This window comes from Amycolatopsis sp. MtRt-6, assembly GCF_017308975.1.
Taxonomy (GTDB): domain Bacteria; phylum Actinomycetota; class Actinomycetes; order Mycobacteriales; family Pseudonocardiaceae; genus Amycolatopsis.
Map to the genome: position 1 here is coordinate 53,570 of NZ_JADWPD010000018.1, position 57,671 is coordinate 111,240.

General features: G+C 72.1%; 49 protein-coding genes (2 of these 49 running past the window's edge). 32 read left to right on the forward strand and 17 right to left on the reverse strand.

The features are described 5' to 3' along the window. Positions 1–1,480, reverse strand: partial view of a hypothetical protein gene (locus tag I4Q55_RS27795; RefSeq protein ID WP_206791706.1) — the 5' portion only. The gene continues 191 nt to the left of window position 1, outside the view; 1,480 of the gene's 1,671 nt are visible here — the first part of the coding sequence; its start codon is at positions 1,478–1,480; its stop codon lies beyond the left edge, outside the window. 76 nt (positions 1,481–1,556) lie between these two features. Next, positions 1,557–1,922 carry a VOC family protein gene (locus I4Q55_RS27800; protein WP_206791707.1) on the reverse strand — a complete coding sequence of 122 codons (366 nt, stop codon included), beginning with the start codon at positions 1,920–1,922 and terminating at the stop codon, positions 1,557–1,559. A 166-nt stretch (positions 1,923–2,088) separates the two neighbouring features. On the opposite strand from I4Q55_RS27800, the gene I4Q55_RS27805 reads away from it, so the two are divergent. The 3 genes from I4Q55_RS27805 (at position 2,089) to I4Q55_RS27815 (ending at position 6,443) form a co-directional block, all read left to right on the forward strand. Then, on the forward strand, positions 2,089–3,228 hold the full coding sequence (locus I4Q55_RS27805) for a serine hydrolase domain-containing protein (protein WP_206791708.1): 1,140 nt from the start codon (positions 2,089–2,091) through the stop codon (positions 3,226–3,228). A gap of 322 nt (positions 3,229–3,550) precedes the next feature. Beyond that, complete coding sequence (locus I4Q55_RS27810) at positions 3,551–3,733, forward strand: hypothetical protein (protein ID WP_206791710.1); 183 nt, start codon at positions 3,551–3,553, stop codon at positions 3,731–3,733. 100 nt (positions 3,734–3,833) lie between these two features. Continuing rightward, positions 3,834–6,443 carry a CHAT domain-containing tetratricopeptide repeat protein gene (locus tag I4Q55_RS27815; RefSeq protein WP_206791712.1) on the forward strand — a complete coding sequence of 870 codons (2,610 nt, stop codon included), beginning with the start codon at positions 3,834–3,836 and terminating at the stop codon, positions 6,441–6,443. Here I4Q55_RS27815 and I4Q55_RS27820 read toward each other — a convergent pair. Both I4Q55_RS27820 and I4Q55_RS27825 read right to left on the reverse strand, forming a co-directional pair. Further along, the gene (locus tag I4Q55_RS27820; protein ID WP_206791714.1) at positions 6,440–7,405 is read right to left on the reverse strand and encodes an aldo/keto reductase; all 966 of its coding nucleotides are present in this window, start codon (positions 7,403–7,405) and stop codon (positions 6,440–6,442) included. The genes I4Q55_RS27815 and I4Q55_RS27820 overlap by 4 nt on opposite strands. Position 7,406: 1 nt before the next feature. After that, positions 7,407–8,192, reverse strand: a complete 786-nt coding sequence (locus I4Q55_RS27825; RefSeq protein WP_206791715.1) for an SDR family oxidoreductase — start codon at positions 8,190–8,192, stop codon at positions 7,407–7,409. A 205-nt stretch (positions 8,193–8,397) separates the two neighbouring features. On the opposite strand from I4Q55_RS27825, the gene I4Q55_RS27830 reads away from it, so the two are divergent. Genes I4Q55_RS27830 through I4Q55_RS27850 form a run of 5 tightly spaced genes read left to right on the forward strand, consistent with a single transcriptional unit; the run spans position 8,398 to position 20,030 of the window. After that, complete coding sequence (locus I4Q55_RS27830) at positions 8,398–14,109, forward strand: type I polyketide synthase (protein WP_206791716.1); 5,712 nt, start codon at positions 8,398–8,400, stop codon at positions 14,107–14,109. Beyond that, entirely contained in the window at positions 14,103–17,879 is a 3,777-nt protein-coding gene (locus I4Q55_RS50640; protein ID WP_206791717.1) for a type I polyketide synthase, read from the forward strand. Before I4Q55_RS27830 ends, I4Q55_RS50640 begins: the two co-directional genes overlap by 7 nt. Beyond that, positions 17,876–18,160 (forward strand): acyl carrier protein, encoded by a 285-nt coding sequence (locus I4Q55_RS27840; protein ID WP_206791718.1) that lies wholly within the window; start codon positions 17,876–17,878, stop codon positions 18,158–18,160. The genes I4Q55_RS50640 and I4Q55_RS27840 overlap by 4 nt, the downstream gene beginning before the upstream one ends. Next, positions 18,148–18,924, forward strand: a complete 777-nt coding sequence (locus tag I4Q55_RS27845; RefSeq protein ID WP_206791719.1) for an alpha/beta fold hydrolase — start codon at positions 18,148–18,150, stop codon at positions 18,922–18,924. Before I4Q55_RS27840 ends, I4Q55_RS27845 begins: the two co-directional genes overlap by 13 nt. Further along, on the forward strand, positions 18,921–20,030 hold the full coding sequence (locus I4Q55_RS27850; protein ID WP_206791720.1) for a glycosyltransferase: 1,110 nt from the start codon (positions 18,921–18,923) through the stop codon (positions 20,028–20,030). Before I4Q55_RS27845 ends, I4Q55_RS27850 begins: the two co-directional genes overlap by 4 nt. A 111-nt stretch (positions 20,031–20,141) precedes the next feature. Here the strand turns inward: I4Q55_RS27850 and I4Q55_RS27855 are convergent, their stop codons facing one another. Beyond that, complete coding sequence (locus I4Q55_RS27855; RefSeq protein ID WP_206791721.1) at positions 20,142–20,981, reverse strand: ABC transporter permease; 840 nt, start codon at positions 20,979–20,981, stop codon at positions 20,142–20,144. Beyond that, positions 20,978–21,907, reverse strand: coding sequence for an ATP-binding cassette domain-containing protein (locus I4Q55_RS27860; protein ID WP_206791722.1), 930 nt, complete (start codon positions 21,905–21,907; stop codon positions 20,978–20,980). The genes I4Q55_RS27855 and I4Q55_RS27860 overlap by 4 nt, the downstream gene beginning before the upstream one ends. 251 nt (positions 21,908–22,158) lie before the next feature. Here I4Q55_RS27860 and I4Q55_RS50245 point away from each other — a divergent pair, with 251 nt between their 5' ends. From I4Q55_RS50245 to I4Q55_RS27925, 13 genes are read left to right on the forward strand one after another with little or no spacing between them, the layout of a single operon-like run. Further along, complete coding sequence (locus tag I4Q55_RS50245; protein ID WP_206791724.1) at positions 22,159–23,712, forward strand: DUF6801 domain-containing protein; 1,554 nt, start codon at positions 22,159–22,161, stop codon at positions 23,710–23,712. A gap of 5 nt (positions 23,713–23,717) precedes the next feature. Then, complete coding sequence (locus tag I4Q55_RS27870) at positions 23,718–24,446, forward strand: hypothetical protein (RefSeq protein WP_206791725.1); 729 nt, start codon at positions 23,718–23,720, stop codon at positions 24,444–24,446. Next, positions 24,443–25,228 (forward strand): ABC transporter permease, encoded by a 786-nt coding sequence (locus I4Q55_RS27875; protein WP_206791726.1) that lies wholly within the window; start codon positions 24,443–24,445, stop codon positions 25,226–25,228. The genes I4Q55_RS27870 and I4Q55_RS27875 overlap by 4 nt, the downstream gene beginning before the upstream one ends. Further along, the gene (locus tag I4Q55_RS27880) at positions 25,229–26,044 is read left to right on the forward strand and encodes an ABC transporter permease (protein WP_206791727.1); all 816 of its coding nucleotides are present in this window, start codon (positions 25,229–25,231) and stop codon (positions 26,042–26,044) included. It begins immediately after the preceding gene. Next, the gene (locus I4Q55_RS27885) at positions 26,041–27,231 is read left to right on the forward strand and encodes an MCE family protein (RefSeq protein WP_206791728.1); all 1,191 of its coding nucleotides are present in this window, start codon (positions 26,041–26,043) and stop codon (positions 27,229–27,231) included. Before I4Q55_RS27880 ends, I4Q55_RS27885 begins: the two co-directional genes overlap by 4 nt. Continuing rightward, a complete protein-coding gene (locus tag I4Q55_RS27890; RefSeq protein ID WP_206791729.1) occupies positions 27,228–28,244 on the forward strand; it encodes an MCE family protein in 1,017 nt (338 codons plus the stop codon). Before I4Q55_RS27885 ends, I4Q55_RS27890 begins: the two co-directional genes overlap by 4 nt. Then, a complete protein-coding gene (locus I4Q55_RS27895; protein ID WP_206791730.1) occupies positions 28,241–29,236 on the forward strand; it encodes an MCE family protein in 996 nt (331 codons plus the stop codon). Before I4Q55_RS27890 ends, I4Q55_RS27895 begins: the two co-directional genes overlap by 4 nt. Continuing rightward, positions 29,236–30,234: an MCE family protein gene (locus I4Q55_RS27900; protein WP_206791732.1), complete on the forward strand. Its 999-nt coding sequence runs from the start codon at positions 29,236–29,238 to the stop codon at positions 30,232–30,234. Before I4Q55_RS27895 ends, I4Q55_RS27900 begins: the two co-directional genes overlap by 1 nt. Beyond that, entirely contained in the window at positions 30,231–31,202 is a 972-nt protein-coding gene (locus I4Q55_RS27905; protein WP_206791733.1) for an MCE family protein, read from the forward strand. The genes I4Q55_RS27900 and I4Q55_RS27905 overlap by 4 nt, the downstream gene beginning before the upstream one ends. Then, a complete protein-coding gene (locus I4Q55_RS27910; RefSeq protein WP_206791734.1) occupies positions 31,202–32,308 on the forward strand; it encodes an MCE family protein in 1,107 nt (368 codons plus the stop codon). Before I4Q55_RS27905 ends, I4Q55_RS27910 begins: the two co-directional genes overlap by 1 nt. Then, complete coding sequence (locus tag I4Q55_RS27915) at positions 32,305–32,802, forward strand: hypothetical protein (protein WP_206791735.1); 498 nt, start codon at positions 32,305–32,307, stop codon at positions 32,800–32,802. The genes I4Q55_RS27910 and I4Q55_RS27915 overlap by 4 nt, the downstream gene beginning before the upstream one ends. Next, positions 32,799–33,404, forward strand: coding sequence for a hypothetical protein (locus I4Q55_RS27920; protein ID WP_206791736.1), 606 nt, complete (start codon positions 32,799–32,801; stop codon positions 33,402–33,404). Before I4Q55_RS27915 ends, I4Q55_RS27920 begins: the two co-directional genes overlap by 4 nt. Then, complete coding sequence (locus tag I4Q55_RS27925; protein ID WP_206791737.1) at positions 33,404–34,510, forward strand: KR domain-containing protein; 1,107 nt, start codon at positions 33,404–33,406, stop codon at positions 34,508–34,510. Before I4Q55_RS27920 ends, I4Q55_RS27925 begins: the two co-directional genes overlap by 1 nt. 161 nt (positions 34,511–34,671) lie before the next feature. On the opposite strand, the gene I4Q55_RS27930 is transcribed toward I4Q55_RS27925, so the two are convergent. The 3 genes from I4Q55_RS27930 to I4Q55_RS27940 all read right to left on the reverse strand — a co-directional run bounded on the left by I4Q55_RS27930 (position 34,672) and on the right by I4Q55_RS27940 (position 39,191). Continuing rightward, positions 34,672–35,868, reverse strand: a complete 1,197-nt coding sequence (locus I4Q55_RS27930) for a helix-turn-helix domain-containing protein (RefSeq protein WP_206791738.1) — start codon at positions 35,866–35,868, stop codon at positions 34,672–34,674. Between the two features lie 24 nt (positions 35,869–35,892). Beyond that, positions 35,893–37,248 (reverse strand): helix-turn-helix domain-containing protein, encoded by a 1,356-nt coding sequence (locus I4Q55_RS27935; protein WP_206791739.1) that lies wholly within the window; start codon positions 37,246–37,248, stop codon positions 35,893–35,895. 743 nt (positions 37,249–37,991) lie between these two features. Next, positions 37,992–39,191 carry a helix-turn-helix domain-containing protein gene (locus I4Q55_RS27940; protein ID WP_206791740.1) on the reverse strand — a complete coding sequence of 400 codons (1,200 nt, stop codon included), beginning with the start codon at positions 39,189–39,191 and terminating at the stop codon, positions 37,992–37,994. Positions 39,192–39,381: 190 nt separating this feature from the next. Between I4Q55_RS27940 and I4Q55_RS27945 the strand changes: the two genes are divergently transcribed. After that, positions 39,382–40,578, forward strand: a complete 1,197-nt coding sequence (locus tag I4Q55_RS27945; RefSeq protein ID WP_206791742.1) for a helix-turn-helix domain-containing protein — start codon at positions 39,382–39,384, stop codon at positions 40,576–40,578. A gap of 56 nt (positions 40,579–40,634) precedes the next feature. Further along, a complete protein-coding gene (locus I4Q55_RS27950) occupies positions 40,635–41,348 on the forward strand; it encodes a GNAT family N-acetyltransferase (RefSeq protein WP_206791744.1) in 714 nt (237 codons plus the stop codon). On the opposite strand, the gene I4Q55_RS27955 is transcribed toward I4Q55_RS27950, so the two are convergent. Continuing rightward, positions 41,238–41,759, reverse strand: a complete 522-nt coding sequence (locus I4Q55_RS27955) for a GtrA family protein (protein ID WP_206791745.1) — start codon at positions 41,757–41,759, stop codon at positions 41,238–41,240. The two genes, I4Q55_RS27950 and I4Q55_RS27955, sit on opposite strands and share 111 nt — an antisense overlap. Positions 41,760–41,797: 38 nt before the next feature. Here I4Q55_RS27955 and I4Q55_RS27960 point away from each other — a divergent pair, with 38 nt between their 5' ends. Next, positions 41,798–42,397, forward strand: coding sequence for a hypothetical protein (locus tag I4Q55_RS27960; protein ID WP_206791746.1), 600 nt, complete (start codon positions 41,798–41,800; stop codon positions 42,395–42,397). Here I4Q55_RS27960 and I4Q55_RS27965 read toward each other — a convergent pair whose 3' ends face one another. Both I4Q55_RS27965 and I4Q55_RS27970 read right to left on the reverse strand, forming a co-directional pair. After that, a complete protein-coding gene (locus I4Q55_RS27965) occupies positions 42,398–43,579 on the reverse strand; it encodes a lipase family protein (RefSeq protein ID WP_206791747.1) in 1,182 nt (393 codons plus the stop codon). After that, complete coding sequence (locus I4Q55_RS27970; protein WP_242546867.1) at positions 43,576–44,139, reverse strand: hypothetical protein; 564 nt, start codon at positions 44,137–44,139, stop codon at positions 43,576–43,578. Before I4Q55_RS27970 ends, I4Q55_RS27965 begins: the two co-directional genes overlap by 4 nt. A 334-nt stretch (positions 44,140–44,473) precedes the next feature. Between I4Q55_RS27970 and I4Q55_RS27975 the strand changes: the two genes are divergently transcribed. The 3 genes from I4Q55_RS27975 to I4Q55_RS27985 all read left to right on the forward strand — a co-directional run bounded on the left by I4Q55_RS27975 (position 44,474) and on the right by I4Q55_RS27985 (position 48,185). Next, a complete protein-coding gene (locus I4Q55_RS27975) occupies positions 44,474–45,685 on the forward strand; it encodes a DUF6801 domain-containing protein (RefSeq protein ID WP_242546868.1) in 1,212 nt (403 codons plus the stop codon). A 63-nt stretch (positions 45,686–45,748) separates the two neighbouring features. Continuing rightward, on the forward strand, positions 45,749–46,813 hold the full coding sequence (locus I4Q55_RS27980) for a DUF6801 domain-containing protein (RefSeq protein ID WP_206791749.1): 1,065 nt from the start codon (positions 45,749–45,751) through the stop codon (positions 46,811–46,813). A 34-nt stretch (positions 46,814–46,847) separates the two neighbouring features. Next, positions 46,848–48,185, forward strand: coding sequence for a DUF2252 domain-containing protein (locus tag I4Q55_RS27985; protein ID WP_242546869.1), 1,338 nt, complete (start codon positions 46,848–46,850; stop codon positions 48,183–48,185). Between the two features lie 5 nt (positions 48,186–48,190). Here the strand turns inward: I4Q55_RS27985 and I4Q55_RS27990 are convergent, their stop codons facing one another. Next, on the reverse strand, positions 48,191–48,547 hold the full coding sequence (locus tag I4Q55_RS27990; protein WP_206791750.1) for a hypothetical protein: 357 nt from the start codon (positions 48,545–48,547) through the stop codon (positions 48,191–48,193). 192 nt (positions 48,548–48,739) lie between these two features. On the opposite strand from I4Q55_RS27990, the gene I4Q55_RS27995 reads away from it, so the two are divergent. The 5 genes from I4Q55_RS27995 to I4Q55_RS28015 are packed head-to-tail and all read left to right on the forward strand — an operon-like array spanning position 48,740 to position 52,714. After that, positions 48,740–49,942: a PP2C family protein-serine/threonine phosphatase gene (locus tag I4Q55_RS27995; RefSeq protein ID WP_206791751.1), complete on the forward strand. Its 1,203-nt coding sequence runs from the start codon at positions 48,740–48,742 to the stop codon at positions 49,940–49,942. Then, positions 49,932–51,494, forward strand: coding sequence for an ATP-binding protein (locus I4Q55_RS28000; RefSeq protein WP_206791752.1), 1,563 nt, complete (start codon positions 49,932–49,934; stop codon positions 51,492–51,494). Before I4Q55_RS27995 ends, I4Q55_RS28000 begins: the two co-directional genes overlap by 11 nt. Then, positions 51,491–51,931, forward strand: coding sequence for a response regulator (locus I4Q55_RS28005; RefSeq protein ID WP_206791753.1), 441 nt, complete (start codon positions 51,491–51,493; stop codon positions 51,929–51,931). The genes I4Q55_RS28000 and I4Q55_RS28005 overlap by 4 nt, the downstream gene beginning before the upstream one ends. Positions 51,932–51,965: 34 nt before the next feature. Continuing rightward, on the forward strand, positions 51,966–52,322 hold the full coding sequence (locus I4Q55_RS28010; protein ID WP_307793321.1) for an STAS domain-containing protein: 357 nt from the start codon (positions 51,966–51,968) through the stop codon (positions 52,320–52,322). After that, positions 52,319–52,714: an ATP-binding protein gene (locus tag I4Q55_RS28015; RefSeq protein ID WP_206791754.1), complete on the forward strand. Its 396-nt coding sequence runs from the start codon at positions 52,319–52,321 to the stop codon at positions 52,712–52,714. Before I4Q55_RS28010 ends, I4Q55_RS28015 begins: the two co-directional genes overlap by 4 nt. Before the next feature lie 96 nt (positions 52,715–52,810). Here the strand turns inward: I4Q55_RS28015 and I4Q55_RS28020 are convergent, their stop codons facing one another. The 4 genes from I4Q55_RS28020 to I4Q55_RS28035 all read right to left on the reverse strand — a co-directional run. Further along, positions 52,811–54,433 carry a phospholipase C gene (locus tag I4Q55_RS28020; protein ID WP_206791755.1) on the reverse strand — a complete coding sequence of 541 codons (1,623 nt, stop codon included), beginning with the start codon at positions 54,431–54,433 and terminating at the stop codon, positions 52,811–52,813. Positions 54,434–54,477: 44 nt separating this feature from the next. Continuing rightward, positions 54,478–55,737 carry a Dyp-type peroxidase gene (locus I4Q55_RS28025; protein WP_206791756.1) on the reverse strand — a complete coding sequence of 420 codons (1,260 nt, stop codon included), beginning with the start codon at positions 55,735–55,737 and terminating at the stop codon, positions 54,478–54,480. After that, entirely contained in the window at positions 55,734–56,891 is a 1,158-nt protein-coding gene (locus I4Q55_RS28030; RefSeq protein WP_206791883.1) for an EfeM/EfeO family lipoprotein, read from the reverse strand. Before I4Q55_RS28030 ends, I4Q55_RS28025 begins: the two co-directional genes overlap by 4 nt. Positions 56,892–57,101: 210 nt before the next feature. Further along, positions 57,102–57,671: the 3' portion of a metalloregulator ArsR/SmtB family transcription factor gene (locus I4Q55_RS28035; RefSeq protein WP_206791757.1), read on the reverse strand. The gene runs 207 nt beyond the window's last position; only the last 570 of its 777 coding nucleotides appear in the window; its start codon lies beyond the right edge, outside the window; it ends in the stop codon at positions 57,102–57,104.

Below are 57,671 nucleotides of genomic sequence, written 5' to 3' on the forward strand. Positions count from 1 at the left end.
GGAGCCGCTCGTTCGTGGTCACCGTGTCCGACTCGGCCAGCGCGATGATGTTCGCGCTGATCAGCGAACCCGGCTGGCCGGTGCGGGCGAACGCGAGCACGTCCGAAAGCTCGGGGCCCGGGTCCTGGCCCGCGTCGAGCAAGGACGTCCGGGCCTCCGCGTAGGCGTCGAGGGTGCGGAGCGCGTCCCACGCCTTGCGGCGCCAGGCGGCGGCTTTCGGATGGTGGTCGAGGATCGCGGCCGGCGCCGGTTCGGCCGTGATGGCGAGGTGTTTCAGCGACACCGTTGCCGCGCCGATCAGCTCGGCGAAACTGGGGAAGTCCTCCGGCGGGCGCTCGGCGGCGGCGACTTCGTCGTCGGCGTCGTGGTGGCGGGCGAGCCGGCCCGCCAGCAGGCCGTTGACACGCCGGAGCTCGTCGCGCTCGGCCTCCGTCTCCTCGAACGCCCGCGCGTAGTCGTCCACCTCCGCCTCCAGTTGCGCGAGCTGCCCGCGCAGGCAGGCGACGTCGGTCGCGCACGCGTCCTCGAGGCGGCGGCGGAGCGTCTTCACCTCGCAGGCGTGCCGGTCGCGTTCTTCGGCGTGGGCCTTGGCCTTCTTCCGCAGGATCGTGATCACGCCCCGCGCCTCGGCCAGCTCCCGCTCGGCGCGGTCGAGCTTCTCGACCAGTTCGGCGTCGGGCTCGCGCTCCGGCGAAGCGAACGGGTCGGCCTCGTACCACGAACGCACGCTCGGCACGTCCGCCCACTCCTCGGGCAGGGGCGTCCGGCCGCGGGTCTGGAGGAGCCGCGTGATCACCCCCTGCAACACCTCACTGGACACCGGGCTGGCGGTCACGACGAAGTCCGGGAGCTGATCGCACGGCGGCATGTACAGCCGCGCGCCCAGCGGCACCGCGCACCCGAGCGGAAGGTGCCGGTTGAGGGTGTGGCGGAAGCGGTTGTCGACGTCGAAGACGTTGACCAGCCCGGGCCAGCCCTCGACCGGCACCGTCGGCGGCTCGGTGAGCACCAGCAGGGCCGACGAGCGCCACGGCGCCATCAGCGCCTCGGCCAGCAGGTCGGCGAGGTGGTCGCATTCCTTGCGCGACCAGCCGCGCATCGCTAGCACCGGCGTTTCGATCGGGATTTCGTCGTTGCCGCTGGCGCCCAGCTCCTCCAGGCCGATCCGGTGGGCCGGCGCTTCGTGGCAGCTGCGCCACGGCCGCGTGCACGCCGCGGACAGCAGCCACGTCACCCGGTCTTCGCCGGCGCGGTAGCACAGCGAAAGCAATACCTGAACGGAGTAGCGGCCGTCGCCACCCGCGTACGCGAACTTCAGGTCGCACCGGCGCGAACCGCCGTCGTCGGACGAGCCGAGATCGGTGACCGTGTAGTCGTCGTGCTGCCGCTGGCGGCTGATCAGCCTGCTGCGCAACGCGTCCAGGGGGCGTTTTCCCTCGGTGGGGACCAGTCCGTGGTGCCAGATCCGGTGCACCCCCACAGGACTCAACTCCGTTCGCCGGGAACAGGACCTCAGCCGAACATAGCGGATCCTGTGACCGTTCGAACGCGGGGCGTCACCCTGTGCGCGTCCAGAGGCAGAACGGGTGCCCGGCCGGATCGAAGCAGACGCGGACATCGTCCTGCGGCTGGAATTCCGCGACCACGGCACCCGCCGCGGTCGCCACCGCCGTCGCCTCCTGGAGGTCGTCGACTTCGATGTCGAGGTGCAGCTGCATTTGCTGCGCACCGTCGGCCGGCGGCCACACCGGCGGAACGTGCCCGGTCTCCAGCTGGAACGACAACCCCGCACTGCCGTCGTCCGGGCGCAGCGTCACCCACTCCGGTTCGTCGGTGCGAATCGGCCAGCCAAGGAGCTTCGAATAGAACTCGGCGAGCGCACGGGGTTCCGGCGTACCGAGCACGGTGGAGGTCAGCTTCATGATCGGACTGGTACCCGCGAGGCGGGTTTTCTACCGCGATCCGGAGGTGCCCGCGTCCGAGTAGCCGATCGGCGGCTTGGATTCGAGCACCGGCCGGAACCGGAATACCTCGGCAGCGCGGCGGTTGGATCCTGACGCAGATGTCGCGATCACTGAGGGAGCTGCCATGTCGTCCGAGCACGTCCAGGGGACCGTCGCCGCCGGGTTCGAGTCCGTCCGGGAGGAGTTCGCCGCCGTCGCGGCCGACGAGGGTGGCGACTACGCCGCCCAGCTCGTCGCGCACGTCGGCGGCGAGCGCGTCGTCGACCTGTGGACCGGTCCCGCCATCACCGGCGACTCGCTGACCGGCGTCTTCTCCTCGACCAAGGGCGCCGCGCACCTGGTGGTCGCGCTGCTCGTCCAGGACGGCGTGCTCGACCTCGACGAGCGGGTCGCCCACTACTGGCCGGAGTTCGCCGCCGCCGGCAAGGGCGGGGTCACCCTGCGGGACGTGCTCGCGCACCGCGCCGGCGTCGTGGGCGCGGACGACGGGTTCTCCACCGAGGAGCTCGCGGACGACCGCGTCATCGCCGAGCGGCTCGCCCCGCAGCGGCCGTACTGGCGGCCCGGCACGGCGTTCGGCTACCACGCGCTGGTGATCGGCGCGCTGACCGGCGAGGTCGTCCGGCGCGTCACCGGCCGGAGCATCCAGGAGCACTACGAGGAGCGCGTCCGGAAGCCGTTCGGCCTGGACTTCTACCTCGGGCTGCCCGAGGAGCTGGAGCCTCGGTTCCTCACCACCCAGCCGATGCTGCCGACACCGGAGCAGCTGGCGGAGCTGGAGGCGAACGCGACCGGGCCGGACAGCATCACGGGCATCGCCTTCAACCGCAACCACCCGAAGGCACCCGAGCTGTGGGACCTGCCCAACATCAAGCTGGTCCGGCAGCTGAGCCCGGCCTCGGTGGGTGGCGTCGCGTCGGCACGGGGGATGGCCGGCATGTACGCGGCGGTGATCAGCGGCCCGGAGCCGCTCCTGCGTCCGGAGACAGCGGCGGAGTTCGCGCAGATCCACTCGATCGGCGACGACCTCGCGACGCGCAACCACAACGCGTTCGGCCTCGGCTTCGCGATCGTCTCGGACGACTACCCGGTGCTGGGCCAGGGCGCCTTCGGCCACAGCGGCGCGGCCGGCTCGCTGGCGTTCGCGGACCCGCGCAGCGCCCTCGCGTACGGCTACAACCGCCGCCGCTTCGCCTTCCCGGGTGGCGCGGCCCCGGAGAACGCCCGCCTGGTCCGCGCGGTCCATGCGGCAGCGACGGCCTAGCCGTCCAAACAGGACCGCCGGCCGCGGTCACGTTCCGTACCCGGAGCAACACGTGCCGGCCGGCGGTCTGGAGGGGGCTTCGACCAGCGTCGATGCACGTCCGGAGTGGACGTCGTTACAGACTTCACCCGTTAGGACGTTCCGATCGAGACATCAAGCCAGCTCACGCGCTTGGGTCTGACTTTCCGTAGCGAAAACTCTCCCGATCATTGCTCCGATGTGAAACTATTGGGCCGTTCGCGGGGAGAGGGCCCCGCGACTAGGGGGACTCACCGTCACGGCCGCGTCCCCATGAAGATCCCCAGGGGAGAGGAGATCGACCATGTCGACGCCCACGGATGTCAAGCCCGAGGAAGTTCCGGAGCCGATCGAGCAGGCCGGCCCGGTGGTCCCGGAGGCGGACGAGCACGGCTGGGTGCACATCGACCACGTTCCGGCGAAGTCGAAGGACGAGCCGGTCGTGACGCCGAACTGCGCGCCGCCGTGCTACCAGAAGGTCAACTGAGCTTCACCAAGCTGTGACCCGGTGACCGCCCGCCTGCCGATCTTTGACCGGTAGGCGGGCTCCGTTCTGCTTTCGCCTGTGCTGTCATAGGAGAGTGCCTGTGACAAAGCTGGACCCGTCCGAGACCATCGACAGGGTCCGCAAACTCCAGCAGACCGCTTCGGACGTCTCGTGCCTCGGGCGTTTTCACGAAGGTGTCCGTCTCCTCCGCAAGGGGATGGGCCTGCTGGACGCGATGTATCCGGTCGCACCCGAGCACCACACCGACTGGATGGTCACGCGGATCCGGCTTTCCAGCACGCTCGTGGCACTCACGTCGGAGATCACCGGAGACTTCAAGGCCGGCCTGGCCGGGTTGAACGACGTCCGCCTGCTGATCAACGGGGTGGTCGATCCGGTGGTGCGCGCCGAGCTGAGCGCGGCGCTGGAACACAACTACGGGGCCCGGCTGATGAGTGTCGGCCGGAACGAAGAGAGCCTCGAGTACTTCGGGGCTTCGATGGAGCACCGGCGTTACTGGCTCGACCACACCCCGGAACCCGAGCCTCGGATGGTCGGCCTGGTGCAGACCCTGGCTGCTCGAGGATGGGTCCACACGAAGCTGGGCAACGTCACCCAGGCTCGCGACGACCTCAACCGCGCGGTCGAGCTCGCGGAGAAGTTCGAGCTGCGTGCCGACGCGGCGGACGGGCGCCGGTTCCTCGGCACCTTGGCCCTGCGGACCGGCGACGTGCCGGAGGCGCTCCGCCTGTACGAGGTCAGCGAGCGATCGTATCGAGCGCTCGATCTCGTCGTGCCCTCCCAGCTCAGGCTGGAACAGGCCGAGGCGCTGCTGGCCGCGGGCCTGGCGGGGGAGGCGGGGGAGCACCTCGACGACCTCATGACGACGATGCAGTCGCAGCCGAGTGTCACCCGCGAGCTGGCCTACATCGAGCTGCACCGCGCGGAGGCCGCCCTGATGGCGGACGATCTCGCGCTCGCCCGGCAGATGGCGGGATCCGCCCGGCGCCGGATGCTCAAGGTGGGCTGCCAGACCTGCGTCGGGAACGCGAAGATCATCGGCTTGCAGGCGGATGTCCGGGAAGCGCTGCGGTCCGGGGAGATTCCGGCGGCGTTGCCGCACCGGGCGATCCGGACCGCCGAGACACTGCCTGTCCCCCGCCTGACCGAGCAAGCCGCCACCGCGCGGATGCTCGCCGTCCGGTTGGACATCCGCCGCGGCAATCTCAAGCGGGCCGTCGAGACCCTGCGGAAGGTTCCGCGGCCCGGGCAGCTCACCCCCATCGACTACCGCATGCTTCGGCGGCTCTGCCGGGCCGAACTCGCCGTTGCCCACGGTGACCGGGCCAAGGCGCTCACCGAGATCCGGTCCGGGCTCACCGAGCTCGACGCCGTCCGGGACCGGATGGGTGGGCTCGATCTCGTCTCCGGGACCGCCCTGCACGGGCAGGAGCTCGCCGATCTCGCCGTCAAGCTCGTGCTGGAGCGCAACGATGCCCGGCGGCTGTTCGTCTGGCTCGAACGGACGCGGGCCCAGACCTACCGCTACGAACCCCTCTCCGCCGGGACCGATCCGGAGCTCGCCGCGCGCGTTGCCGAGGTGCGGGGGCTCGGGCAGGCCATCCAGGAGGCCCAGCACGACGGGCATCCCATCGCCGGGCTGCGGGCCAAGTACAACGAACGGCTGCGGGAAGCCCAGCGGCTCGGCTGGCACACCGGGCGGTGGGGCCGGCCGCGGCCCGTGGCCGGGCTCGACGAGGTCGTCGCGCGGCTGGGCGAGCGGGCCATGGTCAGCTTTGCCGCTTCCGGGGACGAGCTCGTCGCCGTCGTCGTGGCCGGGGGTGAGTGCCGGCTCGTGCGGCTCGGGTCCGCCGGGGCCGCCGCCGAGTCCGCGCGCGTGCTCAACGTCGACCTCGATGCCCTCGCGCCCGACAACCTGCCCGAACGGCTCGCCGAGGTCGTCATGACCTCCGCGCGCAAGCAGGCCGACAAGCTCGACACCCAGATCATCCAGCCCCTCGCCGACTCCATCGGCGACCGTGAACTGGTCATCGTCCCGACCGGGCCGCTCTACGCCGTGCCGTGGGGCGTGCTGCCCGGCCTGCGGGGGCGGCCGACCGTCGTCGCCCCCTCGGCGACCGCGTGGCTCGCCGCCGAGCTGACGAAGTCTTCGCGGGCCCGCAAGATCGTGCTCGTCCGCGGGCCCGGCCTGGCCGGCGCCCGTGCCGAGCTCGAGAAGCTCACCACGCACTACCGCACCGCGACGACGATGACCGGCGCCAAGGCCACCGTGAAATCCGTGCTGCGCGCGATGGACGGCGCCAAGCTCGCGCACTTCGCCGCCCACGGCGCGCACGAGCCGGAAAACGCGCTGTTCTCGCGGCTCGAACTCGCCGACGGCGCCCTCTTCGGCCACGAGATGGCCGGGCTGCGGCAACCGCCGCGGCAGGTCGTGTTCGCCGCCTGCGAACTCGCGATGAACCGGATCCGGCCCGGCGACGAGGCCCTCGGCTTCGCCAGTGCGTTGCTGGCCAGCGGCTCCCGGACGGTCATCGCGCCGCTGTCGCGCGTCGGCGACCTCGCATCGGCGGCCGCGATGGACGACTACTACCGCGCGCTGGCCGTCCGCGAGAGCCCGGCGCTCGCGCTGGCCGACGCGATCGCCGTCGACCCGTTCCGGCGCCCCTTCGTCTGCCTCGGCGCCGGCTAGACCGGCTGTGCCGGGGGCGACCACACCAGCCGCGGGTCGGTCTGGACGAAACTGCCGAGCAGCTGGTCGATCCGGGTCAGCACGTCGAGGTCGAGCCGGACGCCGGCGGCCTTGGCGTTCTCGGTGACCTGCTCCGGCGTGCTCGCGCCGGCCACCGCCGCCGCGACGCTCTCGTGCTGCAACGTCCACGCCAGCGCGAGCTGCGCCATCGTCAGGCCGGCGTCGTCGGCGACGCCGCGCAGCAGCGCCACCCGCTCCAGCAGCTCCGGCAGGAGCAACGGCCGCGCGGACGACGGCCCGGCCCCGCGCGACCCCACCGGGATCCGCCCGGCCCGGTACTTGCCGGTCAGCACGCCTTGGGCGAGCGGCACCGAAGCGAACTGCCCGACGCCGATCCGCGCGCCCACCGGCATCACCTGGGCCTCGGGCACCCGCCACAGCATCGAATAGTGCGGCTGGTTGGCGATCAGCGGGACGTCGTGGCGCGCGGCGGCCTCGTGGGCCTGCAGCAGCTGCTCGGCCGTCCACTCCGACGTGCCGACGTACCGGATCTTCCCCTGCCGCACCAGGTCCGACAGCGCGAGGAACGTCTCCGCGACCGGCGTGCGGTAGTCGAAGCGCAGCAGCTGGTAGACGTCGACGTAGTCGGTGCGCAGCCGCCGCAGCGAGCCCTCCAGCGACGCGATCACGTGCTTGCGGCTCAAGCCCGCGTCGTTGGGGCCCGGGCCTTCCGGCCAGAACACGCCGGTGCACAGCACCAGGTCGTCACGGCGCACGCCGGCGAACGCCGCCCCGAATGCGGCCTCCGCGGCGCCGCCGTCCCAGGCCGCCGCGGTGTGGAACGTCGTGACGCCGGCGTCCAGCGCCGCGGCGACGCAGCCGGGCGAGCCGTGCGTCAGCCAGTTGCCGTAGGCGATCTCGCTGACGGCGAGCCCGCTCGCGCCGACCCTGCGGTACTCCACCTCAGCCTCCCACGGCCATCTCGTCGATCCACGCGTCGACCGCGCCGGCCTTGCGCGCGAACGACTCCCGCACCGATTCGTGCGGCAGGATCAGGAACTCCTCCGCGCCGAGGCCGCGCACGACCGCTTCGGCGACGTCTTCGGGGTCGATGAGCGGGGCCGCCGCGGCGATGGCCAGCGCGGCCGGGTGCCCGGCGGCGATGCCGGGCTCCAGCAGCGCAGTCCGGACGCCGAGCGGGCACAGCGCGCTGACCCGCACCCCACGCGGCCGGTAGGTGACCGCCAGCCACTCGGCGAGCCCGACCGCCGCGTGCTTGGTGACCGAGTACGGCGCGTCGCCGGGGATGCCGAGCAGGCCGGCGCCCGACGCGGTGATCAGCAGGTAGCCCTCGCCGCGTGCCAGCATCGACGGCAGCACCGCCTGCGCGGCGTGGACGTGCTGCATGACGTTGATCTCCCACGACTTCTGCCACTGCTCGTCGGCCGCGTGCACGCCGGTGCCGAACGCCGCGCCCGCGTTGGCGCAGAACACGTCGATGCGGCCGAACTCGGCGCGGGCCGTCGCGACCAGGGCCTTCAGGTCCTTTTTGGACGTCGCGTCGGCGGTCACCGCGACGGCCCGGCCACCCGCGGCCGTGATCCCGGCCGCCACCCGCGCGGCGCCGTCGGCGTCCACGTCGGACACGACCACCCCGGCCGCGCCTTCCGCGGCGAAGCGGCGGGCCATGGCGGCCCCGATTCCGTGTGCCGCGCCGGTCAGCGCGACCACGCGTCCAGTCAGTTCCACGCGGGCTCCAGGTATTTCAGTGTCGAATTGTCACGCGGGTGCGGGAAATGTATTTCCCGGTTGCGATGCGTGTGATAAAAGTGCTGGTCAGCGTCATGTTCTTGCCTTGTTCCACGGTTTTTCACCGTAGCACGAGTATTGCGTTTCCGGTGCCTGGTGCGTTATTCCTGAAGATCGCAACGCCCCGCGCACAGGAGGTCCGCCGATGGCCGCGCTCGTTCCGCCGTCGCACGCTCGCCGGCTCCGGTGTCTCGGGGCCGGCGATCCCGACGTGGTCGCCGCGGTCGCGCGCGGCGGCGGCCTCGGCGTCCTCGACGGCGCCGACCCGGCGGACCTGCGGCTGGTCGAGGCCCGGGTCCGGGTGCCGTACGCCGTGCGGACGGACGGCCCCTTGCCCGAAGGCGCGGCCTTCGCCGTCCGCACGAAAGCGCCGTGGGCCGGCGCGCTCGCCGAGGTCGCGGACGTGGCCACGGCTGCCGAGGCCGTGCGCGGCGGCGCGCTGGGCCTCGTCGCCGGTCCGGGGGAGCTGAGTGACTTCGTTTTGCTGCAACAGCTTCTGACCACCTTCGACGTCCCGGTCTGGGGCCGCGTGGCCGGGCCGCGGACGGCCGTGGGCGCGCTCGCCGGCGGCGCGGCGGGTGTCGTCGTCGAGTCCACAGAGGACGTCTCCCGGATCGTCGGCGCGAAGGTGCCCGCGGCCGGCCTTGGCACCGGGCTGTGCCGGACGCTGGGCAGCGCGCTGCCGATCGTCCAGGGCCCGATGACACGGGTGAGCGACCAGCCGGGCTTCGCGGCCGCGGTCGCCGACGCGGGCGGGTTCCCGTTCGTCGCGGTGGCCACGGCGAACGGCGCCCGCACCGCCGAGCTGCTCGCCCGCACCGCCGAGCGCCTCGGCGACCGGCCGTGGGGCGCGGGCATCCTCGGCTTCGTGCCCGACGACCTGCGCGTCGCCCAGCTCGCCGCGATCCGGGCGGCGCGACCGCGGTGCGTGCTGGTCGCGGGCGGGAAACCAGGACAGGCCAAGGCCCTGGAAGCCGACGGGATCGCGACGTTCCTGCACGTGCCGTCGCCGGTCCTGCTCCGCCAGTACCTCGACGCCGGGATCCGCCGGTTCGTCTTCGAGGGCGCCGAATGCGGTGGGCACGTCGGCCCGCGGGCGAGTTTCGCGCTGTGGGAGGAACAGCTGGCTGTCCTCGACGGCGCGAAGGACGTCGAAGTGCTGTTCGCCGGCGGGATCCACGACGCGCGCTCGGCCGCCGTGGTCGCGGCGATGGCCGAGCCGATCGACGCCGCCGGGGTTCTGATGGGCACCGCGTACCTGTTCACCGAAGAAGCCGTGACGCACGGCGCGATCACCGGGCTGTTCCAGGAGCGCGCGCTCGCCGCGGACACCACCGTGACGCTGGAAACGGCGCCGGGCCACCGCACGCGGTGCCTGCCCAGCCCGTACACGACGGAGTTCGCGCAGGTCAAAGCCGGTCTGGGTGACACGCCCGAGGCGTGGCAACGGCTGGAGGAGCTGAACACCGGGCGGCTGCGCGTCGCGAGCAAGGGCGTCCGCCGCGACGGCGAGGCGCTCGACACCGCCACCCAGCTGGCCGAGGGGATGTTCATGGCGGGCGAGGTCGCCGTCCTGCGGGACCGCCGGACGACGATCGCCGAGCTGCACCGCGACGTCACGTCCGGGAAGACGTTCGCGCGCCCGGAGGAACCGGTGCCGGACTCCCGCGACATCGCGATCATCGGCATGGCCTGCACGTTCCCCGGGGCGCGCGACCTCCCGGCGTTCTGGTCGAACATCCTCCGCGGCGAAGACGCCGTCACCGAAGTCCCGCGCGACCGCTGGGACCCGGAAGTCTACTTCGGACAGTCGACGTCGAAGCACGGCGCCTTCCTGCCCGCGCTGGACGTCGATCCGCTGGAGTTCGGCATCCCGCCGTCGGCGATGGGCAGCATCGACCCGGCGCAGCTGGTGTCCCTGGAAACCGCGCGTCGCGCGCTGGCCGACGCCGGGTACGCGAACCGGGACTTCGACCGCGAGCACACGAGCGTCGTGTTCGGCGCGGAGGCGGGCGGCGACCTGGCGAACGCGGGCACGCTGCGGTCGCTGCTCGACGGCTACCTCGACGACGTGCCGCCCGAGCTGCTCGCGCAGCTGCCGGCGCCGACCGAGGACACGTTCCCGGGCACGCTGGCCAACGTCATCTCCGGCCGGATCGCGAACCGCCTCGACCTCGGCGGCGCGAACTACACGGTCGACGCGGCGTGCGGCTCGTCGCTGGCCGCGCTGGACCTCGCGGCGAAGGAGCTGCGGGCGGGCACGAGCTCGCTGGTCCTGTGCGGCGCGGTCGACCTGCACAACGGCATCCACGACTACCTGATGTTCACGTCGGCGGGAGCGCTGTCCCCGACGGGCCGCTGCCGCCCGTTCGACGCGGCGGCCGACGGCATCGCGCTGGGTGAAGGGGTGGCGTGCCTGGTGCTCAAGCGCCTGCCCGACGCCGAGCGCGACGGCGACCGGATCTACGCGGTGGTCAAGGGAGTGGGCGCGGCCAGCGACGGCAAGGCGCTCGGGCTGACAGCCCCGCGCCCGGAGGGTCAGCGGCGCGCGTTGGAGCGGGCGTACCGGGACGCGGGAGTGTCCCCTGTGGACGTGGGGCTGGTCGAGGCCCACGGCACGGGAACGGTGCTGGGCGACGCGACGGAGCTGCGCACGCTGACCGGCTTCTTCACGGACGCGGGCGCGCAGGCGGGGTCGTGCGCGCTGGGGTCGGTGAAGAGCCAGATCGGCCACACGAAGTGCGCGGCGGGCCTGGCGGGGCTGATCAAGGCGACGCTGGCGCTGTGGCACGAGGTGGTGCCGCCGACGCTGCAGCTGAGCAGGCCGAACGAGGCTTGGGACGCGACGGAAAGCCCGTTCACGTTCACCACGGCGGCGCGGCCCTGGGCGGCCCCGGCGAGGTTCGCGGGGGTGAGCGCGTTCGGCTTCGGGGGGACGAACTTCCACGCGGTGCTGGGGGCGGCGCCGGTCGCGCCGGATCGGCGGCACGGGTTGCGGGATTGGGCGCCGGAGGCGGAGGAGGCGCTGGCCGAGCTGGAACGCGCGGCGGCGGAGAAGCGCGCCGATCCCGGCAAGGTCGCCTTCCTCTTCCCCGGCCAGGGCAGCCAGCGCACCGGCATGCTCGCCGACCTCTTCGTGCACTTTCCCGACCTCGCCGAACTCCTCCGCCTCGCGCCCGGCATCGCCGCCACCGCCTTCCCGCCCAACGCCTTCACCCCCGAAGCCGCCGACGCCCAGGAAGCCGCGCTCACCGACACGCGCGTTGCCCAGCCCGCGCTCGGGCTCGTCGAAACCGCCGTTGCCCGGCTGCTCGCCCAGCTCGGCGTCCACCCCGACTTCCTCGCCGGGCACAGCTACGGCGAGCTCGTCGCCCTCTCCGTCGCCGGCGCCTTCGATTCCGAAACCCTCCTGCGCCTCAGCCGGGCCCGGGCGCAGGCCATCGCCCAGGTCGCCCGGCCCGGGACCATGGCCGCCGTCAAAGCGCCACGAGACGCCCTCACCGCCACCCTCATCGGTCCCGATGTCGTCGTCGCCAACCACAACGCTCCCGAGCAGGTCGTCCTCTCCGGACCCGTCCCCGCCATCGAACGCGCCGTCCGGCGGCTCGCGGAAACCGGCATCGGCGCCCAGCGGATCCCCGTCTCCTGCGCCTTCCACAGCCCACTGGTCGCCGGTGCGGGCGAGGTTTTCGCCCAGGCACTCGCCGAAGCACCCGTCAACACGCCGCGGAAACCCGTGTGGGCGAACCGGACCGCCCAGCCGTACCGCGACGACGTCCGCGACGAACTCGCCGCGCAAATCGGTGCCCCCGTGCGCTTCCTCGACCAGATCGAGGCCATGTACGCGGCCGGGGCACGCACCTTCGTCGAGGTCGGACCCGGGCGGGTGCTGTCGCGGCTCATCGCCGACATCCTCGGCGACCGGCCACACACCGTCGTCGCCTGCGGACCCGACCTCAGGGGCTTACTGGCCGCGCTCAAAGCTCTCGCCGACGCCGGTGTCGACGTCCGTCCCGACCGGCTGATCCGGCCGAAGCCGTCCGCACCTTCCGCCACCGCCTGGGCCGTCGACGGGCGGTCCGCCCGCGCGCCCGGCTCCGCCGTCCCCGCACTGTCCCCGGCCCGACGAATCCGGAGTACCGCCATGACCCAGCCCGCGCCCGGCCGCGACCAGGCGATCGTCGACTTCCTGCGCACCACCCGCGAGCTCGTCGCCGCCCAGCGGGAAGTCATGCTCGGCTACCTCGGCAGCGCGCCCGCCCCGGTCCCGCTTCCGGTCGTCATCGAGGAACCCGAAGCGCAGGCCCCAGCAGAAAAGCCGGAAGCCGACGTCATGCGCACCGTCATCGACGTGGTCAGCGAACGCACCGGCTACCCGGCCGACATGATCGCCGGCGACCTCGACCTCGAAGCCGACCTCTCGATCGACTCCATCAAGCGGACCGAAATCGCCGGCACGCTGCTCGCCCGGCTCGGCCTGCCCGCCGACGACCGCACCGACCAGCTCAGCCGCGACCGCACGGCGAACGCCCTCGCCGCGCACCTCGAAAGCTGGCTGACGCCCACACCGCCGGCCGCCCCGCCGCGCCGGTACCGGCTCGAACGGGTGCCCGTGCCGCTGGCCCCGGATCCTGGGCGGCTGCGCGGGAAGACCGTGGCCGCGCCGGACGACGCCGTGCGAGCCGCCTTCGCCGCGGCCGGGGCCGACGTCGTCGAGGCCGACGCGGACATCACCGTGCTGTTCGCCCGCGACCTCACAGAAGTGTTCACCCGGCTCAAAGCGCTGCGGGGGACCGTCCTCGTGGCGGCGGAGCCGGACGCCGTGCCCGGGCTCCGCGGCCTGGTGCGGTCGGCCGCGCTGGAGCGTGCCGGCGTGACGCGGCTCGTCGAGGTCACGCAGGACGTGGCGAAAACGCTGGTGGACGAGGCCCTCAGCGACGGCCCCTCGGTCGTCGGCCACGACGACGCCGGCCGCTTCACGATCGAGCCGCGGCCGGCGGACCTCCCGTCGATCGCCTACTCCGGTGCCGGACCGGGCGGTGGCGAGCTCGCCGCGCTGGGCCTCGGCCCGGACTCCGTCGTCCTGCTGGTCGGCGGGGCCCGCGGGATCACCGCCCACGCGGCGGTCGCGTTCGCCGCCGCCGGGTGCCGGCTCGAACTCGCCGGGCGGACCCCGTGGCCGGGCGAGCCGGACGATCTGCCCGCAGACCCCACGGCGATGCGCGCGGTGCTGGCCGGCCGCGGCGGCTCGGTCGCCGAGATCGAACGCCGCGTGCGGACCGTCCTGGCGCAGCGCGAGATCGGCCGCACCCTCGACGAGATCCGCGCCGCGGGCGGCGACCCTGCCTACCGGGTGCTCGACGCGCGCGACGCCGACGCCGTGCAGCGGCTGGTCAAGGACCTCGGCGGCCGGCTCGACGGCGTCGTCTTCGCCGCCGGGGTCATCGACGACAAGCTCATGGCGGACAAGGACGAGCAGTCGTTCCGGACCGTCTTCGAGACCAAAGCGGCCGGTGCGCGGACCCTGCTCGACGCGCTCGACACCGAACCCGGGTTCGTCGCGTTCTTCGGGAGCATCGCCGCGGTGCTCGGCAATCGTGGCCAGACCGACTACGCCGCCGCCAACGACGCGCTCGAAACCCTCGGCAGGAACTGGCCGGGCCGGGCGGTGACCGTCCACTGGGGACCGTGGGCGCCGGACGCGGACCACGGCGGCATGGTCTCGCCGGAGCTGGCGCGCGAGTACGAACGCCGGGACGTCGCCCTGCTCGACCCGGCCGCCGCCACCGCGGCCCTGCTGCGCGAACTCGCCTACGGCACGGACCGCGCGGTGCTCTACACGGCGTCGCTGTGGTGACGCCGGTCGCCATCGTCGGCATGGGCGCGTTCCTCCCCGGCGCGTCCACAGTGGACCAGTACTGGCAGAACCTGGTCGATGGCACCGACGCCGTCACCGAAGCCCCGGCGCGCCACCGGGACCCGGAGTTCCCCGGCCGCCGCGGCGGCTTCACGCCGGACACCCTCGACTTCGACCCGGTCGCCCACGGCGTCCCGCCGACGTCCCTCGACGGCACCGAGCCGGACCAGCTGACGGCGCTGGCCGTCGCCGTGGCCGCGGTCGGCGACGCCGGTGGCCTCGGCCGGCTCGGCGACCCCGAGCGGATCGGCGTCGTGCTCGGCCGCGGCGGGTACCTCTCGCCCGGGCTGCGGGGCTTCGACCAGCGGGTTCGCACCGTCCGGCAGATCACCCGCACGGTCGGCGAGCTGATGCCGTCGGCGGGACCGGCCGTCCTCGAGCGGCTGCGGACGGCGTTGCTCGAACCGCTCGGCGAGTTCCGGCCCGAGACCGCCGCCGGGCTGGTGCCGAACCTCGCCGCCGCCCGCGTGGCGAACCGGCTGGACCTCGGTGGCCCGGCGTACACGGTGGACGCCGCTTGCGCGTCTTCGCTCGTCGCCGTCGACCAGGCGATCGGCGAGCTGACCCGCGGCCGCTGCGACGTCGTCCTCGCCGGTGGCGCGCACCAGACGCAGGACGACACGCTGTGGTCGCTGTTCACCCAGCTCGGCGCGCTGTCGCCGAGCCGGCGGATCAGCCCGCTGTCCCGCGAGGCGGACGGCATGCTCCTCGGCGAGGGCACGGCGATCGTCGTGCTCAAGCGGCTGGCCGACGCCCGCCGCGACGGCGACCGCGTGTACGCCGTGATCCGCGGCAGCGGCACGTCGAGCGACGGGCGGGGCGCCGGCCTGCTCAGCCCGTCCGTCGCCGGGCAGACCCTCGCCCTGCGCCGGGCCTGGGCGGGCCGCGATCCCGCGGAAATCGGCCTGCTGGAAGCACACGGCACCGCCACCCCCGCCGGGGACGCCGCCGAGCTGACCACCGTCGCCGGCTTCTTCGGCCAGGTGGACGGGCCACGCGCGGTGATCGGCTCGGTCAAGTCGATGATCGGGCACACGCTGCCGACCGCCGGCGTCGCCGGGCTGGTCAAGGTGGCGCTCGCGCTGCACCACGGCGTCCTGCCGCCGACGCTGCACTGCGCCGATCCGAACCCGCTGCTCGACAAGACGCGCTTCCGGGTACTGGCCGAGGCCGAGCCGTGGGGCGCGCTGCCGCGGGTGGCCGCGGTCAACGCGTTCGGCTTCGGCGGGGTGAACGCCCACGTCGTCCTCGAAGCCGGCGACCCGGTGTCGAAGCGACGCGTGCGCGTCGACGAGCCGGAACGCGTGCTGCGCCTGGCCGCGCGCACGCCGGAGGAGCTCCTGGACCGGCTGGACCGGCCGGGGCCGGGCGACGGCCCGTGCCGGCTCGGGATCGTCGCTCCCGACGAGCGCAAGCGGGCGACCGCTCGCCGGGTGATCGCCAAGGTGGCGGCCGAGGGCCGGTCGTGGCACGGTGCCGGCGACGTCTGGTGCAGCGTCGACCCCTTGCTGCCGGGCGGGAAGACGGCGTTCGTCCACCCGGGACTGGAAGCCGGTGGGGAACCGCGTCTCGACGACGTGGCCCGGCACTTCGGCCTCGACCGTCCACAGTGGTCGGAGACGAGCGTGCTCGACCGGGCGGCGAGCGTGTCGGCGGCCGGGCTGCTGCTCGACGACGTCCTGCGGCGGCTGCGGATCCGGCCGGACGCGCTCGCCGGGCACAGCGTCGGGGAGTGGACCGCGATGCGGGCCGCCGGGATGTACACCGCGGCGCCGGACGCCTTGACGCGGTACTGGCCGGACGGCTTCGAGCTGCCCGAGGCCGACTACCTCGTGCTCGGCGCCCCGGCCGCGCGCGTGGCCGGGCTCTTGACAGGTGACCTGGTCATCTCCCACGAGAACGCGGCGCGGCAGACCATCGTGTGCGGGCCGCCGGACGCCGTCGCGGAGTTCGCGACGACCTGCCGCGGCGCCGGGATCGTCGCCACGACCCTGCCGTTCCGGTCCGGCTTCCACACCCCGCTGATGGCGCCGCACCTCGCGCCCTTCGCCCGGCTCGTCGCGGACCTGGACCTGCGGGCACCGGCGCTGCCGGTGTGGTCGGCGACGACCGCGCGGCCGTATCCCGCGGCCCCGGACGACGTCCGCCGGCTCTACCTCGACCACCTGCTGCGCCCGGTCCGGTTCCGGGAGCTGACCGAGGCGATGTTCGACGCCGGGTTCCGGGTGTTCGTGCAGGTCGGGGCCGGCCAGCTCGGCTCGTTCGTCACCGACACGCTGGGCGAGCGGCGGCACCTGGTCGTCGCGGCCGCGTCCGGCACCCGGCCCGGGCTCGCGCAGCTGCGGCGCCTCGCCACCGCGGTGTGGACCGAGGGCGGCGACCCGGACTTCGCGGCGCTGGAACCGCGGCGGATCCGGCTCACCACCGGGAACTCCCTGCTGTCGCTGGGGGAGTCGGCCCGCGGCCTGCTGGACGAACCCGCCGAGGCCACGGACCCGATCGTGGCCGAGTTCACCGCGTTGCTCACCGAAACCCGCCAGGCCGCGGCGGAGGTCGTCGCGGCTGCGCGGCGCCGCGTCGAGTCCACTGTGGACGTCTCCGTGGCGGCCATGCCCCACCTGCGCGACCACCGGTTCTTCCGGCAGCGCGACGGCTGGCCCGACGAGTCCGACTTCCGGCCGGTGGTGCCCGCGACGACGCTGGTCGACCTGGCCTGCCGGGCCGTCGAACGCACCTGGCCGGGCACGACGGCGGTCGCGGTGCGGGACGCCGTGTTCTCGCGGTGGCTGATCGCCGCCCCGGCCCGGCGGGTGCCGCTGTCGATGAGCCGCGAGGGCGACCAGGTGACCGTCGAAATCGGACCGTACGCGCTGCTGACCGTTGAGCTGGGAGCGTTCGCGCCACCGCCGCCACGGACCGCGGTGCCCGGGCCGGAGACCGCGCCGCCGCTGACCGCGGCCGAGGTCTACGCGCGGCGCGAGATGTTCCACGGCCCGGCCTACCAGGGCCTTTCCCGGCTGACCGGGCTCGGCGAGCAGCACATCCGCGGCGACCTGGTCGTCCCGGACGCACCCGGCGGGCTGCTCGACAACGTCGGCCAGCTGCTCGGCTGCTGGCTGATGGCCACCCGGTCCGCCGACCTGCTCGCGTTCCCGCGCTCGATCGGCCGGCTGACCTGGCACGGCCCGGAGCCGGCGCCCGGGACGCGGCTGGAGTGCCTGGTGCGGGTCCGGCTGCCACGGCCGGACGTCCTCGAGATGGACGCCGAGCTGGTCCGTGACGGCCGGGTCCTGGCGCGCATCGAGCGCTGGCGGGACGTCCGGTTCCCGTGCGACCGCGCCGCCCACCGCGTCTACGCGTTCCCGGCGGAGAATCTCCTCGGCGAACGGCGGGACGACGGCTCGGTCGCCGTCACCGACCGCTGGCCGACGGTCGCCGCGCGGGACATCTACGCCGGCATCTACCTCGGCGCCGCCGAACGCGCCGAGTTCGCCGCCGTCGCGCCGAGGCAGCAGCGCGGCTGGCTGCTGACGCGGATCGCGGCGAAGGACGCCGTCCGCGCGCGGCTCGGCGAACCCGTCTACCCGGCGGAAATCCGGGTGCGCGAAGACGGCACGGTGTCCGGTCACGGCCGTGCGCTCCCGCCCTTCGCCGTTTCGGTCGAGCTGACCGGTGACACCGCCATCGCACACCTCAGGAGCACGAAATGACCATCGCGTCCACCACTTTCGACGTCGTCGCCGAGCTCCTCACCGAGCTCGTCGGGGATGCCGAGGTGCTCGGCATCGAGATCACCCCGGACACGACGTTCCACGAGGACCTGCAGCTGGAGAGCATCGACCTGGTGACGTTCGCGAGCATCCTCGCCGAGCACTTCGGCGCCGACGTCAACCTCGCCGAATACCTGGCGGAGCAGGACCTCGACGACGTCATCGGGCTGACCGTCGGCGACATCGCCCGGTTCGTGGGGGAGCGCACGTGCCCACGATGACCGTCAACGGGCTGCGCACGAACGTACAGCTCGTGCCCGCCGGTGGCACCGAGACCGTGGTGTTCCTGCACGGCATGGGCACCGACAGCCTGGCGAGCTTCTACCTGACGCTGGCGCCGCCGGTCGCGGCCGCCGGCATCGACGTGATCAGCTACGACCTGCGCGGGCACGGCAAGACCGAGCGGCCCGAGCGCGGGTACACGCTCGGCGACTTCGTCGCGGACCTCGACGACCTGCTGCGGCAGCTCGGCGTTTCGCGCCCCGTTCACCTGGTAGGCAACAGCTTCGGCGGCACACTCGCCTACAGCTACGCCGTGGCGTGTCCGGAGCGCGTCCGCAGCATCGTGTGCATCGAGTCGGAGCCGGCGACCGCGGTGTGGGCGGAGAAGATGAGCGCGATCCTCGCGTACACCGTGCGGTTCCTGCAGGTCGAGGAGAGTTTTGCCTGGATCGAGGCGAACTTCAGCGCGCACCACCGGCGGCTGGCGCGGCTGGCGGCCGAGCGGATCACGTCGACGTCGATGGCCGAGGAGGTGCCGCTCGGGCCGTTGCTGACCTGGGACCAGGTCGCGGCGATCGGCTGCCCGGTGCTGTCCATCCTGGGCAGTCACGGCTACCAGGCCGACGACCTTGAAGCGCTGACGTCGCTGCTGCCGAACGGCGAGCTGCACGTGTTCGAGGGCCAGGGGCATTCGGTGCTGGTGGAACAGCACCGGGAGGTGCGCGAGCTGGTGCTCGAGTGGATCGAACGGCACGCGGCGTGAGGTTCCTGCTGGTCGTGCCGCCGCTGGCCGGGCACGTGGCGCCGCTCCGCGGGGTGGCATCGGTGCTGTCGTCGCGGGGGCACCAGGTGGCGTGGTGCGGTCCTTGCCCGGAACTGTCCACTTTGGTCTCGGGGCGCGTGTTCCCGGCGGGGGACTCGGCGCCGTTCGCGGTGTCACGGCGTCCGCCGGGGCTGCGCGGGTTCGCCGCGTTGAAGTACCTGTGGGAGTCGTACCTGGTGCCGTTGGCGGACGCGATGGTGCCGGGGGTCGCCGCCGCGGTGGCCGATTTCGCCCCGGACGTCGTGGTCGTCGACCAGCAGGCCATGGCGGGCGCGCTGGTGGCGTCGCGGTGCGGCCTGCCGTGGGCGACGTCGGCGTCGACGTCCACCGAGCTGGCCGACCCGCTGGGCGCGCTGCCGAAGATCGCGTCCTGGGTCGCGGAGTTGCAGGCCGGGTTGCGCGCCCGGCACGGCGTGCGGCTCGGTGACCTGCGGTTTTCGCCGCACCTGGTGCTGGCGTTCACGACCCGGGCGCTGGCTGGGGAGTCGCGGAGGGCAGTGTCCTACGTCGGGCCCGCCTTGCCTGCTGCCGCGGCCGGGTGGTCTCTTGTGGACGATCGCCCGCTGGTCGTGGTCACCTTGGGGACGTCGAATGCCATGGCAGGTGCGCGGTTCCTGGCCGAGAGCGTCGACGCGCTGGCCGGGATGCCGTCGGTGCGGGGGCTGGTGGTCGACCCGACGGGCTCGCTGGTGAGCGAAAGCGTCACGCTGGCGCGCCGGATCCCGCAGGTGGCGGTGTTCGCGCGGGCATCGGTGGTGGTCTGCCACGGCGGTCACAACACGGTGTGCGAAGCCCTGTCGGCCGGGGTGCCGCTGGTGGTGGCCCCGATCCGCGACGACCAGTCGATGCTGGCCCAGCAGGTGGTCGCGGCCTCGGCAGGCGTGCGGCTGCGGTTCGACCGCGCGAAGGCGGCGGACATCCGCGCGGCAATCGAGTCGGCGGAGCAGTGCCGACCGGGCGCGGCGAAGATCCGCGAGTCCTTCGAGGCGGCCGGCGGAGCCGAGGAAGCGGCAACGCGCTTGGAATCTCTGCTGGGCCGTGATTGAGGAGGCATCACACGTGATCAGAGGGGCATCATTCGTGTCTGGAGGGGAACTACGTGTGATTGGAGGGGCATCACGCTGATGCCCCTCCAATCACAGGTGATGCCCCTCCAATCACGAATGATGCCCCTCGCGGAAGGTGCGGGCCGCCCAGAAGGAGCCGGCCAGCGCGGCCGCCGCCGCGATCAGCAGTGCCACCGGGAGGGACCAGCCGAGCGGGCGGGCCAGCGCCAGCGCGCGGGTCGCGTCGATCGCGTACGTCAGCGGGTTCACCGCCGAGACCGCGCGGACCCACGGCGGCATCGTGTCCAGGGGCATGTACGCGCTCGACGAGAACATCAGCGGGAACATCACCACGAACGACGCCGCCTGGAGCGTCTCCGCCTTGCGCAGCCACGTCGTGATCGCCACGAACACCCAGCTCAGGCACCAGCCGACCACCAACGTCAGCACCAGCGCCAAGCCCAGGCCCGCCACCCCGCCCGCCGGGCGGAAGCCCAGGAAGACCACGCTCGCCACGGCCGTCACCACCAGCTGGACGCCCAGCCGCGCGGAGTCCGCCAACGTGCGGGCCACCAGGACCGAGAACAGCGAGATCGGCAGGCAGCGCAGCCGTCCGGTGAAGCCGCCGTAGATCTCCGCCAGCAGGCCCGCGCCCGAGCTCATCGCCGTCGTCATGGCGATGTTGACCAGCGTGGCCGGCACCAGGAAGTTCACGTAACCCTGGTACGCCGCGACACCCGGCAGAGCGCCGACGCCGCTGAACACCTGGCTGAACAGCAACAGCAGCACCACCGGCTGCAACAGGCCGAAGAAGACCAGCCGGCGGTCGCCGAACGCCGTGCGCAGCGAACGCGCGGTCAGGACCCGGACCTGCGTCCAGAAACCGGGTTCCGGCCAGGCCGCCGGGTCGCCGAGCGCGGTGACGGCCGCTCGGTGCCGGGACTGGGTCACGACGCTGTCCGGTGCAGTGACAGGTAGACGTCGTCGAGCGTCGGCTCGGTCACCGTCAGGTCCCGCAGCGGCGCGCCCGCCGCCTCGAGCGCGCGGACCACCACCGGGATGTCACCCGGGCCGGACAACGGCACGGTGAGCACCAGCGCGGCCCGGCCGGGCGCGAGACCCAGGCGCGCCAACGCGTGCACCGCGCGCTGCAACGCCAGCTCGGTGCCGAACGTCAGCGTCGCCGTGCGGGTGCCGAGCCGGGCCTTCAGCTGCGCCGGCGTCCCCGACACGGTGATGCGCCCGAAGCCGAGGACGACGACATGGTCGGCCAGCCGGTCCGCCTCCTCGAGGTACTGGGTGGTGAGCACGACGGTGGTGCCGCGGGCGGCCAGGCCCTCGACGATCGTCCACAACCCGGCCCGGCTCACCGGGTCGAGCCCGGTCGTCGGCTCGTCGAGGAACAGCACCTGTGGTGCGCCGACGAGGCCCGCGGCCAGGTCCAGCCGCCGCCGCATGCCGCCGGAATACGTCCCTGCCGGGCGGTCGGCCGCGTCTTCGAGGCCGAAGGCCGCGATCAGCTCGGTGGCCCTGGCAAGCGCCTGCCGTGGCCGGGCGCCCAGCAGCCGGGCGATCAGCACGAGGTTCCCGCGGCCGGACAGGGCGTCGTCGACCGCGGCGAACTGCCCGGTCACGCCGATCCGCCGCCGGACCGCGCGGCCGCGCTGCACGACGTCGTAGCCGCAGACCCGGGCGGTGCCCGCGCTCGGCCGGACGCGCGTGCTGAGGATGTCGATCAGCGTGGTCTTCCCGGCGCCGTTGTGGCCGAGGACCGCCAGCACCGCGCCACGGGCGACGGTGAGGCTGATCCCGGCGAGCGCGGTGACTTCGCCGTACTGTTTCGCGAGGTCCGTCACGGCGATGACCGGCTGGGACATGGCCGCTCCTTTCCTTGCCCCGGAAAAGGTATCGGGAGCTGTCGTCGCGATCAAGAAGATCGCCGTCATCCGCCGGGCGCGTGACAATTTTTACGGAATCGGATAGCACCCACGTGACAAGCGCTGACCTGCGTGACTCTTCCAGGAGGGGGCGATCCCCCGTGTGTGACAAAGAATGGGAAGCGGCTTGTTCACCCGGAAACACGGAGGTAGCTTTGCCGAAATTCCCCCATTTCCCGAGGTGACGACCCGTGAAGTTTTCGTGGAAGTCGAGAAAGCCCGCCTTCGGCCTGGCCGCCGTGACCGCCGCCGGGGTCGCGGCGGTCGTCGCGCTCGTCGGGGCGGGTCCGACCCAGGCCGCGCCGGTGAGCTTGACGCTGAACTACAACTGCCCGTTCCCGCTGATCGGCGACCAGGTCCTGGCGGTGAAGATCGACACGAACCTGCCCGACAACGCCGTCGCGGGTGCCGCGTCCACCCCGATCACCTTCGACGTCGACGTCACCGTGCCGGAGACCGCCACCGAGGGCCTCGCCCTGGTCGGCGCCACTTCGCTGGACGGCTCGGCGAAGGCCGCGGCCGTGCTCAAGTACCCGGTCGACAAGACCCTGAACCTGAACCTGCCGCTCACGATCCCCTCGACGCCGGTGCCGCCGTCGGGCGCGTTCCACGTCAAGAGCAGCGGCAAGGCGCCGGCGGTGACGTTCCCCAGCCCTGGCACCGCGTCGGTGACGGTCGGCAACTTCAGCACCACGATGACCCCGCGCACCGCGGACGGCCAGCCGACCGACCTCGGCACGTTCACGTCGGACTGCGTCGTGGTCCCGGGCCAGAACCAGCAGCTGGGCACGTTCGAGATCAAGCCGGCGGGCGGCACGACCACGCCGACCACTCCGACGACCCCCACGACCCCCACGACGGAGCCGACCACCCCGACGACCGAGCCGACGACTCCGACGACCGAGCCGACGACTCCCACGACGGAACCGACGACTCCGACCACGGAACCCACAACCCCCACCACCGAGCCGACGACCCCGACCACCGAACCCACAACCCCGACCACGGAACCGACGACTCCCACCACCGAGCCGACGACTTCCACGACGGAACCGACCACGCCCACGACGGAGCCGACGACTCCCACCACCGAGCCGACGACCCCGACCACGGAACCGACGACCCCGACCACGGAGCCGACGACCCCGACCACGGAGCCGACGACCCCGACCACGGAGCCGACCACCCCGACGACCGAGCCGACGACGCCGACGACCCAGCCGACCACCCCACCGGGCAGCATCGACGTCAAATACTCCGTGCAGGGCAAATCGGTCCTCAAGCAGCTGCACGCCACACTGCCCCTCGGCCCGGGCACCCTGGACGCCAAGCTCGACGCGGCCTCCGGCAAGTTCGGCGCCCAGCTCGCGCTGCCGAAGTCGGACGTCCACTTCCGCGTCCTGGGTTTCATCCCGGCGTCCGCGACCGTGAAGCTCAACCAGGTCGGCGCGATCACCGGCACGCTCACCGCCGGCGCGGTCAAGGCGAACGCCCAGGTCGACGTCCAGCTCACCAAGGTCCGCGTGTTCGGCTTCCCGATCCTGTCGTCGAAGTCGTGCCACACGGTCGAACCCGCCGCCGTGCCGCTGACGTCGGCACCCGGCTTCGACCCGCTCAAGGGCGGCAAGCTGACCGCGACCTACGGCATCCCGCGGTTCACCGGCTGCGGCTTCCTGACCGGCCTGATCACCGGTATCACCTCCGGCCCCGGCAACAAGCTGGACGTCACCCTCACCAAGAAGTGAACTCGATGACGCTGACCCGATTCGCGCTGCCGCTCGTGCTGGCAGTGGCCGCGTTCTCGCTCGGTGCCGCGGAAGCCGCGCCGGGCGAGAACGCACCGCCACCACCACAAGCGGCCGCCACGCAGATCCCCTTCGGCTTCACCCTCGGGGACGCGCAGCAGCCGACCACGAGCCACGTGGCCAAGCTCGGGTCCGACATCGCCTTCCCGCCGGGCACCTTCGACGGCTTCCTCGGCGGTCTCACGAACACCGTGCCGATCACCGGCAAGCTGACCATCCCGCCTGCGAACGGCTACTTCGTCGCGTTCCGGTTCATGCCGACTACCGGCCGGGTCGAGATCGTCCCGGACGGCGACGCGTCCGGCACGGCCACCGTGCGCACGGGCAAGGACAAGGACTGCAAGGCCACGCAGACCAACATCTGCGCCGACACCGACGTCACCGCCAAGGTCTTCATCAAGCTCTCGGACGTCAAGGTGGACGGCAAGCCCCTCGACGTCGGCCCGGGCTGCCGGACCGCCCAGCCCGCGGCGGTGAACATCAAGGCGCTGGTGCCGATTTCCCCACCGGCGCCGCCGGTCAAGGTGACGTCGACCTTCACCACGCCGCCGTTCGCCGGGTGCGTCGGGCACGAGGACGTCAGCCGGCTGCTCACCGGCCTGGTTTCCGGGCCCGGCAACACCTTCGTCTCGAACCTCCAGCTGCGCTGCTTCAGCACCGGGTGCAAGCCATGACGATCCAGGTGCGGCAGCGAGCGGCCAACGGCCTGCGCGAGTTCGGCCGGATGTGCGCGATGGGTCTCGATGTCCTCGTCGCCATGCTCCGCCGCCCGTACCAGGTGCGGGAGTTCGTCCAGCAGTTCTGGTTCATCGCCAGCGTGTCCATCACGCCGGCCATCCTGGTGTCCATCCCGTTCGGCGCGGTGATCTCGCTGCAGCTCGGCTCGCTCACCAGCCAGATCGGCGCCCAGCAGTTCAACGGCGCGGCGAGCGTGCTGGCCGTCGTGCAGCAGGCCAGCCCGATCGTGACGACGCTGATCATCGCCGGCGCGGGCGGCAGCGCCATCTGCGCCGACCTCGGCGCGCGCAGCATCCGCGAGGAGATCGCCGCGATGGAGGTGCTCGGCGTCTCGCCGATCCACCGGCTGGTCGTGCCGCGCGTGCAGGCCGCCGTTGGCGTGTCCGTGCTGCTCAACGGCCTGGTCAGCGTGGTCGGCGTGCTCGGCGGCTACTTCTTCACCGTGATCGTCCAGGGCGGCACGCCCGGCGCGTACCTGGCCAGTTTCAACGCCCTCGCGCAGCTGCCCGACCTCGTCGTCAGCTCGATCAAGGCCGTCATCTTCGGCTTCCTCGCCGGCGTCGTCGCGGCCTACCGCGGCCTGAACCCGAAGGGCGGCCCCAAGGGCGTCGGCGACGTCGTCAACCAGTCCGTCGTCATCACGTTCCTGCTGCTGTTCTTCGTCAACACCGTGCTCACCGCGCTGTACCTGCAGCTCGTCCCCGCGAAGGGAACCTGAGTGGCCATCCTCGGCAAACCCGGCGACCGGCTGTTCGACCTCGGCGACCAGCTGCTCTTCTACGTCCGCGCGCTCGCGGCCGTCCCGCTGGCCGTGACGCGTTACTTCCGCGAAGTCGTGCGCCTGCTGGCCGAAGTGACGTTCGGCAGCGGTGCCCTCGCGGTGATCGGCGGCACGATCGGCGTGATGGTTGGGCTGTGCGTGTTCACCGGCGTCACCGTGGGCCTGCAGGGCTTCAGCGCGCTGAACCAGATCAACATCTCGGCGATGACCGGGTTCCTGACGGCGTACTTCAACACGCGCGAGATCGCGCCGCTGGTGGCGGGGCTCGCGCTGTCGTCCACTGTGGGCAGTGGGTTCACCGCGCAGCTCGGCGCGATGCGCATCTCCGAAGAGATCGACGCGCTGGAGGTGATGGCCGTGCGGAGCATGCCGTACCTGGTCACCACCCGGATCGTGGCCGGGTTCGTCGCGATCATCCCGCTGTACGTCATCGGCCTGCTGATCTCCTACCTCGGTTCGCGGCTCACCACGGTCGTCTTCTTCGGACAGTCCGGCGGTACCTACGACCACTACTTCACGCTGTTCCTGCCACCCGGCGACGTGCTGTGGTCGTTCGGCAAGGTGCTCGTCTTCAGCGTCGGCGTGATCCTGACGCACTGCTTCTACGGCTACCGCGCGAGCGGCGGTCCGGCCGGGGTCGGCGTGGCGGTCGGCCGGGCCGTGCGGACGTCGATCGTGCTGATCAGCGTGCTCGACCTGTTCCTTTCCCTCGCCATCTGGGGCGCGACGACCACGGTGAAGGTGTCCGGATGAGCCGCTTCCGCACGCAGCTCGCCGGGGTCGCCTTCCTCGGCGTGCTCGTCCTGCTCGGATGGCTCGCCGTGGCCATCTACGACAAGGACTTCGACGACGCCGAGCTGGTGACGCTGCGGGCGGACCGCGTCGGCAACCAGCTCGCGCCGACCGCGGAGGTCAAGGTCAGGGGTGTCCCGTTCGGGGAGGTCCGGGCGGTGCGCAGCACGCGCGCGGGCGCCGAGATCGACCTCGCGCTCGACCCGGCGAAGATCGGCCTGCTGCCGGGGAACGTGTCCGCGCGGCTGCTGCCGAAGACGGTGTTCGGCGAGCGGTACGTCAACCTCGTGCTGCCGGACAGTCCACAAGGGAAACTTCGCGGCGGCGCCGTGATCGCTCAGGACCGTTCGGCCAACGCCATCGAGCTGGAACGCGTGCTCGGCGACCTGCTGCCGCTGCTGCGCGCGGTCCAGCCGCAGAAGCTGAACAGCTCGCTGGGCGCGATCTCCCAAGCCCTCGACAACCGCGGAAAGCCGCTGGGCGAGAGCATCGTCCAGCTGCAGGACCTCCTCGGCCGGCTGAACCCGCTGATGCCGCAGTTCAAGGCCGACATCACCGGGCTGGCGAACACTGCCGACGTCTACACGGGAGCAGCACCGGACATCCTCCAGGCGCTGAGCGACCTGTCGACGACCGCGAGGACCATTGTGGACACCCGAGCCGACCTCGGCAACCTCTACACGAGCGTCACGAGCGCCACCGGGCACCTGAACGAGTTCCTGCGGAAGAACAAGGACAACCTCATCGGCGTCTCGGCGGCGAGCCGGCCGACGCTGGAGCTGCTGGCACGGTACTCACCGGAGTTCCCGTGCCTGTTCGACGCGGTCAACCGGCTCAAGCCGCTGATGGAGAAGGCCCTCGGCAAGGGCACGAACGAGCCCGGCCTGCACGTGACGCTCACCGTCCAGGACCCGCGCGAGAAGTACGTCCCCGGCCGCGACACCCCGCGGTTCGACGCCACTGGCGGCCCGAAGTGCTACGGCGGCGGCGCGGCGGCGGCCGCCGATGGTGACCTGGGGCCCGCGAATTCGCTCGGCGAACGGCGGCTGGTCGCGGAGCTGCTGCGTCCGGAGCTGGGTGACGTTCCGGACTGGAGCAGTGTCCTCATCGGACCGGCGTTGCGCGGGACGGAGGTGACCGTCCGATGAGGAGCGTCGCCGGACCTGCCGTCAAGGGCCTCGTCTTCTTCCTGGTCACCGCGGCCGCGACCGCCGTGCTCGCGATCACGATCGCCAACTCGAACGTCGGCGCGACGATCGGCTACACCGCCCGCTTCACCGACGCGACCTCGGTCAACCCCGGCGACGAGGTGCGGATGGCCGGGGTCCGGATCGGCCAGGTGGACTCCGTGCGGGTCGTCGAACGCCGGCTCGCCGACGTCGGGTTCTCGGTCGGCCGCACGCACCGGCTCACGGCGTCGGCCTCGGTCACCATCCGCTACCGCAACCTGGTCGGCCAGCGGTACCTCGCGATCGACCCCGGCGCCACCGACACGTCACCGACGCTGGCCGAAGGCGCGCAGATCCCGCTCGAACGCACCAAGCCGGCACTCGACCTGACCGCGCTGTTCAACGGCTTCAAGCCGCTCTTCCAGGCGCTGTCGCCGAACGACGTCAACCAGCTGTCGTTCGAAATCATCCAGGTCCTGCAGGGGGAGGGCAGCACGATCGAGAGCCTGCTGCGGCACACCGCGTCGCTCACCGCCACCCTCGCCGGGAAGGACGCGCTGATCGGCCAGGTGATCGGCAACCTCAACACCGTGCTCGACACGCTGAACGCCCAGGGCGACCAGTTCGACACGCTCGTCGACACCACCGCCCAGCTGGTCACCGGCCTCGCGGCGGACGCCCAGCCGATCGGGCAGGCCATCGGCGGCCTCGGCGAGCTGACCACGGCGACCGCCGGGCTGCTCGAACAGGGCCGTCAGCCGCTCAAGGACAGCATCACCGCGCTCGGCGACCTGTCGAAGAACCTGGCCGGCAACACCCCGGTGTTCCAGCAGTTCCTCGACAACCTGCCGAAGAAGCTCGACCGGATCGGCACGCTCTTCTCCTACGGCTCGTGGGCCAACTTCTACCTGTGCGCGGTGGAGACCGACGCGAAACCGGCGCCGGGCGGCCCGCCCCCGGGCATTCCCGTGACGGCTGCGAGGTGCCGGTGAAACCCTTCCGCAGCCGCAACCCGATCGCCGTCGGCGCGGCGACCGCACTGGTCATGGCCCTGGCCGGCAGTGCCACGTTCTTCTCCGACGACCTGCCGCTCATCGGCGGCGGCACCACGTACAAGGCCGAGTTCCACGAGGCCGCCGGCCTGAAGCCGAACGACGAGGTCCGCGTCGCCGGCGTCAAGGTCGGCGAGGTCACCGACGTGCGGCTGGCCGGCGACCACGTCGAGGTGCTGTTCCGCGTCCGCGACACCTGGGTCGGCAACCGGACGACGGCGGCGATCAAGATCAAGACGCTGCTCGGTCAGAAGAACCTGGTGCTCGACCCGGTCGGCAACGCCGAACTCGACCCGGACCAGGCGATCCCGGCCGAGCGCACCAGCTCGCCCTACGACGTCACCACGGTGTTCAACGACCTGGCGAGCACGGTCGGGGCGATCGACACCGACCAGCTCGCGCAGGCGTTCCGCGTGCTGTCCGACACGCTCGGCGCGTCGGCACCGAGCGACGTGCGCACCGCGTTCGAGGGCATCGCCGCCCTGTCGCAAACGCTGGCGTCCCGGGACGAGGAACTGGTCAAGCTGTTCCGGAACACCAACCAGGTCTCGAAGACGCTCGGCGAGCGCTCCGGCCAGATCCAGGCGCTGATCCGCGACGGCAACACGCTGCTCACCGAGCTGAACGCGCGCAAGGACGCCATCGCGAAGCTGTTCACCGGCATCAAGAACCTCTCGATCCAGCTGCGCGGGCTCGTCGCGGAGAACCAGAAGACACTCGGCCCGGCGCTCGACCAGCTCGACCGCGTGGCGACCGTGCTGCAGCGCAACCAGGGGAAGCTCGAAGACAGCCTCCGCCTGGCCGGGCCGTTCTACCGGCTGCTCGGCAACGCCGTCGGCAACGGCCGGTGGATCGACACCTACATCTGCGGGCTGATCCCGACCGGCAGCACCCCGGGCAGCTGCCGGCCACCGAAGAACGGGGGACGCTGATGGCCCACCAGCTCACCGACCTGGGCGCGCGGGCACGCCGCCGGACACGGATGCGGGCGCTCACGCTCGGCGTCGTGCTCGCGCTCGGGGTCACGGCCGCCTGGCCGGTGGTGACCGCGCCGGCCGAGCGGACGCTGACCGCGTACTTCACCGCCGCCGTCGGCATCTACCCGAACTCGGACGTCCGCGTCCTCGGCGTCGCCATCGGCTCGGTGTCCGCAGTGGAGCCGAACGGCACCGACGTCAAGGTGACCATGACGCTGCGGCCCGGCGTGGCGCTGCCCGCGGACGCCGGGGCCGTCGTCATCACGCCGAGCCTGGTCGCCGACCGGTACGTGCAGCTCACGCCCGTCTACCGCGGCGGGCCGCAGCTGGCCGACGGCGCGTCGATCCCGCGGGAACGCACCGCGACGCCGGTCGAGGTCGACGACCTGCTGCACAGCCTCAACCAGTTGATGTCCGCGCTCGGGCCGCAGGGTGCCAACAAGGACGGCGCGGTCAGCGAGGTCCTGACCCGCTCGGCGGACTACCTGAACGGCACCGGGCAGACCATCGGCCAGGCGATCGAGAACCTCGGCGAGTTCGCGCGCACGGCGAGCGACTCGAAGGACGACCTGTTCGCGTCGGTCGACAACATCAGCAAGTTCACCGCGATGCTCGCCGCCAACGACGGCCAGGTCAAGCAGGCCATCTCGCAGATCGCGGCGCTGAGCGAGGTGCTGGCCGGCCAGCGCGACCAGTTCTCCGGCGCGTTGACCGAGCTGACCCAGGCGCTGAGCGTCGTGCAGGGGTTCATCAAGGACAACCGCGGCAAGGTGCAGTCCGATGTGGACAAGCTGGCCGACGTCACGAAGGTGCTCGTGAACCAGAAGGACTCCCTCGCCGAAGCCCTCACCGCGGCCCCGAACGCCCTGACGAACCTCCTGGGTGCCTACGACCAGGCGAACGGGACGATCGACGGCCGCGGCAACCTCCTCGAGTTCGCGGAGCCGAAATGAAGGCACTGGTCAAGCTCACCGCGGTGGTGGCCCTCGCGCTGGTCACCACCGGCTGCGGCAGCGGCGTGAGCGTCTACGACATCCCGCTGCCGGGCGGCGCCGCGCTCGGCGACCACCCGATCCACGTGACCGCGAGCTTCACGAACGTGCTGGACCTGGTGCCGCAGTCCGGGGTCAAGGTCAACGACGTCCCGGTCGGGCAGGTCGTCAAGGTCGAGCTGGCGCCCGGCGGGCACAGCGCGGTCGTCGAGCTGCTGCTCAACGGCGACGTCGACCTGCCGGGCAACGCCGTCGCCCGGCTGCGGCAGGCGAGCATCCTGGGTGAGAAGTTCGTCGAGCTGGCCCCGCCCGGCGACGCGACGCCGTCCGGCCGGCTGCTCGACGGTGCCACCATCCCGCTCGACCGGTCCACGTTGACGCCCGAGATCGAGGAGGTCTTCGGGGCGCTGTCCCTGCTGCTCAACGGCGGTGGCGTGGCGCAGGTGCAGAACATCAGCCGTGAGCTGAACGACGCCCTCGGCGGTCGCGAAACGGCGGCACGTTCGCTGTTGTCCGATCTGGACACCTTCGTGCGGGGGCTCGACGAGCACCGGAACGAGATCACCCGGGCCATCGAGAGCGTCGACAAGCTCGCGGCCACGCTGAACGCGCACACCGACCGGATCACGACCACGCTGAACGGCCTCACGCCCGGCATCGGCGTCCTCAACCAGCAGCGGGAAGCGCTCGTCGGGATGCTCAAGTCCCTGGACGGGCTGACCTCGGTCGCCGTCGACACGGTGAACCGCAGCAAGGACGACCTCGTCGCCGACCTGCGCGCACTGGAGCCGGTGCTGCGCCGGCTGGCCGACTCGGGCGACAAGCTGCCGAAGGCGATGGAGATGATCTTCACCTTCCCGTTCCCGGACGCCGCCCTGGACACCATCCGCGGCGACTACCTCAACGGGTTCCTGAAAGCGGGCCGCTGATGCTGACCCGGTTCGTGCGCGTGCAGGTGACGGTCTTCGTCGTCATCGCGGTCGTCGGCGTGGCCTACGTCGGGGCCACCTACGCGGGCCTCGACAAGGTGTTCTTCGACCGCGGCTACACCGTGACGGCCCGGTTCCCGACCGGCGGCGGCATCTTCACGAACGCCGAGGTCACCTACCGCGGGGTGCCGATCGGCCGCGTCGGCGAGTTGCGGCTCACCCCGGCCGGGATGGAAGCCGACCTCGAGATCGATTCCGGCACCGCACCCGTCCCGGCCGACACCGAAGCCGTCGTCGCGGACCGGTCGGCCGTCGGCGAGCAGTACGTCGACCTGCGGCCGCGGGTGGACGGCGGCCCCAAGCTGCACGACGGCTCGGTCATCACCCAGGCCGACACGAAGATCCCGCTGCCGGTCGACGTCGTCTTGTCGACAGTGGACTCGTTCGCCAATTCGGTGCCCAAGCCCGCGCTGCGGACGGTCGTCGACGAGCTGTACAACGCGACGTCCGACGCCGGCCCGGCGCTGGACCAGCTCGTCGGCCGCGGCATCGAGTTCGTGCAGGCGGCGAGCGCGCACGTCGCGCCGCTGACCCGGTTCGTCACCGACGCGCACACGGTGCTCGACACGCAGGTGCAGCAGGCCGGCGCGATCCGCGAGTTCGGCGCGAACGCGAAGCTGCTGGCCTCGACGTTGAAGCAGTCCGACGGCGACCTGCGCACGCTGATCCCGGCGGTGCCCGCGGCCGCGAACGAGGTCAGCGCGCTGCTCCGCGACGCCGGCCCGAACCTGGGCGTGCTGCTGGCGAACCTGCTGACCACCGCGGACGTGCTGGAAGCGCGGCAGGACGGGCTCCGTCAGCTGCTGATCACCGCGCCGCAGGCGGTCGCCGCGGCCGGCGCGATCGTGCGGCCCGACGGCGTCCACATCGGACTGTCGCTGACATTCTTCGACCCGCCGCCGTGCACCACCGGGTACCCGGCGCCGTACCGCGACGGCCTCGACACGTCGGTCCGCCCGCTGAACACGGCCGCGCGCTGTGCGCTGCCGAAGGGCGACCCGACGAACGTGCGCGGTTCGCAGAACGCACCGGGAGGACGGCCGTGAGGGTGCTTGCGTGGGTGGCCGCGGTCTTGGCGACCGTCGCGGCCGGCTGGTCGGGTTACACCTGGTGGCAGGCGGCACACGACGACGGCGTCGCCCGCGCGGTCGTCCGGGAAGAGGCGCTGCGGGCGGGCCGGACGGCGGTCGCCGGGCTGACCACTTTGGACTACCGGCAGGCCGCGCCCGGGTACCAGCACTGGCTGGACCTCTCCGGCGGCGCGTTGCACGACGAGCTGGCGGCCGACCGGCAGGGGAGCCTCGACCGGATCGCCCAGGCGAAGACCGTCACCACCGGCAAGGTGACCGACGCGGCGGTGACCGAAGTGGACACCGGCGCGGGCACGGCGAAGCTGATCGCTTCGGTCGAGCTGGTGGTGGCCCCGGACGGCGGCGAGGCCGTGACGAAACGCAACCGGTTCCAGGCCGACCTGACGCGCGGGCCGGGCGGCTGGCGCGTCACCGGCCTTGGGCAGGTTCCGGTAGGGGAGGCACCATGACGGTCCCGACGAAGAAGCGAGCGGTGAAGGTCGCCGGCCGCCACCACGGCTCTCGTGAGTGGCAATTAGGGTTAGAACCCGAATTACCACTCACGACGACCGGGCCACGGCGGCGGGCGACGGCGGTGCTCGCGGTCGTGGCCGTGCTGATGGCCGGTCTCGCGGTGTGGTTCACGCTCGAAGCGCGGAGCACGAACGCCGTCGTCGCGCACAACAGCGCGCTGTCCGACGTGGCCGGCACCGCGGAGGCCGCGAAGCAGGTCAGTGCGGCGCTCGGCACGGTGTTTTCCTACCGCTACGACGATCCGGCGGCGAGTTCGCAGGCAGCCCGGGACGTCTTGACCGGGCCGGCGCTCGCGCAGTACGAGCAGCTCTTCGGGCAGGTCCGGAAGCTTGCCGTCGAGCAGAAGCTCGTGGTCACGTCCACCGCCGTCGCTTCGGGTGTGAAGCTCCTGGACGGCGACCGCGCGGCGCTGCTGGTGTTCCTCGACCAGACCGGCACCCGAGGCGACGGGCAGCGCAGCACCGGTGCCGCCCAGCTGAGCGTCACGGCCGAACGCGTCGCCGGGAAGTGGCGCGTCACCGGGATGGCCGCCGCCTGATGGCCACGACCGGGCCGGTGGAGCGGGCGCTGTCACCGGGCGTCCCGTTCGCCACGTCGTCGTTCGAGGTGACGTGGCCGGAGGTGCCGCTGCCGCCGGTCGCCGCGCACGGGCCGGGCGCGTGGCTGCTGCTCACCGACGAGCACCCGGCGGCGCTCGGCCGGGCCGTCGCGCTGGCACTGGCGCTGGCCGCGGCGGGGGACGAGGCGCTTTCGCTGCCGCGCGACGACCTCGACGAGCTGCCCGGGTTCCTGGCCGAACGGCCGGTGCGCGGGGTCGTCTTCCTCGCCGGGTCGCCGTACGCCTACCACGATCCGGAGGCCGCGCGGGAGCTGCTGCGCGCGCTGCTGTCGGTGGTCGCCCGGCTCGGTTCCGGCGTCCGGTTCCACGTGTGCACGCAGTCGGGCGGCGAGCCGGGGCTGGTGTTCCTGCGCGGGCTGGTGCGGGTGCTCGCGGTCGAGCGGCCGTCGCTGCGGGCAAGCCTGGTCGACTTCGACGCGCGGTCCGATGTGGACGTCCTGGTCCGCGAGCTGCGTTCGGACGCACCGGACGACGAAGTGCGCTGGCGGCACGACGTCCGCCACGCGGCCCGGCTGGCCCGCGTGCCGTTCGCCGTCGAGGTCCCGACCGGGCCGGGCGCGTACGTCGTCACCGGCGGCCTGGGACCCGCGACCGCCCGGTGGCTGGCGGCCGCCGGAGCCACTCGGATCGTCCTTTGTGGACGCGACGCCGTGGCGGACGCCGTGGTGGTCCCGGGGAACATCGCCGAGCCCGGCGTCGCGGAGCGGCTGGTGGCGGCCGCCACGGCGGGTGGCTTGCCGCTGCGGGGGATCGTGCACGCGCCCTTCTCCGACTGGCAGCGCGGAGTGCACGGCGCACGACGGCTGCACGAGGCAACCGCGGACTGCCCGCCGGACTGGTGGCTGCTGTGCACGTCGGCCACGGCGTTGTTCGGCGCCCCGGGCGGCATCACCCGCGCAACGGCGGACGCGTGGCTGGAAGCGTTCGCCGCCTGGCGCCGCACCCGCGGCCTCCCCGCGACGATCGTCCGGCTCGGCCCACCCCACCTGCCGGACCTCTCCCGCCCCTACTTCACGACCCTCTGACCCGTGATGCCCCTCTGATCACGCGTGATGCCTCTCTGATCACACGAGATGCCCCTTCCCGCACACCGGCTGCCCGGGCGGGAAGGGGCATCATCCGTGATTGAGCGGGCATCACGCGTGATTGAAGGGGCATCACACGTGATTGGGGAGTCGACACGGCGTCAGGGGAGGGTGGCGCGGAGGGCGAGGATCATCTCGAAGCGGTCGTCCGGGTTGCGGAGGTGGTCGGCGAAGAGGGTCTCCAACTCCTGGGCGCGGGCGCGGACCGTCTGGGGGTGGATCGCGAGGCGCTCGGCGACTTCGCGGACGTTGCCGCACGTCTCCAGCCACGCCAGCAACGTGCCCGCGAGCCGGTTGTACTGCTTCGGGGTCAACGCTGTCAGCGGCGCCAGACGACGGCGGGACACCTCGGTCACCAGGAACGGCTCCTTGCGCAGCCACAGTGTCGCGAGGTGGTCTTCGCACCAGGTCAGCGGCTCGTCCGGGAGGACTTCCGCCGTCACCAGCCGCAACGCCTCCTGCGCCGTCGCCAGCGACCGGCCCGCCTGACGCGGCGGGACCGGCGGGCCCACCGCCGCCCGGTGGCCGGCCAGGGCCGCCGTCAGCGCGCGCCGGTCCGCGGGGGCCGGCAGCAACAACCGCGGGGTGCCGTCCTCGAGGTCTTCCAGCGCGTTGAGCCCGGTGACGTCGGCGGGCCCGTCGAGCGCCACCGCGACGAGCCGGTGCGGCAGCGGCCACTCCGCCGCCGTCGCGGCTTCCTGCACCGTCCGTGACGGCGCCGGCGGGTCGGCCAGCAGCAGGTCCAGCAGGCGTCGCCGCCGTCGTTCCAACGCGCCCGCCGCCCGCGCCTGGGCCGCCGCGTGCCCCTCGATCGACAGCGCGGACAGCTCGTCGATGTAGGCGAAGATCGCTTCGGCCAGCAGGCACAGCGTCGCCGACGGGACGCCCGCGCGCGTCCCCACCTCCGCCATCCGCCGCCACGTCACCCGCGCGCCGACCCGGTAGGCGGCCTGCAGGACGTCGAGGTTGCGGCCCTGCGCGAGCTCGTGCACGCCGAGCCCGACGAACACCTGGCGCCGCTCGTCCGGCACCGGCCCCGAGGCGGCGATCCGGTCGATGAACTGCAGGATCGCCGCCTGGACGCCGGCCCGCAGCGCCTTGCCGAACGCGCCGTCGAGGGGCCGCGCGTAGTCCGGGATCGTCCGCTGGATCTCGCGCAGCACCTCGTCGGCGACGTCGAGGAGCCGCGGCCGGAACACCGCGGCCAGCTCGCGGGGGAGCATGGCCCACAGCTGTCCCGGCCGTCCGTCGCCGCTCAGCATCGGCCCGAAGGCCGTCTCGACGGGCGATCCCGTCATGCCTCACCTCGTCGTTGAAGGGAGTCAGGAACCGAGCAGTGCCTCCGCCCGCAACGCGATCTCCATGTCGAGCCGGTCGTCGGCGTTGTTGAGCCGGTCGCCGAACAGATCGATGAGCTGGTGCATGCGGTACCGGACGGTCTGCGGGTGCACCTTGAGCTTCTTCGCGATTTCGGGCGCGCTGCCGCGGGACTGCAGCCAGATCAGCAGTGTCTCGCCGAGCCGCGCCCGCTGTTTCGGCGTGAGGTCGTTGAACGGCTGCAGGCTGCGTGCGCAGAGTTCGCGGACGAGGAACTCGTCGGCGAGCAGCCACAGCGTGGACAGGTGATCGGTGCAGCGCGTCACCGGCGCGTCCGGCAGGACGCCGCGCTGGAGCAGCTTCAGCGTGCGGCGGGCCCAGAGCAGCGACCGCGGCGCGTCGGTGAGCCGCACGGCCGGGCCGATCACCGCGCGCCAGCCCGGCAGCCGCTCGGCGAGGTTCCGCAGGTGCCGGTCCGGGTCGCCGGTGACCAGGCACGGCTCGCTGCCCTCGAGGTCGACGAGGACGTCGGAATGCAGGTCGGGCGCGGCGAGACTGTGCTGGTCGGCGCGGGGTTCGAGGGCGACGACGGTGACCTCGGCCGGCAGCGGCCACTGCGCCGTGGCGGCCTGCGCGGTGATGGTCTGCGGCGCGGACGGCGGGTCGGCGAGCAGCAGTTCCAGCAGCCGTCTCCGGCGGCGCGCCCGGGTGCCGGCCGCGCGCGTCTGCGCCGCCGTGTAGCCCTCGATCGAGAGCGCCGAGATCTCGTCGACGTAGGCGAAGATGGCTTCGGCGCTCGTGCACAGCGTGTCCGCGGAGACGCCGGCGGCCTGCCCGAACTCGCTGATGTGCCGCCACGCGACGCGCCCGCCGACCCGGTAGGCCGTCTGCAGGCAGTCGAGGCTGCGGCCCTCGTTGAACTCGATCTTGCCGAGGTTGCGGAACACGGTCGTCCACGTCTCGAGCGGCACGGCACCGGGGGTGCCGACACTGTCGAGGCACTGGATGATCGATTGCCGGACACCCTGCGTGATGATGTGCCCGAACGCGCCTTCGAGCGGCTGGCGGTACTCGGGCACCGCCCGCTGCACCTCCTGCAGGATGGCGCGGGCGAGCGGGTCGACCCGCGGCTTGAAGCGGATCGCCAGCTCGCGGGGCAGGGAAGCCCACAGCCCGATCGCGCCGGAAGCGCGGCCGTGCCGGGGATCCGCCGGGGTGCGCGGGGCGGGCGGGTAGGCGGGCCGGGGCCGGTCGGCCGACACGGACTGCTGCCGGTAGGCCGGTCCGGGAGTGCGCTCGCCGGGGTTCGGCCGACCGGCCCGCAGGGCGGTGACGGCGAATCCGGTGTCCACGTCGGTCATGTGTTTTATCCTTGCTGGCAACAAAATCGGCCTCGTCGGCGGGGACGCCGATCCGGTTTTTGTGGCTCAGGCAACATAATTTCGCGCGATCGGCACTGTCAACGGGTTCTCCGCTGACTTTGCGGTAACCCGTCCGGACTACACCCGAACGGGTGGAACGGCGCGAGAGGACGTGACACTTCCGGTGCGCCCGGGTGGTGCGCGCGTGACAACTTTTCCGGCGGGCCTGGCGGCGGGTTGTCAGCCGCGTGACGGACGCTGTCTCGTGCGGGAGGGGCCTGGGGTGGCGTCGCGTGGAAAGTGTTTCACGTTTTCCGGCGCGGTCAAGCGGCCGTCCGGCGGGGCGGGGGTCCTTTTCTCGCGGACACCCGTGACAAGAAGGATTGCGGAAAGGTGGCGGCGCGTGCGGGTTTTGGCGGCGTCACCGGGAATGCGTATCGACATTCCGGCGGTATCCGGTAATCCTCGGAGGCATGGTCGCAATGACGCACCGGACGTGCTGATGTCCTGCCGCGCGAGTTTCCATTTCGTTCACCTGGGGCCACCGCGCTCGTGGCGGGGACGCCGGTCCTGGCGGCGCGTGCTGCCGATGCCGGTCCGCGTGCTCGACCGGGTGCGTGAGCCGGTCCCGAGCGCCCCAATGTGGCCTTCGGTGCGTTGAGCGCACCCAATGTGGCCTTCGGTGCGTTGGACGCAACCAAGGCCACATTGGGGCGCTGGTGAGCCGCGGGGCGCCGGGCCGGTCAGGGCTCCGGTGGCCGGTGGGCGCGCATCAGGCGTTGCGCGCGCAGGGCCAGCTGCATGCCCAGCCGGTCGTCCGCGTCCTTCAGCCGGTCTCCGAACAGCTCCTCCAGCTGACGCAGGCGATTGCGGACCGTCTGCGGGTGCACGCCCAGCCGCTGCGCGATCTCCGGCGCGCCGCCGCGGGTCTCCAGCCAGGCCAGGAGGGTTTCGCTCAGCCGGTCGCGCTGCTTCTCGCCCAGCGACTCGAACGGGTCCAGGCTCTGGCGGGCGAGCTCGGCCGCCAGGAAGTCCTCGGCCAGCAGCCAGAGCGTCGCCAGGTGGTCGCGGCACCAGATGATCGGGCCGGGGACGTCCGGTCCGGACAGCAGCAGCGCCCGCCGCGCCGTGCGCAACGCCGCCGGGGCGTCGGCCAGCGGGACCGTCGGGGAGACCGCCGCGCGCCAGCCGTCGAGCTTGGCCGCCAATGGCGCGAGCTCGGCGTCCGGGTCGCGGGTCAGCAGGTACGGCTGCGGGCCGTCGAGGTCGGCCAGGACGCCGTCGCCGAGCAGGTCGGCGGGGAAGTCCGCGGCGTCCGGGCCGCGTTCGAGCGCCACCATCGCCGCGGTCTCCGGCAGTGGCCAGCCCGCGCCGCCCGCCAGGCCGGCGATGCTGCTCGCCGCGCCTTCCGGGGCGCCGGCGATCAGCTCCAGCAGCCGCCTCCGGCGGACCGGGACGGCGCCCTCGGCCTCGGCCTGCGCCTCCTGGTAGCCCTCGATCGCGGTCGCGCACAGCTCGTCGACGTAGGCGAAGATGGCCTCCGCGGCGACCGAGATGACGGCCGGGTCGACCCCGGCGGCGACCACCGCGGGGTGCATGGCCCGCCACGCCACCCTGGCCCCGATCGTCGCGCTGTCCTGCAACGCGTCGAGGTTGCGGCCTTCGGTGAACTCGATCCGGCCGCGGCCGCGGTAGAACTCGACCCAGTGCCCGTGCGACAGCGACGGCTCGCCCATCGAATCGACGCAGTGCTGCACCGCGAACTCGACGCTCTTCACCAGCACCTTGCCGAACACGCCCTTGAGCGGCTGCCCGTAGGCCGGGACCGTGCGCTGCACCTCCTGGATCATCGAGGCCGCCGCGTGCCCGACGTGCGGGCGCAGGCCCGCGCCCAGCGCGCGCGGCAGCGAGGCCAGCAGGCGAAAGCTGCGGTACTCGACCACGAATCCCCCTTCGAGTGCGTGTGCGGCGAGCGTATCGGACGCATGTGTGACTGAAAAATCAACGATCCGTTCCCGGAAAGGGTGACGCTGACACGTCCTTTTGACACGGACGGGTGCGCGTTCTACGCTCCGTGGCAGATGGTGGGGTATTTCCGCGGTGCCAATTCCCGAGTGGAGGACTGAATTCCCCATGCGCGGTTCCGCTGCCTCGGACAGCTCCGTGTGGTCCCGGCTGCCGCACGCGCTCGGGGTCGCGGTGCGCCCGCGGATCCCGGAGATCGCCCGGGCCTGCGTCGACGCGATCGCCGCCGAGATTCCGGAATATTCCGCGAGATTCGGCGGCGGCCCCGGCCGCGCGACCGCGATCGAGCTGGCGCGGCGCGGGATCGAGCGTGACGTCGACCGCGTCGGCACGCCCGCGCTGTGGCAGGCCGACCGGCTGGCCGAGTTCCGCGGCCACGGACGCGAAGCGTTCCACAATGGCCTCAGCCGCGAGGCCGTGCAGGCGACAGTGCGCGTGTCGAGCCGGGTCACCTGGCGGTGGATCGCCGACATCGCGCGGGAAGCGGGTCTGTCCGGCGACGTCCTCTACGGCGCCGCCGAAGGGATGTTCGCCGACGTCGAGACGTCGATGGCGGCCGTCGCCGAGGGGTACAGCGCCGCCGAGGCCGCGGTGTCCGGCACCGGCGAACGGCACCGCCGCCTGCTGCGCGCCCTCCTCGGCGGCCGCACGCCGGCCGATGTGGACGGTCTGCTCGCGGCGTCCGGGCTGCCGGTGCCCGAGCGGGTGGCCGCGGTGGCGTTCCGGGCGCTGCCGGGTGCCCCGGAGTTCCCGCCCGGCCTGCTCCCGGAGCACGTCCCGGCCGACCCGGCCGGCGACCCGCCGGCCGCGCTGACGCCGGCCCCGGACATCGACCTGATCGACCTGACGGGCCTGCCACCGGGCTGGACGGCGGCGGTCGGCCCGCTGGTCCCGGTGGCCGAGGCAGCCGAGTCGTTCCGGATCGCCCGCCGCGCGGTCGACCTGGCCGCCCGCGGTCTCCTCGACGCCCCGGGCCCGGTGATCTGGTGCCGCGACCACGTGACGACGCTCCTGCTGCTCGCGGACGAGTTCCTGGTCGCCCAGCTGGCCTCGACGACGCTGGCGCCGCTGTCCGGACTGACCGGACGCCGCCGCGAGCAGCTGGCCGAGACGCTCCTGGCCCTGGTCCGGACCCGCGGCAGCGCACCCGAGCTGGGACGCCTGCTCGACCTGCACCCGCAGACGATCCGGGCGCGGCTCAAGAAGCTGGCGGAGTTGTTCGGGGCGAGGCTGGACGATCCGGCGGAGCGGTTGCGGCTGGAGCTGGCGTTGCTGGCGGAGCGCGCCCTGCCGGGCCAAGGCTGACCGCCTTCTCCGGAAACGCCCGCGAAGGACCCCGCTCCGGCTTTAGGCTGCCCGACATGACCGGATTGCTCACCGAGCGGCTGCGGCAAGCCTGCGACAACGCCGTCGCCATGTGGACCACCCTCGCCCGGGCCCGCGGTGACGACGTGCTCGAGCACCCCGCGTTCACCGCGATCGACGGCCGTCGCTACCGGATCATGCTGCGGACCGGCACCCCCGGCGACGCCGCCGCCCGGGAGCTGACCGCGCTCGCCGGAAAGCGCCGGGACGAGGGGCGGGCCGTCGTCGTCGAGGATCCCTTCCGGGTGCTCGACCTGACGGACCTCGGGATGACCGCCGGGCAACTGCCGGTCATGGCCCGCGAGCCCGGCGCCACGCCCGAAAGCCCGGCCGACGTCGAACGCGTCACCACCCCCGCCGAGCTGGCCGGGGCCGAGGACATGGTCGTCCACGGCTTCCCGCTCGAGGAGTACCAGCCCCACCGGCCCGGCACCGTCTTCCCGCCCGAGCTCCTCGACCGGGCCACCGCGTTCTTCCGCAAGGGCGACCAGGGCGCCTGCCTGACCATGGCCCACGGCGGCGTCGGCGGCGTCTACTGGGTGACGACCATGCCCGAGCACCGTTCCCAGGGCGTCGGGCGCGCGCTGATGTACGCGGTGCTACGGCACTTCGACGACGTGCCCGTCACGCTGACCGCCTCGCGCTCCGGCCGGCCGCTCTACGAGAAGCTCGGCTTCGCCAACCTCGGTGACGCGAACTGGTGGCGCTGACGGGAACACCCACCGGCGGTACCCGAACCAGCGGAACACCGTCCCCGCGAGGGTGCCCAGCAGCATCCCGGCGACGAAGTCGGCGATTTCCTGCGTCAGGTACCCGACGTGCGGCACCGCCAAGTGCAGCACGTACCGCGACACCAGCGCGGGCACCAGGTTCACGGCCACCGCGCCCGCGTTGACGGCGAAGAACAGCGTCGCCTCGCGCAGCTGCCGGTGCTTGCCGCGTCCCGCGAACGACCAGCGCCGGGACAGCAGGTACGCGAACGCCGTCGAGACGATCGTGGCGATCGCGAGGGCCGTCACGGGCTTGTCCCGGAACACGGTGAGCTTCAGGCTGTAGTCGCCCAGTAGGGTGACCCCGTACGCGGCCAAGCCGACGACGGTGAACCGGAACAGCTCGGGCATGGTTCCTCCAGGTGACGCCGAACGGGTGGAGGTTTTCGATGGCACGCACAGGCGGTGAGGACGAGCTCCCCTCGGTCGCCGAACTGGTGGACCTTTCGCAGACGAGGCCGCTGATCATCCGCGGTGAGCTCGACGCGAAGCTCGCCGAGGAGCCGGCCACCGAACCTGCCCACGATCCGCTGGCCGTGCTCGACGCCGAGCTGGCCGCGGCCGAAGCCGAAGCCGAACGTCCCCAGGAGGCGCCGCCCGCCGACCGGTCGCGCCGCGCGAAGCCGTACGTCCTGGCCGCGGGCGCGGCCGTCGGGCTCGGGCTGGCCGCCGTCGTGCTGCTCCAGCCGCACCAGGTGGGCGGGACCGCCGTGCCGCCGCCCGGCGCGCCCACCCCGGTCTCGCCGCCGCCGACCTCCAGCGAAGCCGTGGAGACGATGAGTGCCTCCGCGGCGCCGCCGCCGCTGACCGCCGAGGTCCGGCACACGACGGTCGAGACCACGAGCGCGCCCGCCGGCGCCGGGCGCAAGCCCGCGCGGGACGAGCCGACGCCGACCTCGGCGTCGCCGGAGGACCAGTGGCGCGAGTACGTCAGCGCCGTGATGAGCTCGTGGCAGCAGCAGCACCCCCACGGCGGCCGGAACCGCTGATCAGCAGCTCGTCGTCGCCGGCTTCCCGGCGATCCGGTCCCGCACGAAGTCCAGGACGTCGGCGTTGCCGGTGTAGACCAGCGTGATGTGGTCGGTGTCGTAGGTCTTCCACGTTTCCTGGACCCCGGCCGCGCAGTACGCCTTGTGCAGGCTGTCGGCCTGCGCGAACTGCACCAGCTGGTCGCCGGTCGCGTGGTAGAGGAACACCGGCACTCGCGGCGGCGTCCCGCCGAGCTTGTTCTCGTTCAGCCGCGCCACCCACGCGGGCTTGATGTAGCCAGGGCCGGTCGTGTAGTCCGCGATCTTCTGGTTCGCGTACGTGGTGAGCAGCTCGAACGTGCACGCGCTCTGCTGCATTTCGGCCAGCTTCGCTCGCCCGTTGTCGCTGAGGAACGAGTCCAGCCGAAGCTCGGGATAGGCCTGGTCGAGACCGAGCAGCGCGTAGGCGAACACGCCGAAGCCGAACTTGCCGTCGAGCTGCAGCGTCACCTGGACGAGGTCGGCCGGCACGCCGCCGGCCGCGACGCCGACGAGGTTCAGCTCCGGCGCGTACGACGGCTGCAGCTCGCCCGCCCAGGCCGCGGCGCCGCCACCCTGGGAATACCCGCGGAAGACGACCTTCGCCGACGTCGACAGCCCGGCCGCGCCGAGCCGCTGCGCCGCGCGGACCGCGTCGATCACCGCGGGCCCCTCGGACCGGCCCACGACGTACGTCGTCTTCGGTGCCGGCCGGTAGCCCTCGTAGTCCGGGACGGCGACTGCGTACCCGGCGTCGAGCAGGTCGTCGAGGCCGGGTTGTTCGTAGAAGGCGCCGATGTCGATCATCTTCGACGGCGTGCACTCGAACGCCGGCCCGTGCGTGCCCGGGGCGAACGCCACGATCGGCGCGGTCGCGCGGTCGGCGTTCTTGGGCACCAGCACGGTGCCGGTCACGGCGTCGGGCTGCCCCAGCGCGTTCGTGGACAGGTACATCACCTGCCACGCGTCGACCGTCGCCTGGCGCGGGCCGGCGTGCGACGGCCGCCAGCGGATGACGTCACCCGGTTTGCCCGCGGGCAGTGGCGACGGCGGCACGTAGAAGGCATCGCCCGGCGGGGCGGGCTCGGCGGCCGCCGCCGCGGGGGCGAAAGCCGTGGTCAGGGCCAGTGCCACGGCGACGGCGAGCACGCGGCGGGCGGTCACGCGCCGGTCCCGTAGACGCGCTTGCAGGTCGCGGACTCGCTGAAGGCCAGGTCGAGCTCCGGATTGGCCTTGAGGTCCTTGATCGGGCCTTCGGGATCGGCCAGCTTGCCCATGGTCGCGTCGGCTTCGGAGATGACCTGGCGCAGGCTGGGCTGGTCGACCACTTTCGCCTGCTCCATCTTGGCCTTGGTCTCGGCGAGCTTGCCCCGCGTCTCGGTGAGGTTGCCGGTGGCTTTGTCCACAACGGACTGTCCATCCGGGACGGGCGGGACACCGGCCGTGCGCAGGCCGCCCGCCATGTCCTCCAGTGCGGAACCGAGGCGGCCCAGGAAGTCCACCATCGCGTCCCGGGTCTTCGCCGGGTCGGCGTCGTCGACGGCGGGCGGCTGCGCCAGCTTCGCCGAGCCCGCCGCCACCCCGGTGCACACCTTGTCGGCCCAGGCGAGTGCCGCGGGGTCGGCGTGCCGTCCCGGGTCGGGCGGGGTGTCCGAAGCGCACGCGGCGCACGACAGAAGCGCGGCGGCCGCCATTGCGAGCACTCCGCTGTGCATTCTTTTCATGGGTTTCGAAGCTACGCGCCGCGGTTGTGCGCGAGCAAGAAGGGAATGGCCGGTTGGCACGTGCGTCAACATTCCGCTGCGGAGATTTGTTACGCGCGTCAGCGGTTCGGTGATGCCTCTGTGCTGCGGAAACCATCCGTGTCCTGCTAGGAACCCGGGCCGGGTGGCGTGCCGGTGTGACAATTTGCGGTGCTTGTGTGGCCTTTTTACCGAAAGCCCTTGATCGGTGCCAGCCGTGCTCGTTAGCTTACGGTCCGGTCGCGATTCTCGAATAGCGGGCCGTTTCGTATCACTGTTGATACACGGAAGGACCATCGTGAGTCACCCAAGAGGCATGAAGAAAACGGTCGCGGCCGCCGCGGCCGCGGGTGCGGCGGGGCTCGTCGCCACCGCGCTCGTCGCCGGGGCGCAGACCAGCGCCGCCGACCCGATTTCGCTGACGCTGAACTACCACTGCACCTTCCCGCTGGTGGGTTCGCAGTCGCTGAAGGTGGTGATCAACACCGACCTGCCGACCACGGTGAACACCGGACAGCCGACCGGCGCGTTCGACATCAAGGCCGTGTCCACGATCAACGCGGACACCGTCAGCGGCCTGAGCCTGATCGGCGCCACGACCCTGGAGGGCACCGCCACCGCGAGCGCGACCGTCGCCGCGCCGAGCCTCAACCTGCCGGTCAGCGTGCCGATCACGCTGGACAAGACGAACATCCCGGCCTCGGGCGAGATGACCATCAACGCCGCCGGCAAGACGCCGTCGCTGACGTTCACCCAGGCCGGCCAGGCGAAGATCACCGTGGGCGACCTGAACCTCAAGGTCACCCCGCGCAAGGCCGACGGCTCGGTCACCGGCATCACGCCGGACGGCACGATCGACGCGCCCTGCACGCAGGACAGCGGCCAGAACAACACCCTCGCCACGATCACCATCAACGGCGGTGGCGGCACGACGACCCCGCCCACGACCACCCCGCCGGTCACCACGCCGCCGACGACCACGTCGCCGGTGACGACCCCGCCCACGACCACGCCGCCGGGCGGGGGGATCAAGTACTCCTTCGGCATCACCGGGCAGACGGCGCTGAAGTCGCTCGGCAGCACGGCGCCGATCAGCGGCTCGTTCGACGCCGACGTCAACCTGTCGGCCAAGACGTTCACCGGCAACCTGCAGCTGAACCCGACGCACACCGACTTCAAGCTGTTCGGCTTCCTGCAGGGCAGCTCGGACGTCAAGGTGGTCCAGAACGGCCCGCAGACCGGGGAGCTGGTGGGCACCGGCTTCAAGGCGCACATCAAGTTCGACACGTTCCTCACCAAGGTCACCCTGTTCGGCATCCCGATCAGCACCGACCCGAAGTGCGGCACGGTCAGCCCGTCGACCAGCGAGATGACCACCGGCCCCGATTTCGACCTGCTCAAGGGCGGCAAGCTTTCGGGCACCTACTCGCTGTCGGCGCTGCAGAACTGCGGCTCGTTCAACGACATCATCAGCGGGTTCGCGAAGAGCGACGGCAACTCGCTGGAGCTCGTGCTCGCCAAGAAGTGACCGATCTGCCGGCCCCCGCCGCGCCGCGGCGGGGGCCGGTGCCATGCCCTGGAAGGAAAGCCCGTGCGGATCGCCCGGTCGTTGCTCGCCACCTGCGTGCTCGCTCTTGCCGGCACCGTCGCCGTCGCCACGCCCGCGCCGGCGTCGACGCCCATCGCCAAGAAGCTGGGTTTCACCTGCCCGTTCCCGTTGATCGGGCTGCAGAAGCTGGACGTGGAGATCAAGGCGGCGTTCGACGTGCCGGCCGCGCCCGGCGGCACCTTCACGACGGCGGACCTCGCGGTCGCGGTGACGGTGCCGGACAAGTCCACCCGTGGCCTGGCCCTGGTCGGCGCGGCGAGCATCGAAGGGACGGCGTCCGCAGGGGTGACGCTGGCCAACGGTCCGTTGACGCTGCCGCTCGGCCTGCCGTTGACGGTGGCGAAGACCGCGGTGCCGCCGTCGGGAGCGTTCACCACGAGCGCGTCCGGCACGGTCCCGCCCGTCCGGCTGCCGAACGCGGGAAAGACCACCCTCACCATCGGGAACTTCAGCACCCGGCTCACGCCGAAGAAGGCCGACGGCTCGTACACCGGGCTCGGCTCGTTCACCTCGGACTGCACGCTCGACCCGGGCCAGGACCCGGTGCTGCTGAGCTTCGACCTGGGCGGCGCCGCTTCGCACGACTACGGCGTCACGGGCTCGACGACGCTGAAGGCGCTCGGGGCGACCGCGCCGCTGGCGGGCGCCTTCGCGGTGCCGGCGTTCACGGCGGCGTTCGACCGGACGCGGGCGGAGTTCAAGGCGTTCGGGTTCGTCCCCGGGACGGCCGACCTGCAGTTCGGCCCGGACGGCCCGCAGGCGGGCGAACTCGGCGACGGCGGGTTCGTCGCGCACGCGAAGCTGGCGCTGGCCGTGCCGCAGGTGACGCTGTTCGGCCTGCCGGTCGCCGACGCGGGGTGCCGGGCGAGCGCGCCCGTCCCGGTCGACCTGCGGACCGGGCCCGGCTTCGCCCTGGCGACGGGCGGGCCGGTCACCGGGACGTACACGATCCCGCCGCTGACCGGGTGTGGCGCGTTCACGGCGTACTTGAGTTCGCTGCTCCAGGGCGGAGGGAACACGTTCGCCCTGACGTTGACCGCGCGCTGACTGCCGCTCACCTCCGGCGGGTAGAGGTGGGGGAATGCGCCGAACCGCTGTGGGGACTCTGGTCGTTGTCACGCTGCTCGCCACCGCCGCGCCCGGGGAGGCGGCCGGCCTGAGCCGCGACCCGGTGACGGTGATCCACGACCGGGACCACGCCCTGCACGTCCTCAACGGCGGCGCGACCGACGACGAGCTGACGCTGCGCACGCAGACGCTCGCGTCGAGCGCGTGGGCGTTCTTCCGGGGCACGTCACCGCTCTTCTACCGCGACCTCGGCAAGCTGCCGCCGTCCGCGTACGCGACCGCGGGCGGTGACGTGTGGCTGACCGGCGACGCGCACCTCGAGAACACCGGTGCCGATCGCGGCGCCGACACCGAAGCGCAGTTCGCGATCACCGACACCGACGACGCCTGGCGCGGTTCGTGGACGTGGGACCTGCGCCGCGAAGCCGTGTCGATCGTCCTCGCCGGCCGGGCCGGCGGCCGCAGCGCGAGCCGGATCGCCACCGACGTCGACACGCTCGTCGCCGAATACGCGCAGTGGATCGCGAAGTTCCACGGCACCGACGACGAAGCGAGCTGGCGGCTCACGTCGGGCAACACCTCCGGCCTCGTCGGGGACCTGATCGACGAGGCCGCCGGCGACAAGCGGGCCGACCTGCTCGCGAAGTGGACCACCGGCGGCCACTTCAAGGCCGATCCCCGGCTGCAGGCCGTTCCGGAGGCGACACGCACCCAGCTCGCCGCCGCGGTCGCGGCGTACCGGACCACCGCGGGCAAGCCGCTGAAGGCCTCCGAAGCCGTCGTGAAGGACGTGCGGCGGCGAATCGGCGCGGGGACCGGCAGCCTCGGCCGGTTCCGCTGGTACGTCCTCGTCGAGGGCACCACGACGAGTACGTCCGACGACCGGATCCTCGAGCTCAAGCAGGAGGTCGACCCGGCGCCGAAGCCGCTCGCGCCGAACGCGACCACGCTCATCGGCGGACAGCGTCCGGCGCTGGCGTTGCGTTGGCTGGCGAACCAGTCGGACCCGCTCGCCGGCTGGGCGAACGTCGGGAGCACCGCGGTGCTGGTCAAGGAGAAGTCCCCGTTCGCCGAAGACCTGAAGATCGGCGACCTGACGACGTCGGCGAGCTGGGACGACACGGTCCGGGACATCGGCAGGCTCCTCGCCGCCGCGCATTCCCGCGCCGACCAGGACATCGCCGGCACCGGGCTCACCTACTCGGCGGACGCGGCGATCGACGGCGCGATCACGTCCGTCACCGGGCTGCAAGCCGAGACCCGGGCCTTCGCGGCGAGCTACGCCGACCAGGTCACCGGCGACTGGCAGGCGTACGTCACCGCGAAGAACACCGGCCGCCCCCTCTTCTGAACGGCTCAGCGGTCCCGGAACATCACCGTGAACCCGGCTCCGGAAAGGACCAGCGCGGCCAGGAACAACCCGCCGTGCACCACGTTGCGCGTCACGACGTCGCCGACGAGCTGCGCCACCAGGCCCACGATGCCGAGCCCGCCGACGACCGCCAGCACCACACGAGCGCCTCGCAGCCCCCGGTACGCGCCGTGGACGAGCAGCGCCCAGAGGCCGGCGCAGAGCGCGAACACGAGCACCGCGACCGGCAGCGGGACGGCTCCGGTGATCGCCGTGTGGCTGCCCGTCAGGCGGCCGGCGAGCGTCCCGAGGAACCAGCACGCCGTCGCACCCCACCAGGCGAGTGCGGCTGACCGGGCCATTCGCGCAGCGTAGGCGCGTTATGCCCGGTTCCGGCACGCAAGTCACCCGAACCGTTATCGACCCGGTGTCACATCGGGGTGCTATAAAACGCTACCCCGGTGGGACCGGTTTCGCGGCCGTAGGCGTCGCCGGTGCCGCTAGGGTTGATCGTCTGGATGTCTGGCTCAAGAGCAGCCGAACGGGAGACGCCGGTGACCGCCGCGCTCGACTCATCGTGGGATCCCCGCACGCGCCTGCGGGTGCTGCTGATCGAGGACGACGACGGCGACGCGCTGCTGGTCGAGGAGATGCTGGCGGACACCGCGGTGCCGTACGCGCTCGAACGCGTCGAGACCCTCAAGGCCGCGCTCAGCGGCCCGCTCACCGCCGACTGCGTCGTGCTCGACCTGCAGCTCCCCGACGCGATGGGCCTCAACGGGCTGACCAAGCTCGGGCAGCACGCGCCCGGGGTCGCGGTGGTCGTCCTGACCGGGCAGCACGACCAGGCCACCGGCGTGGCCGCGGTCGCCGCCGGTGCGCAGGACTACCTCGTCAAGGACCAGGTCGACGGCCCGCTGCTGGTGAAGGCGCTGCGCTTCGCCCGCGAACGCAAGCGCGCCGAGCAGGTCGAGCAGCAGTTCCTCCAGCAGCAGCTGCTCGCGCGGGAGAACGCGCGGCTCGAACGCGGCCTGCTGCCCAGCCCGCTGCTGCGCGACCCGCACCTCGACCTGGCCGCCCGCTACCGGCCCGGCCGCAACGGTTCCCTGCTCGGCGGCGACTTCTACGACGCCATCGAGCTCGCCGACGGCACGGTGCACATGATGATCGGCGACGTCTGCGGCCACGGCCCGGACGAGGCCGCGCTCGGTGTCGCGCTGCGGATCGCGTGGCGCTCGCTCGTGATGGCCGGCCTGCCGATGCCCGACGTGCTGAGCATGGTCGAGCGGGTCCTGGTGCACGAGCGGATCGAGCCGCTGTTCGCCACCGTCTGCATGGTCGTCGTCGCGCCGGACCGAAGATCCCTGCGCCTGTCGCTGGCCGGGCACCTGCCGCCGCTGCTGCTCACCCCCGGCGACGGGCACCTGCTTTCCGGCGAGCGCCTCGGCGTCCCGCTCGGCGTCGTCGAAGGCGCGAAGTGGGACTCGCTGGAAGTGCCGCTGGAGCCGGGGTGGTCGCTGCTGCTCTACACCGACGGCGTGTTCGAGGGCCGCGTCGGCGCCGGGTCCGAGCGGCTGGGCCACGAGCGGATGGCCGCCCTCGTGCTCGACATCCAGCACGAGACCGGGCTGCACGGCCGGGCCCTGCTCGACGAGCTGATCGCCCGGGCCGAACGGCTCAACTCCGGTCCGCTCGACGACGACGTCGCCCTCGCCCTGCTCCGCCACGACCCGGAAGCCGCCGCCGATGAGCAGTGACGCACCCGGCCGGCCCATCCGCCGCAGCCTGGCGCTGCTCGCCGTCGTCGAGACCGTGCTGCTGGTCGCCGCGCTGGTCGCCGCCGGGGTCGCGCTGAACAACCTCACCGCGGCCCGGACCCACCTGCTCGACGTGATCGCGCCGCAGCGCCTGGCCGCCACCCAGCTGTCCACGGCCTTGCTGAACCAGGAAAGCGGGGTCCGCGGCTACCAGCTCGGCCGGCAGCCGGCGTTCCTGGTCCCCTACACCGACGGGGTCCGCGCGCAGGCCGACGCGGTCGCGCAGCTGCGGCAGCTCGGCGCGACCACGGGCACCCGGATCGGGGACGACCTCGACGCCGTGGTCCGGGCGGCCACCGCCTGGCAGGCCGCGGCCGCCCCCACCATCGCCCCCGGCGCGCCCCCGGTCACCGCGGACCAGGTCGAACGCGGCCGGACGCTGTTCGTCGACGTGCGCCGGGCGCTCGACACCCAGCTCGACCACCTCACCGTGATCCGCGACGACGGCCGCGCCGAGCTGAACGCGGCGGCGAGCTTCCTCAACGCGATGTTCGTCGCCGTCGCCGTGCTGGTCCTGCTGCTGTTCGCGATGCTGCTCTTCGGCCTGCGGCAGGTCATCACGAGACCGCTCCTGCGGCTGGCCGGCGAGGTCCGCCGCGTCGCCGACGCGGATGTCCACCACCCGGTGCACGGGAGCGGGCCGCGCGAGATCGCGCAGCTCGGCGCCGACGTCGAGGCGATGCGGCAGCGCATCCTCGACGAGGTCGCCGAGCTCGAGCGGGCGCACGCGCTGCTGGACCGGCGCACGCGGGAGGCGGAGCAGTCCACCGCCCTGCTGGACCGGCGCACGCGCGAGCTGGAGCGGTCCAACGCCGACCTCGAACAGTTCGCCTACGTCGCTTCGCACGACCTGCAGGAGCCGCTGCGGAAGGTGGCCAGCTTCTGCCAGCTGCTCCAGCGGCGGTACCAGGGGCTGCTCGACGAGCGCGGCGAGCAGTACATCGAGTACGCCGTCGACGGCGCGAAGCGGATGCAGACCCTGATCAACGACCTGCTGGCGTTCTCGCGGGTCGGCCGGAACCCGGGCGAGCACGTCGTGGCCGACGCGGGCGCGCTGGTCGACGACGCCATCGCGAACCTGGAGGTCGCGCTCTCGCTGAGCGGCGGCAAGGTGAGCCGTGGCGACCTGCCCGAGGTGCGCGTCGAGCCGGCGCTGCTGACGGCGGTGTTCCAGAACCTCATCGGCAACGCGCTGAAGTTCAAGGGCGAGGCGCCGCCGGAAGTGCGGGTCACCGCCGAGCGCGACGGCGCCGGCTGGGTGTTTTCCGTGGTGGACAACGGGATCGGCATCGACGCCGAGTACGCCGAACGGGTGTTCGCGCTGTTCCAGCGGCTGCACACGCGCTCGGCGTACCCGGGCACCGGCATCGGGCTGGCCCTGTGCCGCCGGATCGTCGAGTACCACGGCGGCCGGATCTGGCTCGACACCGAGGCCGAAGCCACGACGTTCCGCTTCACCCTGCCGGCTGTCGAAAGCGAGGGGACCGCATGACGGAGGCACCCGCCCCGATCGACATCCTGCTCGTCGAGGACGACCCCGGTGACGTGCTGATGACCCGGGAAGCGTTCGCGCACCACAAGATCCGCAACCCGCTGCACGTAGCGGAGGACGGCGTCGAGGCGCTGCGGTTCCTGAAGCGGGAAGGGCCGTTCGGGAGGGCGCCGCGGCCGGGGCTGATCCTGCTCGACCTCAACCTGCCCCGCAAGGACGGCAGGCAGGTGCTCGGCGAGATCAAGCAGGACCCCGCGCTGTGCACGATCCCGGTGGTCGTGCTGACGACGTCCGAAGCGGAGGAGGACATCCTGCGCAGCTACGAACTGCACGCCAACGCCTACGTCACCAAGCCGGTCGACTTCGAGAAGTTCGTCGAGGTGGTCCGGAAGATCGACGATTTCTGGGTGACGGTGGTGAAACTCCCGCCCCGGTAGCCGTTTGGCGGGGAGTGCGGCACGATGGGAGGCCGTGACCCCTTCGACGCCGGACCTGCCCGCAACCGACCTGGCGGTGACGCTCGACTGGCGTGGCCGGGCCGCCGTGTTGGCCGTGGCGGGGGAGATCGACCTGGTCAGCGCGCCGGAGTTCGGGGAAGTCGTCGACGTCGTGCTGGCCAGCGGGCCGGAGAAGCTGGTGGTCGATCTGCGCGAGGTGACGTTCTTCTGCTCGGCGGGGCTGCAGGTGCTCGCGGCGGCCCACCGCAGGCTGGCCGAGCGCGCGTTGTGCGTGGTGAGCGATTCCCCGGTGACGTCCGGCCCGTTGAAGACGACCGGCCTCGACACGTGGATCGGTGTCCACCCGACCGTCGACGAAGCACTCACATGACGCCGGAACCGTATCGCTGCCACGGAGTACCGGCCTCGCCGGACGCCCTCCGCCGTCTCCGGCACGACCTGATGGCATGGGTACTGGCGGCGGGGGTCGACGCGGACCGGGCGGGCGACATCGTGCTGGCCAGTTACGAGGCACTGGCGAACGTGGCCGACCACGCGTACGACAACGCGGAGCCCGGCGTGGTCGACGTCGACGCCGCGGTGCGGCCCGGGCGGCTCGAGGTGGTGATCACCGACCACGGCCGGTGGCGCACCCCGGTGCCGGACCCCCGCCCGGTTTCGTTGCGGGGCCGGGGGTTGCTGTTGTTGCGGGCGAGTGCCGACCGCGCGGACATCGCGTCCGGTGAGCAGGGCACCGTGGTGACCCTGACCTGGGACCTCTGACCCGAGCGCCCCAATGTGGCCTTGGTTGCGTTCAACGCACCCAAGGTGGCCTTCGGTGCGTTCAACGCACCGAAGGCCACATTGGGGCGCTTCGGGCTAGCTGTGGACCACGGCTCCGGTCTTCGGGTCGAGGGTGACCTTCCGGGCCTTCGGCCACCAGAAGTCGAACATCCCGTTGAGCGAGCCGGCGCGCGCGTCGAACGACGAGTCGCCGATGCGGCCGGTGAACCAGTTGTCCTCGATGAACTTCAGCACCGATGTCTGGTCAGTCAGCGTGTGGTCGACGTGGTTGACCTTGCTGAACGGCGAAACCACCAGCAGCGGCAGGCGCGGGCCGTAGCCGCAGCGGTCGGCGTACGTGCCGGCCGTCGTCGCCTTGGCCGTGCAGATCGGCTGGTCCTGCGCGGCGTCGTGCGAGCCGTTGACGATCGGGGACTTCTGGTGGTCGTACCAGCCGTCCGAGTCGTCGTACGCCAGGACGATCGCCGTCGAGCGCCACTCCGGGGACTGCTGGATCTTGTTGATCTCACTGACCACGAACTGCTGCTCGTCCAGCGGATCCGAGTAACCCGCGTGGCCGTCCTGGTACTCCGGGGCCTTCAGGAAGCTCACCGCGGGCATCGAACCCGCCTGCAGCGCGTCGTTGAAGTCCGCGATGTCGTACTGGTGGTTGGCGCGGTCGGTCTGGCCGATCGCCTGCACCGAGGACGGCGGGAGGTGCTTCGGGTTCGCCGTCGACGGGTAGTACTGGAACGGCTCGTGGTGCGGGCTGTAGTCGACGACCGCGTTGCCGCCCACGTTCGTGTGGGTCTGGCCGCACACCGCGTACCCGTTCGCTTCGCCGGTCGGGCGGAAGCCGCCCTGGAACCAGCCCCACGTCACGTGCCGCTCGTTGAGCAGGTCACCGATGTTGCGGCCGTGCATCGTGGCCAGGTTGTCCTTGCTCGTGTGGTTCTTGCCCGAGCAGTCGTCCCACGCCGGGTCGGGGTCGTTGATGACCGTGCCGACGCCGTTCGCGTCCGGCGAAGACACCACGTAGGAGTCGCTGACCGGCTCGTGCGTCACCGGGTCGACCGCCTGGCCGCCGTGGGTCTGGCCCGAGATCAGGTTGAGCGCACCGGGCGTCGACGGGCCGAAGACCGTGTTGAACGAGTTGTCGCTCATCGCGTAGTGCTGGGCGTAGTTCCACATGCCCGTGACGGTGTTGCCGTCGAAGTAGTCCATCACCAGGCCGGGCTCGCCGAACAGGATCGGCTGGCCGGTGCACTTGTCCGTCTCGGTCTTCTCGACGAACTCGTCCATCTTGCCGCCGTTGAACGCGGCCTGCTCGGCGCCGTAGTTGTGGTTCTGGTCGCAGGTCAGCGCCTGCTGGGGCGTGAGCCGCTTCGGGTTGTAGGCGTTCGGGTTTTCGGTCAGCAGCTTCTTGTCGAGGCCGTTGACCTTCGGGGTGCCGTGCGCGGCGGTGAACGGGGTGCCGTCGGTGTTCGCCGCGTCCGGGTAGGTGCCGAAGTAGTGGTCGAACGAGATGTTCTCGCCGAAGATGACCACGACGTGCTTGATCGGGGTCGTCGTCGGGATCCACTGCGCCGGGACCGGGTGCAGCGGCTGGGCGTCGGCGGTGCTCGCCGTGGATCCGGTGGCGACGGCCAGGACGGCCACCGAAGCGATTGCCCCGGCGCCGAGCAGGCCGCGCCGTCGCCGTCGCGTCTTTCTGTCCACTGTGGATTCCTTTCGTGGTGGGCTGAAATTCTTCAAGAGCGCTCTCACGCGAGCAGAGCGCGCCCGAAGTGGTCGTCCGGGCCGGTGACGCCCGGCAGCGCGAAGAAGTAGCCGCCGCCGAACGGGGAGATGTAGTCGGTCAGGGGTTCGTCGGCCAGCCGCGTCTGGACGGCCTCGAACTGGCGCTCCAGGTCCCGCTGGTAGCAGACGAACAGCAGGCCCATGTCCAGGTTGCCGTTGCTGTCGACGCCGCGGTCGTAGTTGACGGCGCGGCGCAGGATCCGGCTGGCGTCGGTTTCCGGGGTGCGCGGGTTCGCCTTCCGGATGTGGCTGGTCAGCGGGATGACGCTGCCGATCGGGTCGTCGGCGTACCGGGGGACGTCGGTCTCCGCCGTGCCGTCGAGCGGGGCACCGGTGTCGCGGCGGCGGCCGAACATGTTCTCCTGCTCGGCCAGCGAAACCCGGTCCCAGAACTCGACGAGCATCCGGATCAGCCGGATGACCTGGTAGCTGCCGCCCGCGGTCCAGGCGGGTTCCCCGGTCGTCCACACCAGACTGTCTGCTTCGGACCCGGTGGGGTTCGCGGTGCCGTCCTTGAAGCCCATCAGGTTGCGTGGCGCGCCGTCCGGCCGCGACGGCGAGGTGAAGCCGTTGAGCTTCCAGCGCAGCTGCATGCCACCGCGGGTGGCGCGCGCGATGTCCCGCAGCGCGTGCAGGACGGTGTCGGTGTCGTTCGCGGACAGGATCAGGCTGAGGTCGCCGTGGCACTGGGCGGGGTCGAGGGCGTCGTTCGGGAACGTCGCCATCGGCTTCAGCTTGGCGGGCTTGAGTTTCGCGAGCCCGTACCGGTCGTCGAAGAGGCTCGCGCCGACGCCGAGGATGACGCCGAGGTCGCTGCCGGGCACGACGGGCCCGAGCACACCGGAGTCGGCGGGCGGCGCCGTGATGCCCAGCGCGGCGGGCGCCCCGCCGGCGGTGAGGAACCGCGCCCGATCCGTGATCGCGCGGAAGAGGTCGGTGAGCTCGGCCTTGGACTCGGCGACGGCGTCGAAGGAGGCGACGATGGTCTGAGTGGGCGGTTTGCGGAGGATGGCGGCCTGGTGGGGACCGTGGAAGGGGACGGGCGAGGTGCTGTCGGTGGCGCTCGCGGAGGACGCGCCGAGCCCGGCTCCGGCCGCGACGGTGAGACCCGCGCCCATCGCGGCCCGGCGGAGGAAGGACCGGCGGGGGAGGCCGGCACCCCCGGCGGCGTGCGAAGGCTCGGCGCGCGGGCCGGGCCGGTTCTCGTGCGGTGAGTTCGTCACGAGACCCTCCTCGGCTCGGCGATCGCCGCGATCGGGGCGAGCAGTTCCGTCAGCTCGCTCACGTCCGCGTTCACCTTCTGGCGCTGGTCCCGGCTCAGCTCGGCCGGCCGGAGCCACGTGCCGTCCGGGCGGCGGGCCGCGTCCAAAGCGGACTGGGTCCGGTTCAGCCAGCTGTCCACCTTGGACAGGTCCGGGTACCTCGGCGTCAGCAGCGGCCGCAGCACCTCGAGCACCGCGCGGGTGCCGTCGAGGTTCGCGCGGGCCGTGGCCAGGTTCGTGCCGCTGCCGTAGTCGGTGCGGCCGGTCAGTTCGAACTGCAGCGTGTTCTCCATGATCTCGTGCGCGCGCAGCCCGAGGTCGTTCCCGTCGACCTGGCTGCCGGCGAAGGACGTCTGCAACGCGCGGGCGTCGGTGTCGAGCTGGTCGGCGACGGCGGCCAGCGCCGCCATGTCCTCGCCGTGCCAAAGGCCCTGCTCCAGGCGGTGGAAGCCGGTGAAACCGGGGTCGGTCACGCCGCCCGGGAGGCCGTCGGCCGTGCCGTTGATGGCGCCGTCGGAGTCGCCGAACGCGTCGTAGGCCGCGCCCAGGCGCTCGTACGTCAGGTGCGCTGTCAGCCACGCCGCCCGGCTCGCCGCGCGGTCGCCGCCGTGGACGGTGTTCTTCAGCGCGCCGGTGTTCGCGACCAGCTCGCCGAGTCCCGCCGTTACGTGCTGCTGGTAGGCCTTGAGCGGGCCGAGCAGGTCGTCGTGCGTCACCGGCGCGACGCCCGGCCCGGTCCGCTCGGCACCGCCGGTGACCCGCACCGCGGGGCCGACGATCGCGCCCGCGTCCTCGGGCAGGCAGCGGAACGCGTAGCTGCCGTTGCCCAGGTTCACCTGCAACGGCCGGGTCGTCGCCGCGCCGAGGCCCTCGACCTCGCCGTAGATCACGCCGGTCGCGGGGTCGATCAGGTCGACCTCGGCCGGCACCGACCCGGTGTTGTGCAGGCGGAACGTCTGCGGCCCCGGCCTGGGGTCCGTCCAGCCGGTGCCGCACGCCGAGCGCGACACCGCGATCTCGGGGTCGCCGGCCGCCGCGCTGTCCGGCCAGAACGCCACAACGGCTCCCGCCGCGGCGGCCACGACCACGGCCACCACGATCCAGCGGGTACGCACTGACCCCGGCACGCCCACACTCCCGTCACTCGATCGGACCATCACCGATCACGGATTATGCGAGCCTAACGCGCGGAAAACCGCATCGGATCCTGTCGAACGAGCGAAATTCACCCGGACTTCAGCCGGACGCCCACGAAATGGGGAGGAATCAGACGTTTCTTTGTGCCAGATCTGTCGGGTTCGGGAAATTCGACCGATTGACGCAGGTCAGGGCAGTGGGGCGCCGGTCTCGAGCAGCGTCTTCAGGCTGGACAGCAGCGCGGGCCAACCCTGGCTACACATCTCCCGTGCCGTGCTGCCGGTGTCGAACCCGTCGTGAAGCACGGTCAGCTTGACCATTTCCCCGTGCGGTTCGATGGTGAACGTGACTTTCGTCCGGCTCTCACCCTGCAGTTTCGAAAGCGTTTCCTCGTCGATGCCGTTGGCTTTCGCCCAATCCGCCGTGAAAGTGTGCCAGGTGTAGGAGAGCCGTCGGAACGGTTCCGATTCCAGCACGACCTGCTCGGGGCCGGCGGTTTTCGCGCCGCTTTCGACCCACGTCATCGGCGAGCCCTTTTTCCAGTCGGTTTCGAAGGAGACGCCCCAGTACTGGCTCGTGAACGCCGGATCGGTAAGCGCTTGCCAGAGCTTCTCCGGGGTCGTGTTGATGTAGGTGGTGTACGCGAAATCGTTCATCGGTGTGGACTCCAGTGCTCGTTTCAGGTCGGCCAGCGCGCCGGCCCGCCGCCGGTCGTAGCGGGTCATCCAGCGCTCGGCGATCGCGTTGATCGGCGCCGC

Coding starts and splice junctions, on each gene's coding strand:
- I4Q55_RS27800 (WP_206791707.1), bottom strand. CDS start 1,922: ATGAAGCTGACCTCCACCGTGCTCGGTACGCCGGAACCCCGTGCGCTC.
- I4Q55_RS27805 (WP_206791708.1), top strand. CDS start 2,089: ATGTCGTCCGAGCACGTCCAGGGGACCGTCGCCGCCGGGTTCGAGTCC.
- I4Q55_RS27810 (WP_206791710.1), top strand. CDS start 3,551: ATGTCGACGCCCACGGATGTCAAGCCCGAGGAAGTTCCGGAGCCGATC.
- I4Q55_RS27830 (WP_206791716.1), top strand. CDS start 8,398: ATGGCCGCGCTCGTTCCGCCGTCGCACGCTCGCCGGCTCCGGTGTCTC.
- I4Q55_RS27840 (WP_206791718.1), top strand. CDS start 17,876: ATGACCATCGCGTCCACCACTTTCGACGTCGTCGCCGAGCTCCTCACC.
- I4Q55_RS27860 (WP_206791722.1), bottom strand. CDS start 21,907: ATGTCCCAGCCGGTCATCGCCGTGACGGACCTCGCGAAACAGTACGGC.
- I4Q55_RS27870 (WP_206791725.1), top strand. CDS start 23,718: ATGACGCTGACCCGATTCGCGCTGCCGCTCGTGCTGGCAGTGGCCGCG.
- I4Q55_RS27875 (WP_206791726.1), top strand. CDS start 24,443: ATGACGATCCAGGTGCGGCAGCGAGCGGCCAACGGCCTGCGCGAGTTC.
- I4Q55_RS27885 (WP_206791728.1), top strand. CDS start 26,041: ATGAGCCGCTTCCGCACGCAGCTCGCCGGGGTCGCCTTCCTCGGCGTG.
- I4Q55_RS27890 (WP_206791729.1), top strand. CDS start 27,228: ATGAGGAGCGTCGCCGGACCTGCCGTCAAGGGCCTCGTCTTCTTCCTG.
- I4Q55_RS27900 (WP_206791732.1), top strand. CDS start 29,236: ATGGCCCACCAGCTCACCGACCTGGGCGCGCGGGCACGCCGCCGGACA.
- I4Q55_RS27905 (WP_206791733.1), top strand. CDS start 30,231: ATGAAGGCACTGGTCAAGCTCACCGCGGTGGTGGCCCTCGCGCTGGTC.
- I4Q55_RS27910 (WP_206791734.1), top strand. CDS start 31,202: ATGCTGACCCGGTTCGTGCGCGTGCAGGTGACGGTCTTCGTCGTCATC.
- I4Q55_RS27920 (WP_206791736.1), top strand. CDS start 32,799: ATGACGGTCCCGACGAAGAAGCGAGCGGTGAAGGTCGCCGGCCGCCAC.
- I4Q55_RS27925 (WP_206791737.1), top strand. CDS start 33,404: ATGGCCACGACCGGGCCGGTGGAGCGGGCGCTGTCACCGGGCGTCCCG.
- I4Q55_RS27930 (WP_206791738.1), bottom strand. CDS start 35,868: ATGACGGGATCGCCCGTCGAGACGGCCTTCGGGCCGATGCTGAGCGGC.
- I4Q55_RS27935 (WP_206791739.1), bottom strand. CDS start 37,248: ATGACCGACGTGGACACCGGATTCGCCGTCACCGCCCTGCGGGCCGGT.
- I4Q55_RS27945 (WP_206791742.1), top strand. CDS start 39,382: ATGCGCGGTTCCGCTGCCTCGGACAGCTCCGTGTGGTCCCGGCTGCCG.
- I4Q55_RS27950 (WP_206791744.1), top strand. CDS start 40,635: ATGACCGGATTGCTCACCGAGCGGCTGCGGCAAGCCTGCGACAACGCC.
- I4Q55_RS27955 (WP_206791745.1), bottom strand. CDS start 41,759: ATGCCCGAGCTGTTCCGGTTCACCGTCGTCGGCTTGGCCGCGTACGGG.
- I4Q55_RS27960 (WP_206791746.1), top strand. CDS start 41,798: ATGGCACGCACAGGCGGTGAGGACGAGCTCCCCTCGGTCGCCGAACTG.
- I4Q55_RS27970 (WP_242546867.1), bottom strand. CDS start 44,139: ATGAAAAGAATGCACAGCGGAGTGCTCGCAATGGCGGCCGCCGCGCTT.
- I4Q55_RS27975 (WP_242546868.1), top strand. CDS start 44,474: ATGAAGAAAACGGTCGCGGCCGCCGCGGCCGCGGGTGCGGCGGGGCTC.
- I4Q55_RS27985 (WP_242546869.1), top strand. CDS start 46,848: ATGCGCCGAACCGCTGTGGGGACTCTGGTCGTTGTCACGCTGCTCGCC.
- I4Q55_RS27990 (WP_206791750.1), bottom strand. CDS start 48,547: ATGGCCCGGTCAGCCGCACTCGCCTGGTGGGGTGCGACGGCGTGCTGG.
- I4Q55_RS28000 (WP_206791752.1), top strand. CDS start 49,932: ATGAGCAGTGACGCACCCGGCCGGCCCATCCGCCGCAGCCTGGCGCTG.
- I4Q55_RS28005 (WP_206791753.1), top strand. CDS start 51,491: ATGACGGAGGCACCCGCCCCGATCGACATCCTGCTCGTCGAGGACGAC.
- I4Q55_RS28015 (WP_206791754.1), top strand. CDS start 52,319: ATGACGCCGGAACCGTATCGCTGCCACGGAGTACCGGCCTCGCCGGAC.